The organism is Sphingobium sp., from assembly GCF_041987595.1.
In the GTDB taxonomy this organism is placed as follows: domain Bacteria; phylum Pseudomonadota; class Alphaproteobacteria; order Sphingomonadales; family Sphingomonadaceae; genus Sphingobium.
Map to the genome: position 1 here is coordinate 1 of NZ_JBHIWJ010000017.1, position 57671 is coordinate 57671.

Sequence of the window (57671 nt, forward strand, 5' to 3'; positions counted from 1 at the left end):
ATGCCCATCTGGATGCCGAGGGTGAGGTGCGCCTGGTGGCGACTCTGGCGGATCTCAAGAAGAAAAACGCGTCGGTCATCATCGTCGCGCATCGCATGGGCATATTGGGCGTGGTAGACAAGATCATCGTGATGCGCGACGGGCGGCTGGAAACCTTTGGCCCGCGCGATGAGGTACTGGGGCGGCTGAAGGCGATCCGATCCGAAGACCATCCCACATCGCAGACTGCGGAAGGATGACGCGCGCCATGGGGGAAGCTCAGCTCAGCGACGCAAGCGGCAGAGTCCAGCTCTATTATCCGGACCCGAACAACGCCGGCGGCGAGGTGATTGACGACCGGCCCGATCGCGACATGCGGATGGGCGCGATTATCGCCGTGGCATTCTTCGTGCTGTTTCTGGGCTGGGCCGCCTTTGCCCGGCTGGACGCGGCTGCTTATGCTCCGGGCCGCCTGACGGTTTCAGGGCAGCGGCAATCGGTTCAGCATCGCGATGGGGGCGTGGTCGGGGCGATCTTCGTGAAGGAAGGCCAGCATGTCCGGCAGGGGCAGCCGCTGATGGAACTCGCCGCCGCCGAAGTCCGGGCGCAAGCGCGAATGTATGGAGCGCAGACGATCGAACTTCAGGCGCAGCGGGCGCGCCTGATCGCGGAGCAGATGGGCACAAGTCATGTCGAATGGCCGGCCGAATTTGCATCGCTGACGGGGGAGGAAAAGAAAGATGCCCAAGAGGCGATCCGTCTCCAACAGACGCAGTTCAATGCGCGATCCTCCGTCCTTCATGCGCAGACCGGCGTATTGCGGGAACAGGCCAATCAGGTCCAGCAAACGGCGCGCGGCTATCGTTCTCAGCTGTCGGCGTCCGCCGAACAGGAACGTCTGATCGGGGAAGAGCTGGAAAGCCTGAGGGACGTGGCGGAGAAGGGCTTTGTCTCCAAGTCGCGGGTCAGGGCGCTGGAACGCGCTCGCGCCGATCTTCAGGGGCAGGAAGGGCAGTTTACCGCGAGCATCGCCCGTTCAGGCGCGGAAGCCGGCGAAAACCGGCTGAAGGCGCTGGAGGCCGAAAAATCCTATAAGGAGCGTGCGGCATCGGAATTGCGCGACGTCGAGTTTTCACTGAACGAGATATTGCCGAAATATCGCGCAGCCAAGGATCAGCTTGCGCGGCTCCAGATTCGGGCACCTGCAACCGGCACTATCGTTGGCCTGACCGTCTTTACCGTCGGCGGGGTGATCTCGCCCGGCCAGAAGCTGATGGACATCGTTCCCGACCGCGCAGGTCTGGTGATCGAGGCCCGGATCATGCCGGATGACATTGATGATCTGAAAGTCGGGCAAAAGGCGCAGATCCGCTTCACCAGCCTGCACGAACGCGACCTGCCCATCATGGACGGGCAGATTACACGCCTGTCGGCCGACAGCTTTCAGGACGAGAAGACAGACTTGTCCTTCTATACCGCCGAAGTGCGGGTTCCGTCGAAGGAACTGGATCTGATCAGGAAGGTGCGAGGTGCTGATTTCGCGCTCAAGGCGGGGATGCCGGTGCAGGTGCTGGTTCCGCTGCGCCGACGTACGGCGCTGCAATATGCGTTCGAGCCACTGACCCAATCGCTCTGGCTATCGTTCCGCGAGCATTGAGCGGATCTTCATTGCAGTTCCGAAAAGCGGACCTGCGCGCCGAGCGCATTATAAATATGGCGATATTCCGCTATGATGGCACCGCGGTCATAATCTTTCAGCACCCTCTGACGTAGCGCCTCCCCCATCGAACGGCGTAGGGAAGGCTTGCGGAGCAGGCTGAGTATGGCCGCGGCAGTGCCCTCAGGATTGACGAGCTGGGTGATGATGCCTCCCGCCTGATCGGCGGCTGACCGGCCCTCGATCATCTCCCGGCAACTGCCGACGTCCGGAGCGACGACGGGAACGCCGCAGGCCCCGCCCTCCAGAATGACGAGAGGCTGCGCTTCGGAAAGACTCGTGAGAACCAGAATGTCGATCCGCGGCAACCACTCCGCCACATTGACCCGACCGGGAAACTGGATGGCGTTGGCGATGTCCAGTTCCTGCACCAACGCGTTGCAATCGGCGGCATAGTCGGGGTCTTCGTCCAGTGGACCCAATATCGTAAAGCGTATTTCGGGCATCTCCGCGAGCACGAGAGCGGCCGCCCTGACAAATGTCTTGATATCCTTGATCGGTACCACCCGGCCGATCAACGCCACCAGGGGGCGCGCCGGGTCGCAGGCACGCTCCATGTGAATGAAGCGGTCGGCATCGATGCCGTTGGGGATGACGCGCAGCCGCTCCTGCCGGGCGCCCAGTCTTCTCTGGGTCTGATTATTGGCGCTGTAGAGGGCGATGATCGGATCGCAGGCATCATAGCATGCACGGGTATAGGTCTGGAAAACGGCCAGCCACAGGTCGCGCAGGTCATGTCCCTCACGATCGAGCGTCAGGCCAGTTTCGATCTGATCACCGATCCAGTCGGCCATCATGATTTCGATCTGACGCTCCAACATATAGATGCCATGTTCGGTGATGAAGGCGGGCTGCCCAGTCTCATAAGCAGCCCGCGCCGCCAGCAACCCCGCAAAGCCGGTGGAAATGGTGTGATAGACCTTCGCCCGCGGCAAAGGCACGAGCAACATTTTCAACAGCCCGCCGAGAAGCACCCGCATCGCCCAGAAGAAATGATGAAAGGACGACGAGCGGAACGCCGTATCGTAATAATAAGTGAAAAGATCGAAGATCTCGGGATTTGAAAGAAGATCGCCCGCAGCAGGCGTGGGCTTCAGGCTGCCAAGGGCCTGCTGCAGGTGGACCAGTTCCTCCTTGCCGCCGGTCGAGAGGAAAGCGAGCAGCAACCGGCCGATCCGTCGCATCTGCAAGGCTGGATAGCGCCGCGGAAGGCACGGCTCGACCAAAAGCGGCACCTCCAGAATGCCAACGACATTAGGCGGCGGCACGATCTGCCAGGGCTGCGGGTGGAAACCGGCCTTGATCGCCACGATCGAGAAGCGCAGGTCCGGCAGGCTGGTGATGAGGTCCTGCAGCCAGCTTGATACGCCGCCGACTACGAAGGGATAGGCGCCTTCAACGATCAGGCAGACATCGCTTTCCTCAATATCGGCTGCATCGCGCATCAGGAGGTCCGCCCTATGGAGGAGGCGCGAACGGGCCTTGGTATCGCAGCGCCGGCGTGCTCCATTTCTTGCCTGAGTTGGGTCCGCACGGTCCTCAATACCTTGCGGCGACTGTCGCTGACTGCAAAAGTCCCGGCGATTTCGCTCAATTTCCTGCTTGCCTCCTGACACAAGCGCACGCGCTGCGCATGGGGCAAAAGCTGATTGAAGCAGCCATGATCGGCCAACAACATGGTCAGGGCGTAACGATCGTCCAAATTCTGGCTGAGCGCGATCCGAGCCTGCAATTCTTTGCGTTGCAGCGCCAGATTATAGCTCACCTGGGCGGCGGCAGCAGCGGCCAAGGCGCGGATCGTCTGATCATCGTCGGACAGCGCCATGGCGATCAGGGGCGAAAGCCGCGGCTCGAACGAGATGACGGCAGTTTCAAGCGCCTGATAGCGCGCCTGCAAATTGCCGTAGCGCAACATCGTCGCCAGCGATCCGATTTCGTCGCTGTCCGGATACCGCACGCGCTCATCGAGAATGCGCCCCAGCCTTTCGATTGGCGAGGCATTATTCATCGACCGATTTTTGCGAATATGCGCGTCCCGAAATACGATCTGCCGATTGCTTCTGCTGCTGCGTGCCAAGGGAGAAAGAAGCATGCAGAGCAATATGCCCAAAGGCCCGAAGGCGGCCCCGATCGGCAATGCAAAGGACTGAAGCGCCGTAAAGTGTCGCAGGCGCGCCGTCAGCCACAACAGGACACCGATAGTCAGCCCCAGATGGAGAGGCCCAAACCAGATAATCGCTCCCGGCCCCGCCAGCATTCCCCAGAAAAGCAAGAGCAGGTCAATGATGGAAAAAAGAGCAAGTAGCGCAATCAAGCCACTTTTCCTTCGGGCACCAGCCATTTTGGTGCGCCCCCCACCTCTTTGCCGAACAGCGCCGGGGTCCTTCCTATCAGGTCGGCGACCTGGCGCAGCTGGGCCATATAGGCTTCAGTCGTTCGCAGCCCTATGGCGCTGTGAATGACGATGATTGCCACCAATGCCTCCTCGCGGTCCATGACCGGCAATGCAGCGACACCAATCTCCGCCAATGCGGCCTGATCCGGTGCGCAGCTGTTTTGAAGCGACCGTGGCGTCGCGAGCATCGTCTCCACCAGCAGGGACCGGCCAAGGTCCGGCGGTTGGTCCGCCACGACCCTGCCGCTGAAACGCGCGGTCACCTGATTGCCGCGCACGTCATAAAAGGTGAAATCCTCCGTCTGCGCAGCGAGCGCGATCATGCGGGCGATTGCTTCGGCACGGCTTTCCGGATCGGGCTGCATCAGCCTCAATCCCGCACCGATCGCCTGAACCACCGTTCGCTGTTCTGTCGCGATCCGTACCTGGAGCTTGCGATTGGTGTCGGTGAGGTGCGCGATGACCTCCGCCAGCCGCTTCCAGTTGCGGTTCATTGCCTGATTCCGTCTTTCCTGATCGGCTATCCGGTTCATCCGGCTGGCGGTCACTTCTCCGATCACTAGCGCCGCCACCATCCACAACAGCGGCTGGATGGAAAGGCGCAATTGCTGTTCCAGATGATCCGCCGGGAGCGACCAGATGTTGGACCAGTTCAGCCAGATGGCGGTTGCAATGATGCCCGCGACCAGCCCCATTCCCGTGCCGTAGGTGATCGCCATCGCCACTACCGGAAGCCAATAGGGATTGGGGTTGAGATTGGAGAAGGCGTCGCCGTGCAACAGTCCCTTGTCGATCGTCAGCAGCAAAGCGAACAGGATCAGCATTTCCGCGCATTGCAGGAAGATAGGCCGATGTTTCAGCATCAGTGCCTCCCCAGATAGCGCGTCAGTGCCACGCGCAGATAAAGCTGCCGCCCCGAAATGCCCGGCCGGCTGATCGAACTGACCCCGCCGCTGGCCTGCAAGCGCCAACCGGCGCCAAGCCTCCCGGTCGCGCTGACATTGGCGGTGGGACCATCGGTTTTTCCTTTCCGGTCGAAGGTCCAGCCCGCCGCGCCGGTCAGCTGCCATCGGGTCCAGGACATGCCGGACACCAGTTGGAAGCTGTGATTTTCCCGGTCGCTGAGCGGAATATAGGCCAGGCCGTTGGCCCTCATATCCGTGCGGCGGACATATTCCGCGTCCAGCCGGTAGCTGACCGCCAGCGAGGGCGATCCGCGAAGAAGCAGATAATCAAGGCCGCCGGTCACGCTGAGGCTTCGCGTGCGGATGCCGGTTCCGCTAAGGCCATAGCCATTCCACGCGCCGTCAGCCTGCACCACCAGTTCGGGCGTCAACCGCATCGTCCCGCCCACGCCCACCCGGCTGATATGCCCGCCAAAGGTGGACTGTTCGGGTGTTGCCAGATCGGGCAGATGATAGGCCACCACCAGCCGCCCCTGTTTTTCCGGAGGCCCCGCAAACAGCCGGGCGCCCCCGCCGAAGACCTTTGCATCCAGTTGCGCACTGCCCTGAAGCTCGATCCGGGAGACTGCGCCCAGATTGATCGTCGCGAACAGGTCGCCAATGGTCGAACGGGACGTGCGGTTGCTCAGAATGCCGGTTGGGCCGTAAACGGTGTCGGCTTTCGACCGGAACCAGCGAAGGCCCGCACCGGCCGAAATGCGCTGGCCCACGGGAACCATGCCATTGATGCCGCTTTCCAGCTGCCAGAAGACCTTCCCGCCCCGCGCCGTCACCGCAGCCATGACGTTGCCGCCGGACTCGGCGATCGTCTGCCGGGCGAAAGGATCATCGGCCGCAAGATTGCGGTAACGGTTCGCGCCCAGCGCCAGGGCGCCCTCCGCCACCTCCATGTCCGCCAGCAGACGCTGTAGCCGCCTGTCATCGGGATGCGCGGCGGCCAACGGCGCCAGCCGCCGCCGGGCCAGATCGGGATAGCCCGCCGCAGCGTCGGCCTGCGCTCTTGCTATGGCCAGCTCCATGTCCAGGTCCGCCATTCGCGGCTGGGGGGCTGAAGGCGTCGCGGACAGGGAAGGCTGGTCGGAAGGAAAGCTGACGCGCAGAACGCGGCCATGCGCAACAGCCTCCAGCCGCCTTCCATCGGCGGCACGCAGAACAAGGCTATTATCGTTCCACCGCAGGTCCGCCAGATCGTCCCCGGCCGCCTTGGCAAAATCCTTCAGCTGGTTATCCGTAATCGGCTGATCGAACCGGATGACCAGATCATAGTCTTCCTTTTCAATCTGAAGATGAACGTCCCGGCTCCATATCAGATCGACGCTTCGGCCGCCTGTCTCCGACGCGGGGACTGAAACGGTGGCATCGGGCGGAAAATCCACGATCATCAGCGGCAGTGGTGGCGGCCCCGCGAGCAAAAGGGGTGCAACCCACGGCATCATGGCCGCAACACCTTTCTGGCGCGTCCGGGGTCGCCGGAGACGATCAGCAGGCGCGCCAGCATGATGTCGAGCCGCCGATCCTTGGGCGCGGCGGCACGCAACATCTCGACCATGGCCATGGCATCGGCTGTACGCCCGATACGCATCAACAATTCAGCCCGTTCGATCGAAGGCGCGGGCATGGTTGCCAGCAGCCTTTCCAACCAGAATTTCGCTGCATCCTTGCCCTTCAACTTTTCCTGCGCGTCAGCCATCAGGCGCAGCGCGCCCCGATCTTCCGGCTGGGCCTGCAGATAGGATTGCAGCTGTTGCGCCGCATCCCGCGCATTGCCATGGTTCCAGGCGTCCCAGGCCAAGGTCAGCCGATCCGGCATCTGCCCCTGCCCTGCTGCAAGCCGGGCGCGCGCCAGAGCTAGAGAATAATATTCCGCCTTTTGCGCGGGAAGAACGGCGCTGGATGCCGCCTTCAGTTCCGCGGCGGACAGGCTGCGGCCATCGAGCAGCCGGTCGACTGCCCGCGCCGCAGCAGCCCGGTCCCGGGCGATATTGGCCAGCGATATGCGTTGGACCAGCATATCGCTGCTGTCCGCCGAGGGGAGGCTTTCGACAAAGGCAAGAGCCTGAGCGGGCTGCGCCCGTTCGACATAAGCGGGCATCCAGCCGCGATCCGCCAAGGCGCGCGCCCGCAGCCAGGCCAGATCAGCCTCTCCGGGTCGCGGTCCCATCAGGTAGAGCATTCTCGCGGAAATCTCGTTCTGGCTGCCAAGCCGGCCGGATTGTTGCCGCAACAAGGCAATGGCGTCGCTGCGGAACCCCTGTTCCAACAGGCGCTGGGCAATGGCGGACTGGTCGGCATTTCGGGCTTCTGCCTGTTCCAACAGCAATTGCCGGATGGCCTGTCTGTTGCCCGACGCCATCAGGATGCTTTCGCGCGCGGCTTCCCGCCCCGTTGGCAGCAACGCGGCGTAGCGCAACGCCGATCCGGTATCGCCCGACCGCTGCGCCAGCGTCATGGCCAGCCATGGATTGTCCCGGCGCCAGCCGCGGCCTCCCGCCTTGTCGATGCGAACAATCAGATCATAGCGTTTGGCATTGTTCGCCCAATTGGCCAGATCAAGCGCCTGCACCTTGGTAAGCCCCGGAATGGCGCCATGTTCAGCGGCCGTGACCAGCATGTCAGGCTGGCCAAGAGCATAGGCCGCCTCCGTCAGATCCTTTGTCGGCGCGGCGCCCGGCGTCATGGCGGCGGCGCGCAGCAGGTCATTTGCGCCCTGAAGATCGCCAGTCTTGCGGCGCAGATCGAACCGCAGACGCCAGAGGGCGGGATCGGCGTGACCGGGCCGGCTCTCCAGAAAGGCAAGTGCGACGTCCGGACGGCCGCTTGCCAATATGTCGTAACTGACACGTTCAGTCGCATCCTTCGCTCCGCCCTTTGCCAAGGCGTCTGCCATGGCGGAAAGGCCTGAGGCGCTTGCGGTAGCCGTCGACGCCGCCAACAAACGCTGAAGTTCGGGAACGGATAAATGTCTGCCCTCGGAAAAACGCTGCATCAACGTCGCCGTGCTGGGCGGCAGCGGCACGGCAACAGCAGGGGGCGAAAAGGTCCCTCGCCGGATGGCATCGGCAATCTGCCAACGGCTGGGCATCAGCAAGGCCGTTGTAGCGAGCAGCAACCCTCCCCCCAAGATCGGTCCTATGAAAGACATGTTCGGGCTGCGCAGCGTTGCAAGGATCATGGGTTGGGCTCCGGTATGAGCCGGTCCAGGGCCAGAGTGGACACGTAGGGCTGGAATCCGGCTGCACGCTCCCGCGCGTAAAGGCTGGCGACGGTCGCCTTGTCTTGCGGGTCCCAATAATCAAGTGTGGCAAGGCCAAGGCGGGGATTGACCTGCTTTGCGGCCAGCAACTGGCCAGCCTGCCACGCCCAATCCTCGGCCGTGGTCATTTCATAACGGCCCTCGGCGAAATTCCAGCGCGACGCCATGGCCTCGGCCAGAACCAGATCGATATGGGTTGCGACCAGCGGCAGCAGCGCATAGCCCCGGTTCATCATGATGGTGATCGGGGGAAAGCGCTTCCGGATCGCCTGAACCAGCCGGGCGGCGCCTTCCACCATGCCCCCGTTTCGCTCTGCGTCCTGCCGCTCCATCGCTTCGGCATTGTCGAGCGTGTCCATGAAAATGCCATCATAGCCCTTTTGCAATATGGCCGGGACCAGCCGATCAAGCACCAGCTTCGTCCAGGCCGGATCGCGCAGGTCGACCAGACGCGCATCGGGCCAGTTGGGGTTGGACTGGCGCAGTGCTCCTGCCTTTTCGAGTTCGGTAATGAATGGGCGACCGCCATGCACTTCGCCCAGGCTGATATAGGCCAATATCCTGCTTTTCGGACCGCGCAGCGGTTGAATCGGGCGCGGAAAATCAGGTTCAAGGATCAGCAGATCGAAGGTGCGGGCCAGCGCTGGATCGGTCGTGCCGCCATAATCGAGGGCCCAGGCTCCGGAGCGGCCGCGATCGGGCAGAGCGCGGGCAGACAGTCCGAAGACCATCACGGACAGGGCAAAAAGATCGCGGCGGCGCAGGGAGGCGAAGTTCATGGCCAGAACCTCGCATTGCCGACGACCGAAGGATTGTTGCCGACGAAAAGAAGGTAGGTCAGCCTGCCAGTCGCCTGCGACACCAGCGCCACCGCCAGCGACGCGGCCGTCACGGCGCCCACCAGATATCCGAAACCAAAGCTTGCGAAGCCGGCATCGCGAAACAGCAGCGTTCCGAGGGCGCTGGCGATGAGGAAGCTGCCCCAGACGGCGACGATCCGTCCCGACAGGTCATAATAGGACAGGATGATGCTCATCTGGATCGCGACAAGATGAAAGACCACGCCAACGACCGTCAGACGAAAGCCGAAGATGCCCCGCGCGTTGAGGTCCAGAAGGCGCACGATCTCGGGCGCCAGCACCCAGCAAAAGCTGGCCAGTATCGCCTGTTGGACCATCAGCAGCCGCAGATCGAGCCGGATCGTTCCAGCGATCTTGCGCCGGGCCTTTTCTATGCGGCGCAAATTGGCCGTCCCAGTGCAGCGCAACATGAAATCCGCGAAGGCCCGGTCAAACCGGGTTTCCGTCGTAACAAGGATCAGCGTAAGGCCTGGGATCATCGTTAGCAGGCCCAAAAAACTGGCCTGATCGTTTATAGGATTGACGCGCAGCATGCCGACCGCCTGAACGCTGCCCGGTGCCCACCAGAGCAGCCATTTGTCGATCCAGATCGCCAGCGCGTTGGCCAGTCCGGCTGCCCCCAACGCCATGACGCCGGGCGTCTTGCCGATCCAGCTCATCTGCCAGACCGGCATCGAAGGGAAATCTTCCCGGATGGCGGCGATCAACAACACCAGCGTCACTACCAGCCCCGCCGCAATGGCGGCGAGCACGGCGGCTGGACTCGTCGGCTGCACCACGCCCAGCGAGACCGCCGCCATGGCGATGCCCGAAACATAAGCCAGGAAGATCGGCCGATGGCGCCATGTCGCGTGCAGGAACGGGCTGGCTATCCAGATCTGCGCGAACAGCGTCAGGATCGCGGTTGCGAGCAGAAACAGGTCTGGCCGCATCCCCGCTGCAAAGCCGAACAGCATGTCGCCTGCGATCAGCGAAGCGAGCGTGGCCCAGACCAGCGCCGCCATCAATATCGACGGAATGGCGTCGCGCTCGCCCAGATAGAAGCGGTCGGAAGCCACCCGCGTCGCGATCATCGCCAACGGTGCCGTCACAACGGTCGACACGCCAAAGGCGTAGATCAGGCTGGTCTGGATGACCACATGATCCGCCGGCATCATCACGGACCGGGTCCAGCTCTGTAGAAGAAACACCGCCAGTGCCGTAATCAGCCATGGACCGGAACTGATCACGGCGCCGTGAAAGGCTGCATGAGCAATCCCGCCCAGCCCGTCTTCCCGGGCGATGCGATCGAGTTTGAAACCGATGCCGGCCATTTCCCCCAAGCTCCGATGCTACAACAGGAAATCGCTCGCCGTCAGATTATGGACACCGACAAGTTGGATCGCCAATTCAACCGTAGCCGGATTATTGTCCGTATTCCCTTCTACATAGGTGTTCGTACCGTCATTATAGACATGCAACTGTCCGATCGCCGTAAAGGAGGCGCCGCCGATGAAGCTGAAGGCCTGGTTGCCCGAAAGCAATGGATTGGGATCGATGCCGGACAGATCGATCCTGTCGACGCCGTCCTGGAAATCGGTGATCTGGTCCCTGACAAGCATCGTGCTGTTGGCGACCGCATTATAGATGAACAGATCGGCACCCGCGCCGCCGGTCAGCATGTCCGCGCCTGCGCCGCCGGTTATCCGGTCGTTGCCCGTCCCGCCGTCGATAATGTCGTTGCCGCCATTGCCGGTCAGCGTGTCGTTGCCGCCATTGCCGATCAGCCTGTCGTTGCCGCCCGCACCCCTTAGCGTGTCTTCCTCGCCGGTGCCGGTCAGCGTCGATCCGGCACTGACCGCGGTCAGGGACACGCCCGTCACGTTGTTGATGACGACCGTCAGGTTCTGGAAATCCTGAGCGCCCAGATTGTCCGTCGCCAGCACCTGCACCTGATAGCGGTTATCGAGATTGGCGTCGGTCGGCGCCTCGAAGTCCGGAGCGGCCTTGAAAGTCAGAACGCCAGTCTTCGGATCGATGGAGAACAGGGCTCCGTCCGCTGCCGTACCAAGCGAGTAGGTGATGGTCTGGCCGATGTTGACGTCCGCCGCGATTACGGTGGTCACCCCCGTACCGTTCTCCGCGATCCTGATGGTCGCCGAGGTGCCCCCGCCATTGGAGAGGATGACCGGCGCCGCATTGGGCAGGGTCACGGTCACGGCGATGGCCTGTTCGTCATAGAGAACGCCGTCCGACGCCCGCACTATGACGTCATAGACATTGTTGGCGCCTGAATCGGTGGGCAACAGATAATTGGGTGTGTTCACGAAATTAAGCTGGCCGGTGGATGAATTGATCGTGAACCTCGACTGATCGGCCCCGCCCACGATCGAATAAACCAGCGTCGTGTTGGCGTCCGGATCCACCGCCGTTATCTTCATTACCGGCCTCGTGCCGCTGGAGATGGAAATGGCCGCTGTATCTCCGCCACCGCCCGATGTGATCACCGGAGCCGATTCATTGACGTTGGTGACCGTTACGTTGATCGCCTGTTCGTCGAACAACGCGCCGTCCGATACCCGTACCGTCAGGCTATAGACGTTATTCCCATTCGCGTCGGCCGGGATATCGAAATTGGGTGCGGCGAGGAAAGCGAGCACACCCGTTGAAGGATCGATCGAGAAACTGGCCCGATCGGGTCCGCCCGAAATGGAATATACCAGCGTCGCCCCCGCGTCCGGATCGATCGCCGTTACGGTCGTCACGGCAGTCGTGTTTTCAGGCACGGAGATCGCCGCCGAAGCACCGCCCCCATTGGAGGTGACGGCAGGCGCCTCATTCACATTGGTCACCGTGATGGCGACCGCCTGTTCGTCAAACAGATAGCCATCGGAGGCACGGATGATCACGTCATAGACATTATTCTGGCCTGCATCCGCCGGAGACTCAAAATTGGGCGCCGCGATGAAGGACAGGGCGCCCGTCGCGCTGTTGATCGTGAACTTGCCCGCATCCGCTCCGCCGGAGATAGAATAGGCTATCACCGTCCCGGCATCCGCATCCATTGCGGATACCGTGGTTACAGTCATAATGTTTTCTGAAACGGAAAGCGCGGCGGTCGCGCCGCCGCCATTGGAGGTGATGACCGGCGCATAGCCATATGCCACCACGACATTGTGCAAGCCGTTGCTGCCGACATCCAGCGTCAGTATCTCCCCGACCTGGCTGACGATCGTCGCGCCGTGGACAATCGCGCTCTTCCCGCCGGGATCGGCGATGTCGATGACGATGTGCCCTTCCCCCTGCAGCGAGAAAGCGAGATTATGACCGTCACCCGTCAGGCTCATCAGCACGGACCGCATTGGCAGGTCAGTGATATGGGTCACGTCATCGGCCGCTGCGCCCATGGTGATGGTGAAGGTGCCGCCACTCTGGGGCATGAACACCTTGCTGCTGTCATAGGCATACCAGCCATCGACCTTCTGGATCACCAGTGATCCCTGCCGGTCGACGTCCAGCGAGAGATTGCCGAGATTGTTTCCTGTAACGGTGGCGGTGATGACATTGCCGTTCACGCTGGTCGTCACGTTCGCGGCATTCATCGCCATCATGCGCTGGGCAAGGTCGCCCATCGTGACGAATTCCATATGGTCCGCCGCAGCACGCGCGATCCAGTTGGTAAACATGTCGGTTGTATAGGGGCTTACAGCGCCCGGAACCCCGCTGGTGTCCCAGGCCGCCGCGCCATAATCATGCCATGGCCACACGATGATCGGTGCGTCCGCGTTAGCGATGATCTTGTTATATTCCGCCGCCCAGACGGCCTCCGCCTGGGCAACCGTCAGCTTCTGAAACTCGATCAGCGTAAAGTCGAACACAGTGTTGGGCGCAAAGTAGATCTTGCTCTGCTCGCCCGGCGTCAGATAGCCGAAGGCATTGGGATAGCCCGCCCCCTGCCCTGAATAGCCGCCGGTCAGATAGGTGGGCGCATATTGCATGATCGCTTCGGCGGTCGCCAATGTCTCCGGCGCACCGGGCAACGCGATGCCGCGAATCGGTCCCGCGCTTCCCAATAGCTGGTTCAGCAATGTCGTGCTCTGCCCGAATTCGAATTGAATCTGGGCTGCCGTCAACTTGTTGGTGTCATCCGGATGGGTATAGCTGTGATTGCCGATCTCACTGCCCATCGCGGCGATCGCCTGATAATAAGGCAGTGATTTGGTCCAGTTCGTCTCCTGATCCGGCGGGTTGTTCCCGATATTGACGAAGAAGGTGCCGACGAAATCATATTGGCTCTTCCACTGGGCCAGGATAGGCACCAGCTTGTCATAGATACCGCCATTGACGTCGAACGTTTCCTGGCTCTGGTCCATATCGATACGGGCAGCGACAATGCCCGCGTCGCGGGTCAGTTGCAGGCCGACCGACATGCCCGTGCCGTTGACGGCGTAATCAATCGCCCTTTGCAGCATGTTGGCGTCGGCCATGACGCCATCGCTTGAAAAGAGTATGTTGCGCGCCCCCGTCTGCGTCGCGAGCGCCGCTGCATAGTTGACCCCATTGATGGTTTCGGTGGCAATCTGCAGCCCCGTGCCGCTGACGCTGGCGAAGGCATTCCAACCGACATTGGTGTAAGTGTTCACCACCTGTCCATTGGTGTAGCCGGTAAGGACCATGTTCGCAGGGTCTGTCGCGGTGATCGTCACATCGCCGGTCCCGCCGGTCACGCGCGTAGCATCGAACAGCGTCTTCATCTGAAGATAGGGATCGCCCGTGAGCGGATCATTGTTGGCGTCGTTCGTCATGAACTCGCCCGATGCGATCAGGCTGACGCCGAACAGCTTGCTTGCCGCTTCCAAGGTATGGGAGATCATTTCCACATCAGCAGCCTGCACATTGCGAAAATCTGGAAAGACCAGCGCTTTATATTGCGACAGCTTGGTCAGATCCTTGAGATCCGATTCCGTCAATATGTCATAGGCAATCCCGGCCTGCTGGGCCTGTTGCTGGGCTGACATGAAGAGCTGGGAATAGGCCGTCGTGCTGAAATAGTTGGCCGCAGTCGTCGCCGAATAGACAATGCCTATCCGCTGCATCGAGGCGGATGGAGCCGTGCTTTCGTTGAAAACGGCGAATTCCTGCCCGGAAAAATAATTGGTCGGCAGGTATGTCTGGTTGTTGAAGTTGTAGGCGGTGTACATCACCTGGGGGCTGCCGACCAGTGAGGTGGGGAGCCGAAATTCCACCGTCGTCCTGTCTGCTGACCAAACCTGCTGCAGATTGGCCTGAACCAGCGTTTGTCCCTGTCCCCCTGTATAGAGGTTGAACTGCCCGTTGGCGTCAACGCTGATATTGAATTCCGCACCGACGGTCGATCCAAAAACCTGATAGCCTGTGGATGCCGTGCCATCCGTATTCAGCCAGATGGTGGTGCCCGCGCCGATCGCCACTGGAGCGCTCAAGGCGAATACGAAGTCACCGTTATTGATTGTCGAGTAAACCTGATATCCAGCAACGCTGCTGTTATCGACCCTGTCAGTACTCAGCCAGTCGCCAAGAGAGCCGTCCAGTGTGACATCATGTCCCAGATACATGGCACTTCCCCAAACTTATGGATCTGAAAGATTCATTTCATAAGTTTGCGACCATCTATTATTGTATTAATTCGAAATTTATATTCTTAGCTTAAGTGAAAATTATCACAAAAAATCGACGGTCTCGAAGAACAGTTGATCGTTCGCCGTTGCCGAACTCCGGTTAAAAGCACCAACCGATGTTCAGGCGAAAGCCTGATATGCTGGGACCATCCCCGCTTCTTCCGCGCCATGCGAAATGGATGAGGTTTCTACTTCTTCTATTTCCAACACCGCCGATCTTTTGCGATCAGGCCAGCTGGTTTCAGTCACACCGCGCAGTTTTCTGGGGCGACTCGGTTTTTCTAAGTTTTTACCCATGGTTAATGTGCTTGCAAGCATGATCCCATGTCAACTTTAATGAATGTTCATATGTAAAAAATTTGGAATACTCACCGATATTTCTACAAATAAAGTATAATAGCAAAAGATTTACATCGTTTCGGATATAACTATTGATATATCCATTTTTCCGGCATTTGGCGGTAAAAGGCCCGTGTGCCGGCGACCGTCCTGAAGAGACGATCACCGCTTCACCACCAATGCCCGCGAAAGCACGGATATGACTGTGTATCAGGCGCGCACATCCATTTCCTGGCCGCACGCGTTGATTGCGGCAACGCTGGTTTTGTCAGCCTGTGGGGGTAACGGCAGCTCGGGCGGTTCGCCTGCGCCTTCTCCCACGCCAACTCCCGCACCCACGCCCACCCCTTCCCCCACGCCAACGCCCAGCCCGACGCCGACCCCCCTCTCCTCCTGGGACTGGATATTACAAAGTCAGGGCCTGCCCGCCACGCCGCCCACCGTCGCCTATCTGGACGTCGACGGGTTCGATACGCCCGCCAGCTACGTCTCACAGGCTAAAGCGGCGGGAACCAAGATGATCTGCTATCTGGACATCGGCTCTGCGGAAAATAACCGGCCCGACTATACACAGTTGAGCGCCATCCCCGGATTGCTGGGTGGCAGTTATCCTGGCTTCCCTGGTGAACGCTACATCGATATCCGCCGCTACCCCGAATTCATCCAGATCATGGATGATCGATTGCGCATGTGCCGTGACAAAGGCTTTGATTATGTCGAGTTCGATGTGATGGACTCCTTTGAAGATGGCGCATCCACAACGGGTTTCAATCTCACCGAGCAAAATATGGTCGACTATGTCACCGCCCTGTCCAGCCGGGCACGAGGATACGGCCTGAAACCGATGCAGAAAAACGCGGGTGGATCATCGGCCCGACTCGTTTCCCTGTTCGATGCGATCCTGTTCGAAGGCTGCGTGCTGGGAAATTTCTGTTCTGATGCGGCACCATATGTCGCAGCGAATAAACCCGCATTTAATGCCGAATATCCCGAGGAGTGGCCGACAGGCTCATTCGACCGGACCCGGGTGTGCGACGCATCGACCACCGCGCGCATCTCCACGATCATCACCGTGGTAGCACTCGACCGGCCAGCGCCCGATCGGTGTGGCTGACACAGACGATACCGTCTGTCTTCAAGATTTGGGTAAATGGCGCACCCGGAACGATTCGAACGTCCGACCCTCAGATTCGTAGTCTGATGCTCTATCCAGCTGAGCTACGGGTGCGTTGTGGAGGCGCAGATAGAGCGACCAGAATGGTCTGGCAACCCTTAAGTTCGACTATTTGCAATTAAATTCCGCCTCGATTGCAAATGGTAGACGAGCGCCATTTGCGCCTGAACCAGACAGCGTGAATGACAGATTTTCGGAATAAATGGCGCACCCGGAACGATTCGAACGTCCGACCCTCAGATTCGTAGTCTGATGCTCTATCCAGCTGAGCTACGGGTGCGTTGGAGAGGCGCAGATAGAAGCGTCAGTCCGATTGAGCAAGGCCTTTTTGCACTTTTTTGAAAGGCAGAGCCGTCCGCTGGGCGCGGCCGCAACTTTTGCCGCGATCCACTCGTTGCCAGCGCAGGAAAGGATGCAGGACCATGACCTTCACTCTCAATGACATCGTGTTGCTGGCGATCGCTCTGCTGATAGGGCTGGTTCTTGGCCTGATGTTGAGCGGACGCGGCAAATATAAGCGCCACTGGCGGGAAGAACAGCTTGCCCACCGCAATGCAATCAAGGACCGGGACACGAGATTGGCCGCTGCCAACGAACGGATTGCGGAGTTGGAGCGGCAATCCGGCCCCATCGGTCCGGGAACAGCCACCGCCGTCGCGGGCGGTGTGCATGGGCGCGATGACATCAGCCGCATTCATGGCATTACCCAACAGGATGAAATCGCGCTCAACGAGGCGGGCTATCATCGCTTTGGTCAGATCGCGGCAATGAACGGCGAGCAAGAAGCTGCGTTGGAGGCTCGGCTGGGTTTGAAGCCGGGCATCATTGCGCGGGAAGAATGGCGTGAGCAGGCAAAGCTGCTCGACGCCCGCAAATATGACGAGCATGCGCATCTCTACGCGCATCGCCCTACCCGCGTCTGAAATGAAAGGGGCGGGTTTTGCGTCCCGCCCCTTTCCTCTTATTTCCTGCTCGCCAGCGCGGCCTGCGCAGCGGCGAGGCGGGCGATCGGCACGCGATAGGGAGATGCCGACACATAATCGAGACCGGTCTTTTCGCAGAAGGCGATGGAGGCAGGATCGCCGCCATGCTCGCCGCAGATGCCGAGCTTTATGCCTTCCCGGGTCGCGCGCCCACGTTCGGCGGCCAGTTCGATCAGCTGGCCAACGCCTTCCACATCGATGCTGACGAACGGATCGCGGGCGAAGATGCCCTTGTCGACATATTGTGTCAGGAAGCGACCGGCATCGTCACGGCTGATGCCGATGGTGGTTTGCGTGAGGTCATTGGTGCCGAAGGAGAAGAACTCGCCCACTTCCGCGATCTCGCCTGCCTTCAGCGCAGCGCGGGGCAGTTCGATCATGGTGCCGACGAGATAGTCTACCGAAGCGCCCTGCTCCGCGAACACTTCCTGCGCGACCTGATCGACGATCGCCTTCATCAATTCCAGCTCCTTCTTCGTCGCAACGAGCGGGATCATGATCTCGGGAATCGGCGCTTCACCGCTACGCTGTTTGACGATCAGCGCGGCTTCAAAGATGGCACGGGCCTGCATCTCGTAGATTTCGGGGTAAGTGACGCCGAGGCGACAGCCGCGATGGCCAAGCATCGGATTGAATTCGTGCAGTTCGGCGGCGCGGCGCTTGAGCGCGTCCACGCCAACGCCAGCCGCCTTGGCTACTTCTTCAAACTCCGCTTCGCCATGGGGCAGGAATTCGTGCAGCGGCGGATCGAGCAAACGGATGGTGACGGGCAGCCCCGCCATCACCATGAAAATCTGCGCGAAATCGTCGCGTTGCTCGGGCAGCAGCTTGTCGAGCGCCGTGCGGCGACCCTTTTCGCTGTCAGCCAGAATCATTTCGCGGACGGCGGTGATGCGGGCGGCGTCGAAGAACATATGCTCGGTTCGACACAGGCCAACCCCTTCCGCGCCAAAATCGCGGGCGGTCTGACAGTCCAGCGGGGTTTCGGCGTTCGCGCGGACCTTGAGGCGACGAACCTTGTCGGCCCAGCCCATCAGCACGCCGAAGTCGCCTGCGAGTTCAGGCTGCACGGTCGGGACTTCGCCCGCCATCACCTCGCCGGTCGAACCGTCGATGGTGAGGATGTCGCCTTCCTTGAGCGTGCGGCCTTCGATGCGCAGCGTCCTGGCGGCGTTGTCGATCGACAGGCTACCCGCACCGGAAACACAGGGACGCCCCATGCCGCGGGCCACCACGGCCGCGTGGCTGGTCATGCCGCCGCGCGCAGTCAGGATGCCCTTCGCCGCATGCATGCCGTGAATGTCCTCCGGCGAGGTTTCGACGCGGACGAGGATGACCGAATCGCCCAGCTCATTGCGGCGCTCCGCAGTGTCGGCGTCGAACACGATGGCGCCCGAAGCCGCGCCCGGCGAGGCGGGCAGGCCCTTTGTGAGCACATCGCGGGGCGCCTTTGGATCAAGCGTCGGATGGAGGAGCTGATCGAGCGCGGCGGGGTCGACGCGGGCGACAGCTTCCTCTTCCGAGATCAGGCCCTCGTTCGCCATGTCGACCGCGATCTTGAGCGCGGCCTTGGCCGTGCGCTTGCCCGAGCGGGTCTGGAGCATCCAGAGCTTGCCCTGCTGCACCGTAAACTCGATGTCCTGCATGTCGCGATAATGCTTTTCGAGGATCTCGAACACCCGCGCCAGTTCGGCATAGGTTTCCGGCATGGCCTCTTCCATCGACAGCGGCTTGGCCCCAGCCCGCTCGCGCGCCTGCCGGGTGAGGTACTGCGGCGTGCGGATGCCCGCCACCACGTCCTCGCCCTGCGCGTTGATGAGATATTCGCCGTAATAGGCATTCTCGCCCGTTGCGGGATCGCGGGTGAACGCAACGCCGGTGGCCGAAGTGTCACCCATATTGCCAAACACCATCGCCTGCACGTTGACGGCGGTGCCCCAGTCATGCGGAATCGAGTTCAGGCGGCGGTATACCTTGGCGCGGTCAGCCTGCCATGACCCGAACACCGCGCTGATCGCGCCCCATAGCTGATCGTTCACATCCTGCGGGAAAGGTTTGTTCCACAGCTTTGAAACGAGAGCCTTATATTCGGTAACGAGCGCCTTCCAGTCCTCGGCGGTCATTTCCGTGTCCAGCGTGTAGCCCTGATCCTCCTTGGCGATTTCAAGAGCCTCCTCGAAGGCGCCATGGTCGAGTTCAAGCACGACGTCGGAGTACATCTGGATGAAGCGACGATAGCTGTCCCAGGCGAAACGCTCGTCGCCCGACGCAGCCGCAAGGCCCAGCACGGTTTCGTCGTTCAAACCGAGGTTCAACACCGTGTCCATCATGCCGGGCATCGAAATGCGGGCACCGGAGCGGACGGACACCAGCAGCGGATCGCCCTTGTCGCCAAACTTCTTGCCGGTCACGCCCTCGATATGGGCGATGCCGCTGGCGACTTCCGCCTTCAGGCTTTCAGGATAGACGCCGCCATCGGTATAATAGCGGGTGCACATCTCGGTCGTGATGGTGAAGCCAGGAGGCACAGGCAGGCCGATGGCGGCCATGCCGTCCAGATTAGCGCCCTTGCCGCCCAGGAGATTCTTGTCACCCTTGCCGCCATCATCGACGCCGCCGCCGAAACGATAAACATAACGGTTAGCGGTCGTGCTCATGCTGGCCTCTTCCATTGTCAACATAATCGCGGCTCTCCTGCACTGATTGCCGTGTATTTGTGCGATGCAACAAAACTTAAACAACAAGCAGGCGACAGACGCACCCGCTTTTACGATGATTGCTCTCTTATTTCACTGATTTTCCCGGTGGGCCGGATATCTTTCGGTATTAACCCGTGATTTTGGAAAAATCGGCGACCGCGTGGACCGCCTCGCGAACGCGCGCCAGCAGCGCAAGCCGCATCGCTCGCTTGTCCTTATCGGCGTCGTTGACGGTCACGGTCTCGAAAAAGGCGTCGATCGGCGCCCGCAATGTTGCAAGTGCGGCCATGGCGCCTTCAAAATCCTCAGCCGCGACGGCAGCATTGGCTCGCGGTTCGGCAATATCAAGCGCCGCGATCAGGCCCGCTTCCGCCTGCTCCGGCGCATAGCTGAGCGTGACCGCTTCCGCTGTCTCGACACCTTCCTTTTTCAGGATGTTCGCGGCGCGCTTGTAGCCCGCGAGCAAATTCGTGCCGTCATCGGTAGCGACCAGCGATTGAAGCGCGGTCACGCGGGCCAGCAGGCGGACCAGATCGTCCTCGCCCCCCAGCGCGAACACCGCATCGATCAGATCATGGCGGACGCCCGCCTCGCGCTGCTGCACCTTCAGGCGATCTGCAAAGAAGTCCAGCAGTTCGCCAACCAGCGAGGTCGCGGCCTGCCGCTCCACATCCGTCCAGGCCCGATCCGGATTGAAGCCGGCCACGATGCTCGACATCAACCGATCCAGATGCTCCTGATTGCCGGCAATATCCTGTCCGCGCAGCTTAGACAGTTCAGTCATCAATTGCGCATTGAGAAAGGAGCGGCGGATGAGGTCGAAGCTGTAGGAGATGGCGGATGCCAGCGGGATACGCAGAGCGTTTTCGGTCAGCAGACTGAGGATCGCAAGCGCCGAGCGGCGCAGCGCGAAGGGGTCCTTCGATCCAGTAGGGAACATGCCGGCAGCGAAAAAGGCGACCAGCGTATCCAGCTTGTCGGCTAACGAAACCGCGATCGTCGTCGGCGCGCTGGGGACGTCATCGCCCTGCCCAATCGGCTTATAGTGGTCGCGAATGGCGTCTGCGACCGCATCGGGCAAGCTTTCGGCGCGAGCATAATAGCCGCCCATGACACCCTGAAGCTCAGGGAACTCGCCGACCATTTCGGTGACGAGGTCAGCCTTGGCAAGATGCGCGGCCTGTTCGGCCTGCTCGGCGTCCGCGCCCTTGACGATCCCCTTTTCCACCAGCCATCGGGCCAGCTTGGCGACACGCTCGACCTTGTCGGCCACTGTGCCGAGCTTTTCGTGGAAGGTAATGCGCTCGAGCTTTCTGGCGTGATCTTCCAGCTTGGTCTTGCGATCCTGCTCCCAGAAGAAACGGGCATCCGACAGGCGCGCAGCAAGAACCTTGCGGTTGCCTGCGACGATCGCCGCACCCCCATCCTTCGCCTCGATATTGGCGGTGCAGATGAAGGCCGGGGCCAGCTTGCCGGCAGCATCGCGCAGAACGAAATATTTCTGGTTGATACGGAGGGTCAGCTGGATGACTTCTGGTGGAACCTCCAGAAAGGCCGGGTCAAAATCGCCCAGCAACGGCACCGGCCATTCGGTCAGTCCCGCATTTTCCGCAACAAGGCCCTTGTCCTCGATCACCGTGTAGCCATGAGCGGAAGCTGCCTCCGCGGCCTTCGCCTCGATGATCGACTGACGTTCCTGATGGCTGACGATCACATGGCAGGCGCGCAGCTTTTCGACATAGTCGTGGGCGCTGCCGATCGTGATCTCGCCGGGATGGTGGAAGCGGTGGCCGAGCGTGGCATAGGCCGACCTGACGCCCTCCATCTCGATGTCGACCAGTTCATCGCCTAGGATCGCGACGATCCCTTGCAGCGGACGTACCCAGCGCAGGCTTTCCGTGGTCTGCGATGCGGCGCCCCAGCGCATGGATTTCGGCCAGGGGAAGGCCCGGATGACTGCAGGCACGGATTCAGCCAGCACTTCGACGGTCGCACGGCCGGGCTTGTTGACCACGGCGAACCAGACGCCATCGCGGTCTTCGAGTTGATCCTGCGTCAGTCCGGTCTTGCGGAGGAAGCCTTCAAGCGCCTGAGCCGGAGCCGAGGTGCGCGGACCTTTGAACTCCTCGCTCACGGCAGCGGTTTCCTGCGGCAGCCCCCGCGCGATCAGCGCCAGACGGCGGGGCGTGACGAAGCTGTCGATGCTTTCGGGCTTCAGGCCAGCCTTCGCCACTTCCTCGGTGAAGAGGCGGGCAAGCTCTTCCGACGCCTTCAATTGCATGCGCGCCGGGATTTCCTCGCAGCGCAGTTCGAGCAGGAAATCGGTCATCACGCAGCCCACCCGTTCACTTCCATCCACTTCTCGCAGGCCCCCTTGGCGAGGTCGCGCACGCGGCCGATATAGCTCGCGCGTTCCTGCACCGAGATGACGCCGCGCGCCTGAAGCAGGTTAAAGACATGGCTCGCCTTGATCGCCTGATCGTAGGCGGCGAGCGGAACCCCCGCCTCCAGCGACGCCTTGCATTCGGCTTCGGCATCCCTGAACCAGCGGAACAGCTTCTCCGTGTCAGCGATCTCGAAATTCCATTTCGACATCTGCTGCTCATTGGCGAGGAACACGTCGCCATAGGTGACGCCTGCATCGTTGAACTTCAGGTCATAGACACTGTCGACGCCCTGAATATACATGGCGAGGCGCTCGAGGCCGTAGGTCAACTCACCCGCGACAGGCTTGCAATCGAAGCCGCCCATCTGCTGGAAATAGGTAAACTGGGTGACCTCCATGCCGTCGCACCAGACTTCCCAGCCCAGGCCCCATGCGCCGAGCGTCGGGCTTTCCCAGTCATCCTCGACAAAGCGGATGTCATGGACCAGCGGATCGATGCCGATTTCGGCCAGCGATCCCAGATACAGTTCCTGGAGGTTCGCCGGGGACGGCTTCATGATGACCTGATACTGGTAATAATGCTGGAGCCGATTGGGGTTTTCGCCATAGCGGCCATCGGTCGGGCGGCGGCTGGGCTGCACATAGGCGGCGTTCCAGACATTCGGACCAAGGCTGCGCAGGGTCGTGGCCGGGTGGAAAGTTCCAGCTCCGACTTCCATGTCATAGGGTTGCAGGATGACGCAGCCCTGCTTACCCCAATAAGCGTGCAAGGTCAGGATCAGATCCTGAAAGGAGAGCACTTTGCTTGTCGCCACGGACGGTCCCTTGGATGACGGTTCAATTGCGGCGCGCCTTGGCGCAGCAAGGCCGCAGGGTCAAGGAAAAGAGGGCGGGAGGAAGGCTAAATCCGCTTGCCCTGTTGCGTTGCGGGACGCATGGATGGGCAAATAGTGCAGAAATGGATCCGAAGACCGCATGAAATGGCCCTCTTTCCGTTGGCTGGCAGCCGGTTTGCTGTTGCTGGGCGCCTGTTCGCAAGAGCATCCCGCCTCCGCGCGCGAACCGGCCGCCCGATCGACCTATGTGACGCCCGCGCTCTGGGCCGTGAAGGACGCCGACACCACCATTTATCTGTTCGGCACGGTTCATGTGATGAAGCCGGGACTGGACTGGTTCAAGGACGGCGTCAGATCGGCATTCGATCGTTCCGGCGAGTTGGTTCTGGAGATTGTGGAACCCGATGATCAGCAGGCTCTGGCCGCCACCATGGCGGGCAAGGCGCTGGCGCGCGATGGCGTGAAGCTGTCCGCCCGGCTGGGAAGCCAGGAGCGGACAAGATATCAGGCAGCCATGTCTGCCAACGGCCTGCCCTGGCAAGCCTTCGAATTGTTCAATCCGTGGATGGCGGGCATGGCGCTTTCGGTGCAGCCGCTCGAAAAACTGGGCTACAAGTCGGAACTGGGGGCGGAAAAGCTGCTGACGGCGACGGCCAGGAGGTCGGGCAAGAAAATCGATGCACTGGAAACCATCGACGAGCAGCTTGGCTACTTCGCTGGCCTGCCCATGGAGCAGCAGGTGAAGTTCCTCAATGCGACTGTGGACGGGCTTCCCGACATGGACCGCGAATTTGCCCGGTTGGTCCAGCACTGGCAAAACGGCGAGCCGGAAAAGCTTGCCGCCGAGATGAACGAATCGCTGGAGGCGACGCCGGAACTGGCGGAGGTTCTCCTCATCCAGCGGAACGCGCGCTGGGCCCAATGGATCAAGCAACGACTAACTCGCCCGGGGACCGTGTTCATCGCCGTCGGCGCTGGTCATCTGTCCGGCAAGGGCAGCGTGCAGGCGCAGTTGAAGACGATGGGCATCTCTTCGGCACGGGTGAAGCAATAGGGATGATCCGCCTTCTGGCGCGCTGGGCCGGGCTGGCCGCTTTTCTTTGGGTCGCAGCCTGCGGGGATCCGCCCCCTGCTGCTCCTCCGGGCGGCGGCCCTGCCCTTTGGCATGTTGCGGGCAAGGGCATAGACGGCTGGCTGTTCGGCACCATCCATGTTCTGCCGCAAAATGTGCGGTGGCAAACGCCATCAATCGGCGACGCTATCGGAAAAGCAGATCAACTGGTGCTGGAATCCGCGGAAATTCAGGATCAGGCGCGGACGTTGGCATTGTTCGAGAAGATGGGGCGAAGTCCCGGCTTGCCGCCGCTGGAGGCGCGCCTTCCCGCAAAGGATCGGGCCGCGCTCGACAGGATCGCCGCCGATGGCGGCACCAGCACGCAGGCTCTCTCCGGCTATGAAAGCTGGGCCGCGGCGATGCTGCTTTCGGCTGCCGCACAGCAGGCACTGCAAGTCAGCCAGGACCATGGTGTCGAACCTGTGCTGATCGCGGCATTCAGGCGCTCTGACAAGCCGATTGGCGGACTGGAAACGGTGGAGCGGCAGTTTCGCGCCTTCGACACATTGCCAGAAAGCGCGCAGCAGCGGCTGCTGATCGATATGGTGCATGAGGCGCAGGATATACGCGCGCTTTACGACCGCATCCTTGGCGCGTGGATCAAGGGCGACATCGCCACCCTCGCGCGGGAAGATCAGTTGAGCGAGGTGCCGGATCCTGTGGTCGAGCGGGCCGTTCTGATCGACCGCAACCGGGATTGGGTGAAGTCGGTCGAAGCGCTCAGGGGGCGTCCTTTCATCGCCGTTGGCGCCGGGCATCTGACCGGCAAGGGTAATCTGGTCGAGCTGCTGCGGGCCAAAGGCTATAAGGTGACGCGCATCCAGTAAGCGGCCCTTGCTTTCCCGCCTCTTTCTGCTATTGGGCCGCGGTCCCGCGATGGTCATCCCTGGAGGCGTGGCGGGCGCTTACATCAATTTGCTTTTGGAGACACGCAATGAGCGAGCAGCTTACGCTGTCGGCAGAGGCACGCGATCGGGCAGGCAAGGGAGCCTCCCGCGCCCTCCGCCGTGAGGGCCGCGTACCCGCCGTCATCTATGGTAACAATGAAGAACCCCAGTCGATCCACGTCGAGGAAAAGCTCCTCAACAAGCTGCTCGGCACCGGCCACTTCTTCAATTCGGTCGTCATGGTCGAGGTGAACGGCAAGGCCGTGCGCACCCTGCCCAAGGATGTCGCCTTCCATCCCGTGACCGACCGTCCGCTGCACGCCGACTTCCTGCGCGTTTCGGAACATGCCACCGTCCACGTCAATGTTCCGGTGATCTTCAAGAATGAAGACGCTTCGCCGGGCCTGAAGAAGGGCGGCGTGTTGAACATCGTCGCGCACGAGATCGAACTGATCGTCGATGCGGCCGAAATCCCCGACGATGTCGTGGTCGATCTGACCGGCCTCGATGTCGGCGAATCGATCCACATCGGCGCCGTGAAGCTGCCCAAGGGCGCCAAGGCTGCCCATGACGAGACCGACTTCACCGTCGCGACCATCGTTGCCCCCTCGGCTCTGAAGAGCGCCGAAGGCGACAACGAAACCCCGGCCGAAGGCGCCTAAGCCTCTCATCGGCAAGTCCTTATGGACTGGAAATTCCGATCCCGCTCGCCTACCCGGCGGGCGGGATTTTTCTTTGGAGATGACACGCGATGCAGATCTGGGTGGGCCTTGGCAATCCGGGCACCCAATATGCGATGAACCGGCATAATGTCGGCTTCATGGCTGTGGACGTCATCGCGGACATCCATCGCTTCTCGCCGCCGAAGAAACAGTTTCAGGGCTGGGTGCAGGAAGGACGGATCGGGCCGGAGAAGATCATCCTGATCAAGCCCGCGACCTTCATGAACGAAAGCGGCCGCTCGGTGGGTGAAGCGATGCGCTTCTACAAGCTCACGCCGGAAGATGTGACCGTCTTTCATGACGAGCTGGACCTTGCGCCAATGAAGGTGAAGGTGAAGCGCGGCGGCGGCAATGCCGGGCATAATGGCCTGCGCTCCACCGATGCGCACATCGGCGCGGATTTCCGCCGCGTCAGGATCGGCATCGGCCATCCGGGGCACAAGGACCGGGTTCATGGCTATGTGCTGGGCAATTATCACAAGAGCGAAACCGACGCCCTGTCGGACATGCTGGGCGCGATCGGCGCCGAGGCGGAATGGCTGGCCAAGGGCGACGATGCGCGCTTCATGAACGAAGTGGCTCTGCGGCTGGCAGACTGAGAGCCGGCAGCGAAACAGGACAGAAGAAGGTTGCGCGTTCGTCCGCCCTGCCCTCGCGATGAAATGGGCAAGGCCGATTGCGGACTGTCGCATTGCCGGGCCATAGAGTAGGCTGACTTTTCCAATTTTTCCAAGGGGACCCGGGTGATACAGACCGTCTCGACGCAGCCTTTCGACGATCAGAAGCCGGGCACGTCCGGCCTGCGCAAGAAGGTCCGCATTTTCCAGCAACCCCATTATGCGGAAAATTTCGTCCAGTCGGTTTTTGACAGTCTGGAGGGCTTTGCGGGTCAGACACTGGTGGTCGGCGGCGACGGGCGCTACCTCAACCGGGAGGTCATCCAGATCGTGCTGAAAATGGCCGCCGCCAACGGCTTTGGCCGGGTGTTGGTGGGCAGGGGCGGGATTTTGTCCACGCCGGCGGCATCGCATCTCATCCGTTCCTTCGGCGCCTTTGGCGGGCTGGTGCTGTCGGCCAGCCATAATCCGGGCGGGCCGGATGAGGATTTCGGCATCAAATATAATGTGTCCAATGGCGGTCCCGCGCCGGAGAAGGTGACCGACGCCATCCACGCCCGGACGCTGACGATCGACAGCTATCGCATCCTGGAAGCGGGCGACGTCGACATCGACACGCCCGGAACCAGCCAGCTTGGCGAAATGACGGTCGAGGTTGTCGATCCGGTGGCGGCTTACGCCGATCTCATGGAGACGCTGTTCGACTTTGCGGGCATCAGGGCCATGATCGCCAACGGCTTCGCCCTGTCCTTCGATTCCATGAGCGCCGTGACCGGCCCCTATGCGGTCGAGATTTTCGAACGGCGACTGGGCGCGCCTGCGGGCACGGTTCGCAACGGCACCCCCCTGCCCGATTTCGGCCATCACCATCCCGACCCCAATCTGGTCCATGCGAAAGAGCTTTACGACCGGATGATGGCCGCCGATGCGCCCGATTTCGGCGCGGCTTCGGATGGCGATGGGGACCGGAACCTCATCATCGGGCGGCATTGCTATGTCACGCCGTCGGACTCGCTGGCCGTGCTGGCGGCCAATGCGCATCTGGCGCCCGGCTATGCCAGGGGCCTGAAAGGCATTGCCCGGTCGATGCCGACCAGCGGCGCGGCCGATCGCGTGGCCGAAAGGCTGGGCATCCCGCTTTACGAAACGCCGACGGGATGGAAATTCTTCGGCAACCTGCTCGACGCGGGGATGGCGACCATCTGCGGCGAGGAGAGCGCGGGCACCGGATCCGACCATGTACGCGAGAAGGACGGCATCTGGGCCGTTCTGCTCTGGCTCAACATCCTTGCGGCCCGGCGTCAGAGCGTGGCGCACATCATGGCGGACCATTGGGCGACCTATGGCCGGAACTATTATGCCCGGCATGATTATGAAGCCATCGCCAAGGACAGGGCTGACGCGTTGATGGCGGCGCTGCGGGGCAGGCTGGCGACGCTGCCCGGCACGTCGAACAGCGGCGGGACGATCAGGAGCGCCGACGATTTCGCCTATACCGATCCAACCGACCAGTCCGTCAGCCGCAACCAGGGCGTGCGCATCCTGTTCGAGGATGGATCGCGGATCGTGTTCCGGCTGTCCGGCACCGGAACCGAAGGCGCGACCCTGCGCGTCTATATCGAGCGCTATGTCGGCGTGGATGGTGCCGTTAACCTGCAAACCGGCGACGCACTGGCGCCGCTGGTCAGCGCCGCGCAGGAGGTGGCCGATCTTTCCGGCTTTACCGGCATGGACAGGCCGAGCGTCATCACCTGATGCCGGCTACCAACGCTTACGCTTGGGAAATCTGTCGGAAACATGCAGCATCCTAAAGAATGGGAAACTCTCCCTTTTCTTCGAGGCTCCAGAATGCGCCGTCTGTTTCGTGCCCTTTTCCTTTGCGCTGCTGTTCTGGGTCTTGCCGGTCAGGTTCAGGCCCGGACCAGCGAGGATGAGCAGCTGTGGGTCAATCTCACCGCCATGGGGTCGCTTTCCGGCAAGCTCGTCTATTTCGCGGAAATCCAGCCGCGTGTCGGCGATGGCGTGTCGCGGCTCGACCAGTTGCTGTTGCGGGGCGCCGTGGGATGGAAGCTGTCGCCCAGTCTTACCGTCTATCAGGGATATGCCCATGTCGTCCTGCCTGTCGACGGCGGCAGGGACGTGAATGAGGAGCGCAGTTTCCAACAGGTGAGTTGGACCATCGGCAAGCCATGGGCCGGAGAATTATCGTCGCGCACGCGGCTGGAACAGCGCTGGCGGTCCGACGGCGAGGATATGGGATGGCGGCTGCGCGAGATGCTGCGTTACGAAAAGCCGCTGAAGCCCGGCAGCAATGCCGTGAACGCGCTGATCTATGGCGAGGGCTTCGTGGCGCTGAACAGCACCGATTGGGGCGCGAAGGGCGGCTTCGACCAGTTGCGCAGCTTTATCGGCGCTGAGCTGGGGTTGGGCGGCGCCTCAACGGCGGAGATCGGCTACCTTAACCAATATATCAACCAGCGGGCCGGAAACAGCCGCGTCAACCATGTCGCATCGATCACTTTGTTCTTCCGCCACTGAGGCTGGCCTTTGCGCGCGGAAAAGGCTATCGGCGCGGCCATTCATTCTGACGTGAAGGCAGTTCCATGGGTTTTCGTTGCGGTATCGTCGGGCTTCCCAATGTGGGCAAGTCCACCCTGTTCAATGCGCTGACCGAGACGCAGGCGGCGCAGGCGGCGAACTATCCCTTCTGCACCATCGAGCCGAATGAGGGCCGCGTCGCCGTGCCTGACGATCGGTTGCAGACGATCGCGAAGATCGGCGGCAGCGCCAAGATCATCGAAACCCAGCTTTCCTTCGTCGACATTGCCGGGCTGGTGCGCGGCGCGTCGAAGGGCGAGGGCCTGGGTAACCAGTTCCTGGCCAATATTCGCGAGACCGACGCCATCGTCCATGTGCTGCGCTGTTTCGAGGATGGCGACATCACCCATGTCGAGGGCAAGGTCGACCCCATCGCCGACGCCGAGACGGTCGAGACGGAATTGATGCTCGCCGATCTTGAATCGCTGGAGAAGCGCGTGCCCAACCTTGCCAAGAAGGCGGCGCAGGGCGACAAGGAGGCCAAGGCCGCCGCATCGGTGCTGGGGCAGGCTCTCGACCTGTTGCGCGACGGCAAGCCGGCCCGCCTCACCGTCCCCAGGGATGTGGAGGAAGAGCGCCTCTTCGGACAGGCCCAGCTGCTGACGGCCAAGCCCGTCCTCTATGTCTGCAATGTCGAGGAAGAGAGCGCCGCGACGGGCAACGCCCATTCGGCGCGAGTATTCGAGAAGGCCGCGGCGGAAAATGCCAAGGCGGTGATCGTATCAGCCGCGATCGAGGCGGAACTCGTCACCATGCCGGTCGAGGAGCGGGCCGAATATCTGGAGGCGCTGGGGCTGACGGAAGCCGGCCTCGCGCGGATCATCCGGGCGGGTTATGAACTGCTGGGTCTCATCACCTTCTTCACCGTCGGGCCAAAGGAAGCCCGCGCCTGGACTGTGACGAAGGGGTCGAAGGCGCCGCAGGCCGCTGGCGCGATCCATACCGATTTTGAAAAGGGATTCATCCGGGCCGAGACCATGGCCTATGCCGATTATGTCCAGTTCAATGGCGAGGCCGGGGCCAAGGAAGCGGGCAAGTGGAGGTCCGAAGGCAAGGATTATGTGACGCAGGATGGCGACATCATGCTGTTCCGCTTCAACGTCTAGGTGATTTTGCCATTCGCCCCAAACCGGCCTGAGCCAGATGGCAAAAACGCCCGAATTCATTCACCGTGAGATCACGCCCGTCCGGCGCAAGGCGGCCTTTCCGCCCAGTGTCGATGAAGGAACAAGGTTGCTGATCCTCGGCAGCCTGCCCGGCGACGCCTCGATCAAACAGGGCGAATATTACGCCCATCGCGGCAACGCCTTCTGGGCGCTGATGGGCGAGGTGCTGGGCGAAGACCTGCGCGGACGGCCCTATGCGATGCGGCTGAAGCGGTTGCGTGCGCGGGGCGTGGGCCTTTGGGATGTGATCGAGAGCGCGGATCGCGAAGGGAGTCTGGACAGCGCCATACGCGGCGCGGAATTGCGCGATCTCGGCGCCTTCGTGGCGCGCTTGCCGAAGCTGGAAGCGGTCGCCTTCAACGGCAGGACGGCGGCGCTGCATGGGCGGCGGCAGATCGGGGAGCGGCCAGGCCTCAGGCTGATCAACCTCCCCTCCTCCAGCGGCGCATTCGCCAGCATGTCGCGGGAGGACAAACGCGCGGCGTGGATGGCGCTGACCGCCTATGTCACTTTACCGTCGCAATCGCCCTGTTAAGCGAATGGGCACGCCATGAATATTCAGAGTCGCTCATGTATCTGCGCTGCCTGTTCTTTGCCTTGTCGATCGCCGTTCTGTCAGGCTGCGCGCAGGCCGGCCAAAGGCCTGCTGCCGTCGCAGCAATCGAACAGCGGCAGGCCGTCACCATCCTCATTTCCATCGACGGCTTCCGCCCGGACTATCTGAAACGCGGCGTGACCCCGAATCTGAATGCGCTTGCGCGGGACGGCATCGAAGCGCCCATGCAGCCGTCCTTCCCGACCAAGACCTTTCCCAACCATTGGGCGATAGTCACCGGCAAGCGGCCCGACCGCAGCGGCATCGTCGCCAATAACATGGAGGATGCGTCGCGCCCCGGCGAAAAGTTCACCATGGCGAGCGACGATCCCTATTGGTGGAACGAGGCCGAACCGATCTGGGTGACTGCGGAGAAAGCCGGTATGCGAACGGCAACGATGTTCTGGCCCGGATCGAACGTCGCCTGGGGCGGAAATGTGCAGAAGGACTGGCCATACAGGCTCGTCGGCGGCACGCGGCCGAGCGACTGGGCGCAGTTCAACCAAGAGATTTCGGGCGTGCAGCGAGTGAACGGCATATTGGACCTGCTCCGCCGTCCCGCGAATATCCGGCCGCATTTCCTGACCCTCTATTTCAACGCGGTTGATACGGCCGGGCATGAATACGGCCCGGATGCAGCGGAGACGGCGAAAGCCGTCAGCGAGGTCGACGGACAGATCGGCATGCTGGTGGAAGGGCTGAATGCTTTGAGGCAGCCCGCCAATCTCGTCATCATATCCGATCATGGGATGGCTGCGAAATCCAGCGAACGGGTCGTGCCCTTGGATCAGGTCGCCAACCCGGCCGATTATCGGATCGTCGAAAGCGGGCCTTATGCCAGCCTGACTGCCCTGCGGGGGCATGAGGCCGCGCTGGAAGCGAGCATCCTGAAGCCTCGACCGCACATGCAATGCTGGCGCAAGGGCACCATTCCGGCGCGCTTTCATTATGGCACGCACCGGCGGATACCGCCCTATTTCTGCTTGGCCGAAACCGGTTGGCTCATCCAGCCGAGCGCCCCCGCCAAGCCCTTTGCCGGGGGCGATCATGGCTGGGACAATCGCTCGCCCGAAATGCAGGCGCTGTTCATCGCCCATGGCCCGGCGTTCGATCCGCGATTCCGGCCGCCGACGGACTTTGCCAATGTCGATGTCTACCCCCTGCTTGCGCGGTTGCTGGGGGTAGCGGCAGCGGCAGGCGACGGCGATCCGAAGGCGCTGGAGGGGCTTGTCCGGAAATAGCGGCTTTACGTTCTCGTCAACTAATGATTGACGTAAACGTAAGGCGTGCCTACCTCTCACCCGTTGCTAAAGGAAACGGGTTGAACATGAGCGAAATCGTCTATTTTGAGGATGTGGCCATCGGCGCCAGCAGCGAATTCGGGCCGCTGACCGTCAGCCGCGACGAGATTATCGACTTTGCGCGCGAATTCGACCCGCAGCCCTTTCACCTCTCCGACGAAGCAGCGGCGCAGACGCATTTCGGCAGCCTTGCCTCCAGCGGGTGGCACACCACGGCGCTGTCGATGAAGATGATGGTCGCGGCCTGGCAGGAGCATCCCGGCGTGCAGGCAGCCAGTCTGGGCGCACTGGGCGTCGACGAATTGCGCTGGCTCCAGCCGGTGCGTCCGGGCGACACGCTGCGCGGGCGGTCGGAGGTGGTGGACAAGAAGGCTTCGAAAAGCCGTCCGGAAATGGGCATCGTCCGGACGCAGGTGACGATCTTCAATCAGCGCGACGAGCCGGTGCTGACGATGAAGCCGATTGCGATGTTCAGAACCCGTCCGGCCTGACGCTTTCCGCTTTCGGCTGATTGGCGCGGGCGTCGGCGGCCATGATGCGGATCGTCGATTGCGTTGCGCTGGCGATCTGGATGGTGTGAAGGCCCGGTGCCAGATCGAACCAGACGATTTTGCGAATCCCCGAACAGGCGGGGCCATGGCCATGGTCCACTGACGGGAGGGCTGTTTTTCCCATGGCGGCGTCGATCCACGCCGCTTCCGACAGGGCTATGCCGATGCGGGCCGCATCCTTGACGGCGAGGATGAAGAGTCCGCCACGGCTTTTCGGCGCATTTTTGCGCGGAGCCAAGACATACTGGACTTGCACGGCAGGCCGCAGGGTCGCAGTGACGGGCTTGCCGAGGATCAGGCGCGGCGCCGTAGAGACCGTCGCGCCCGCGATGGCTGACCCACTTTGCGTCCAGCTCGTCCACGGCTCCGCAAGTGGCGTGGGACTGGCGCAGTGATGGGGAGAGGCATGGGCAGACATCGGGCAGAGCGCCAGCAGGAGCAGCAGCCGCTTCATCCTCATTTCCTCTCTATTTCCGGCCGAAGAGCTTTTCGATCGAAGCGTGATCTAATTTCACCCAGGTAGGGCGGCCGTGATTGCACTGGCCGCTGCGGGGGGTAATTTCCATTTCGCGCAACAGAGCGTTCATCTCGGCAACGCTCAACACCCTTCCCGCACGGACCGAGCCGTGACAGGCCATGGTCGCCGCGACCAGATCGAGCCGTTCCTTGAGCGACTGGGCGCTGTCATAGGCGGCGAGATCATCGGCGAGATCCGACACCAGTCCCTGCACATCGCCCTGCCCCAGCATCGCGGGCGTGGAGCGGACCAGCATCGCGGCCGGGCCGAAACGCTCCATTTCCAGCCCGAAATCCTTGAGTTCTTCGATCCGCGCTTCAAGGCGGTCGCAGGCCGGTTCGTCCAGTTCCACCACTTCGGGCAACAAAAGCGCCTGAGAGGCAATCCCCTGCCCGTCCATGGCGCGGCGCATGCGTTCCAGGGTCAGACGTTCATGCGCCGCGTGCTGGTCGACGATGACGAGGCCATCCTCGGCTTCAGCGACGATATAGGTTCGCGCAACTTGCCCTCGCGCCACACCCAGAGGGAAGCTGGTACCTTCGGGTGCGGGCGCGGCGGCCGGTTCGGCGCGGGCCTGCGGCGGGGGCGCGAGGAAACCGGGGCGGCGGTCGGCCACCGCATAGCTCGGCATAGGCGCGGGCGCGCCTGCCGCTTCGAAGATCGGCATGGCGCTGATCGGCGTGGGGGAAACGGGTTCGGGCTTCCATGCCGAGAAAGCCGCCGGATCGGCATGCTGGACGGCGCGGAATCCCTCCGCATCGAGCGCGCGGCGCAGGCCCGAGACGATCATGCCGCGGACCAGTGCGGGATCGCGGAACCGCACTTCGGTCTTGGCCGGGTGGACGTTGACGTCGACCTCCAGCGGCGGAACGTCAAGGAACAGGGCGACGACCGGATGCCGGTCCCGTGCCAGCATGTCGGCGTAGGCGCCCCTGACCGCGCCGACCAGCAGGCGGTCGCGCACCGGACGGCCGTTGACAAACAGGAACTGATGGTCGCCTACCCCCCGATTATAGGTCGGGATCGAGGCGACGCCGGACAGGCGAACCCCTTCCCGCTCCAGCGCGACGATGACATGATTGTCCGCCAGCGCCCTGTCGGTCAGCGCGGCGACGCGGTCCTCCCGCGCTTCGTCGCCCTGCACGCCCAGCACCCGGCGGCCGTCATGCTCCATGCTGAACGCGACCGAGGGATGCGCCATGGCAAGCCGCCGGATGACGTCGAGGCAGGCGGCATATTCCGTCTTGGGCGACCGCAGGAATTTGCGGCGCGCAGGCACGCGCGCGAAAAGCTGTTCGACAGTGACGCGGGTGCCGGGCGGCAGGGCGGCGGGGCCTTCGGCCACCACCACGCCATTGTCGACGGTGCGGTTCCAGCCGTCCCTGCCCTGCGGCCTGCTGTCGATCGAAAGCCGGGCGACACTGGCGATAGAGGGCAGCGCCTCCCCCCGAAACCCCAGAGTCGCGACATTCTCGATCGCATCGTCGGGCAGTTTGGACGTGGCATGGCGTTCAAGCGCCAGCGCGATCTCCCCCGATTCCATGCCGCAGCCGTCGTCGCTGACCTCGATCCGGTCAAGCCCGCCATTGGAGATGCGGATCGAAATGCGCCGCGATCCCGCATCCAGCGCATTTTCAACGATTTCCTTGAGCGCGCTGGCGGGCCTTTCGACCACTTCGCCCGCGGCGATGCGATTGACCAGATGTTCGGGCAGGCGGCGTATTGACATTGATTAGTGACTAGCCCAAGCGAGCGCTTTCCGCGAGACGCAAGCCCCAGAAAATTTGGTCGCCAAAATTGGTTACCTGCGGGGCGGGTGGAACGTGGGGCGAACTTTCCGACTGTCCCGGTTCGCTTCGCCGGGGGGTGGGCTGAACAGGAACAGGCATGTCGATCTTCTCGCGACTCTTCAAACTTTCGTCTCAGGACATGGCCATCGACCTCGGCACGGCAAACACCGTGGTCTATGTGCGCGGGCGCGGCATCGTGCTCAACGAACCGTCGGTGGTGGCAGTCGAAACGCTGAACGGCGTGAAGCGCGTGAAGGCGGTCGGCGACGATGCGAAGCTGATGATGGGCAAGACCCCCGATTCGATCGAGGCGATCCGGCCGCTGCGAGACGGCGTGATCGCCGACATCGACGTCGCGGAGCAGATGATCAAGCATTTCATCACCAAGGTGCATGGCGGCAAGTCGCGCCCCTGGCGCTTTCCTGAAATCGTGATCTGCGTGCCGTCCGGCTCGACCAGCGTGGAACGGCGCGCGATTCGCGATGCGGCGAGCAATGCGGGCGCTTCTCAGGTCTTCCTGATTGAGGAACCCATGGCCGCCGCAATTGGCGCCGACATGCCGGTGACCGAACCGATCGGTTCGATGGTGGTCGATATTGGCGGTGGCACAACCGAAGTGGCGGTGCTGTCGCTGCGCGGCCTGGCCTACACGACCTCCGTCCGCGTCGGCGGGGACAAGATGGACGAAGCTATCGTCTCCTTCGTGCGCCGCCATCACAACCTGCTCATCGGTGAAGCGACCGCCGAGCGGATCAAGAAGCAGTTTGGCGTCGCCCAGCCGCCCGAAGATGGCGTGGGCGAGACAATCCACATCAAGGGCCGCGACCTGGTGAACGGGGTTCCCAAGGAAATCTCTATCAATCAGGGCCAGATCGCCGACGCGCTGGCCGAACCGATCAGCACCATCGTCGAGGGCGTGCGCATTGCACTGGAAAACACGGCACCTGAACTTGCCGCCGATATTGTCGATCAGGGCATCGTGCTGACCGGCGGCGGAGCGCTGCTGAAGGGCCTGGACGACGAATTGCGCGACGAAACCGGCCTGCCCGTAACCATCGCCGAAGATCCGCTGACCTGCGTTGCGATCGGCACCGGCCGCGCGATGGAAGATCCGATCTTCCGGGGCGTTCTCCAGACCGCGTAAAAAGGGGATAGGTTGATGGCGCGGCCGCCCAGCCGACGCCCCGGGCACAACCGGAAGGCGCAATATAGCCTCTTCGCCAGCTATGTCGTGGCGATGACGGGCGCCGCCGTCGGCCTGCTTCTGGTGGTTGTCGCCATATTCGATCCGACAGGTTTCGCCGCGATCCGCATCGCGACGGCGGAGATCACCCGCCCGGCGTCGGTCGGCCTCAAGAATATGGTAAGCGGGGTCAGTTCCGTCGACGAGGTGCTTGCCAGCTATTGGCGTGCAGGCTCGCAGAATATTGCGCTGCGCCGCCAGGTGGAGGTCGACCGCAACCGCATTATCGAGGCCAAGGCGGTGGCGCAGGAAAATCTGCGCCTCAAGAAACTGTTGAAGCTGGTAGAGGATGACGGCAGCCAGTTGCTGACGGCGCGGCTGATCGCTTCCTCGTCCACCAGCACGCGGCGGCTGGCGCGGCTGAACGCGGGAAACTGGCAGGGGGTGCGGCCCGGCATGCCGGTGCGCGCGCCGGAGGGCCTGATCGGGCGCATCCACACGACGACGCCTAACACCGCCGAAGTGCTGTTGCTGACCGACACCAGCAATATCGTGCCGGTGCGACGCGCCAATGACAGCGTGCCTGCCATTTCCACCGGGCTTGGCGACGGAACGCTGGAGATTCGTGCGCTAGCGGCGGGACGTAATCCCTTCAAGCCCGGCGACCTGTTGGTGACGTCCGGCATTGGCGGCATTTACCAGCCCAACATCCCGGTCGCGGTGATCGTGCGGACCGAGGGCGAGATCGCTTATGGCGTGCCGCTCGCCAATCCGTCCAAAGTCGATGCGGTGGTGGTCGAGCGTTCCTTCGAGGAAGTGGTGACGCGGCCCGACCCCACCGCCTCGTCGCCGCCAATCGACCCCGAAGCGGCCGCCAACGCTGTCCACTCGCCCGGCCCATGATCGATCCGCACCTTCAGCACGTGCCCCGCCTCGGCCGTCAGCCGTCGCGATTCCGGCTGGCGGGAACACCCATGATTACCGTCATGCTGGGCTCGATGGTCACCGCCCTGCCGGTGATCGCCCAGTCCCCGGTCATGCCGACCTTCGGACTGCTGCTGCTGCTGTCGTGGCGGCTGCTGCGGCCCGAATTGTGGCGGGCCTGGATCGGCGTGCCGCTCGGCCTGTTCGATGATATCGCAAGCGGGCAGCCCATCGGTTCCGCCGTTTTCCTGTGGACCGTCACCCTGATCGCCATCGACGCGATCGAACACCGAATGGTCTGGCGCAGCTATCGGCAGGACTGGTTAATCGCCACGGCTGCGATTATCTTCTGCATCGCCGGAGGGGTGTTCTTTGCGCACATCACCGGCGGAGGAAATATCAAGCCGTTGCTGGTTGTGCCGCAGATGCTCTGGACGATCCTGCTCTTTCCCTTTGTCGTCCGGCAATGCGCCCGGATCGACCGCTGGCGCGTGATGGCATGAAGCTGCCTTTCCTCAAGAAAAAGACCGTTACCGAAGCCTCCCTGTCCTTCACCTTTACGCGGCGCGCGATGGTGGTCGGCGGATTGCAGGCGGGCATCGGCACGCTGTTGGTGGCCCGCATGGGCTGGATCAGCGTGGCGGAGAACGAGAAATATAATCTGCTGTCGGAGAGCAACCGGGTCAACCTGACGCTCATTCCGCCGCGACGCGGATGGATCATCGACCGTAACGGGCGGCCGCTCGCGAACAACCGCACTGATTTCCGCGTCGACCTGATCCCCGAGCGCGTGACCGATCCGGAAGGCACGATCCGCAATCTGGCGCATCTGCTCTCGCTGACCGATGACGAGGTCGAACGGATCAAGGAGGAACTGAACAAATCCGCCGGTTTCCGGCCGGTGCAGGTGGCGGAAAAGCTGACCTACGACCAGTTTGCCGCCGTTTCCGTGCGCCTGCCCGACCTGCCGGGGGTGGCGCCAAGCCAGGGCTTTTCGCGCAACTATCCCGGCGGCGCTACGGTCGGCCATCTGCTGGGCTATGTCGGCGCGGCGTCGGCCAAGGATTATGAGGAGCGCAAGGACCCGCTGCTGATCACGCCGGGGTTCAAGGTCGGCAAGGATGGGCTGGAGCGATCCTTCGACAAGGCACTGACCGGAAAGCCCGGCGCCAAGCGAGTGGAAGTGACCGCGCGGGGCAAGATCGTGCGCGAACTGACGACACGGCCCGATACGCCCGGCAATCCGATCAAGCTGACCATCGATGCCGGGTTGCAGGAATATGCGGGACGGCGCCTTGCGACCCAGAGCGGATCGGTGGTGGTGATCGACTGCCATAATGGCGACGTGCTGGCCATGGCGTCGATGCCCAGTTTCGATCCCAACAGCTTTTCCGACGGCATCAGCCATATGGAATGGGACATGCTGTCTAAAGACGATCATGTGCCCCTGCGCAACAAGACCTTGCAGGGACTTTATCCCCCCGGCTCCACGGTGAAGCCGATGGTGGCGCTGGCGCTATTGGAGGCCGGGATTTCGCCGATGGACACGGTGAACTGCCCCGGCGCCATTCGGGTCGGCAACACGCTGTTCCACTGTCACAAGAGGCGTGGCCATGGCTCGCTCAACATGCGCGGCGCCATTGCGCAGAGTTGCGACATCTATTTCTACCAGATGGCGCAGCGCATCGGCATGGACCGGATCGCCAGCATGGCCCGACGGGTAGGCATGGGACAGAAATTCGCCCTGCCCTTCCCCAGCCAGAGCTATGGCACAGTGCCCGATCCAGCGTGGAAGCTGAAAAAATACAATCAGAAATGGCAGGTCTACGACACGGTCAACGCGACCATCGGACAGGGCTATATGCTGATCAATCCGCTCCAGATGGCGGTGATGGCGTCGCGGCTGGCGACAGGCAGGCAGTTGATGCCGAACTTCATCTTCGGCGCGGGGCGGCCCGCGCCCGCTCCCGTAGGCGTGAATGAGGAGCATCTGGTAACGATCCGCGACGCGATGAGCGCGGTCGTGAACGGCGGCGGCACGGGCGGCGCGGCACGCATGACGGTGCCCGGCGTGATGATGGCGGGCAAGACCGGCACAGCTCAGGTGCGCCGCATCACAATGGCCGAACGCGGCGGCGGGGTACGCAGCAACGCATCCCTTCCTTTCAAGCTGCGCGACCACGCGCTGTTTCATGGCTTCGCACCGTTCGACAATCCACGCTATGCCATTGCCTGCATCATCGAACATGGCGGCCATATCAACCGCAATGAAGACGCGCCGATGATCGCGGCGGACACCATGACCTACCTGTTCGACCCGGCCAAGGCGATGGAAAAGCTGGAGACGCTGGAAAAGGAATGGGGCGGTCCTCCGGCCGAACGCATGGCACGGCAGATGGCGGCCTATCGGCTGGCCAAGGCGATTGAAAAGGGAGAGGCACCGCCGCCCGAAGCGGCCAACGCCGCCAATTCGGCCGAGCCTGGCAACGCGGCGACGGCCGCCGCGCCGCCTTCCACACCGCCGCCGGCCGACGATGACGATGCCCCACCACCGCCCGGCCCCGGCGCAGGGACGGCACAATGAGCATCGTTCCGGAACCCCTGACCCAATTGCCCTGGCGGGTGCTCGGCATATTGCTGGCCATCGCCGGTTTCGGCACGCTGGTACTCTACAGCGCCGCGGGAGGGAGCATCACTCCCTGGGCAATCAATCAGGGCGTGCGCTTCGTCATCTTTTCCGGAATGGCGCTGCTACTCAGCCGCGTACCGCTGGCGACTTTCGCGCGCTTCGCCTTTCCCGCCTATGGTTTCGTGCTGGTGGCTTTGCTGCTGGTCGAGTTGATCGGCGGCGTCGCGGGCGGCAGCCAGCGCTGGATCAATCTGGGCTTCATGCAGTTGCAGCCATCCGAATTCATGAAGCCGATTATCGTGTTGGCCGTAGCGCGTTTCTATGCGCTGCTGCCGGTCGGCGAAATCAGGCGCTGGAACGCGATCTGGCCCGCGCTTGTGCTGATCGGCGTGCCTTGGGCACTGGTTCTGGTGCAGCCCGACCTTGGCACTGCGACCATGATCGCGGCGGGCGGAGTGACAGTCATGTTCCTCGCCGGATTGCCCTTGCGGCTATTTGTCGGATCAGGGCTGACCCTGGCTGCAATCGTTCCTATCGCCTTCAGTTTCCTGCACGACTATCAGAAGAACCGCGTGCTGATCTTCATGGATCCGGAAAGCGATCCGCTGGGGGCGGGCTATCATATCAGCCAGTCGAAGATCGCCATCGGTTCGGGCGGCATCTTTGGCAAGGGTTTCCTGAAAGGCACGCAGAGCCATCTCGACTATCTGCCCGAAGGCCATACCGACTTCGTCTTCGCCACCATGGCGGAGGAATGGGGGCTGCTGGGCGGCGTGCTGCTGATCGGCGCCTTCATGCTGCTGTTCCGGTGGGGCATCGGCGTGTCGCTGCGCGCGCAGGACAAATATGCGCGGCTGGTGGCGGCCGGTCTGACGACGACCATCTTTTTCTATGTCGCGATCAACCTGATGATGGTCATGGGGCTGGCACCCGTGGTCGGCATCCCGCTGCCCTTCATGTCCTATGGGGGTTCGTCGATGCTGACCGTCATGCTCTGCGTGGGTATCATCATGGCCATCGAACGGTCGGGTCGGCGCCGCAGCCGTCCGGGGAACTGGGGATAAATCCCGGCCCCGCACAAATTTTTGGGCCACGACGCGATTTAGTGTTTGCAAAGTCCCATGTGACTGCTAACAGCCCGCCCACGCCAAGGCGACGGCCCGTCCGGGACTAGCCGAAAGCAGGTGTGGACGCATAGCTCAGTTGGTAGAGCAGCTGACTCTTAATCAGCGGGTCCTAGGTTCGAGCCCTAGTGCGTCCACCATTTTTCCAGCGGATTAAGGCAGTTGCCGAAAGCTGGCGTGGACGCATAGCTCAGTTGGTAGAGCAGCTGACTCTTAATCAGCGGGTCCTAGGTTCGAGCCCTAGTGCGTCCACCACTTTTCTTCCGAAGCATTGCCTTCCTGAACGCGGGGCAGACAGCTCTCGCGGTCAGACCGGCAGGGCTGTCGTGAATTTCGTCATCGACAGGGCGAAATGCGAAGCTGCCCCCGAAACCGAGGGATGACCGAGAAGCGTCATCATCAGGAATCGGTTATAATCGGCGACGTCGGCCACCACGACCCGCAGCAGATAGTCCCATTCGCCAGACATGGAAAAGCACTCGACGATTTCGGGGCGGCCATCGACAAATTGCTCGAAAGCCCTGCGCGCTTCCTGTGCATGGCTACGCATGCGGATGTTGCAGAGGACGTTGACCCCGCGCCCAACCTTTTCCGGGTCGACCAGACGTACGGTTCCAACGAGCACGCCCGCACTTTCGAGTGCCTTGATCCGACGCCAGCAGGACGCGCTGGACGCCCCCACCCGCTCCGCCAGATCGGCATGACTCAGCGTGGCATCCTCCTGCAAGGCAGCAATGATTTTTCGATCAATGGCGTCGATCTGTCCATCCTGTTTCATTCGACAAAGGATATATGCTCCGCTCGTTTCATCCAAGATCGTTCTACAGCGGCCCTGCCGTACCCCTGTTGCTTCCGTCCGCCCCCGTTTCTTTTCGGCAGGGAACGGCGAATTCACTTCTCTTTTCGTCAGAGCGGTTTATTCTGGCGGCGGGTCGCATTGCGATGACTGGGGCTGCGTAGATGATCGACCTTTCTCCTCACCCGCACGACAAGGGGTCGGATACGGCGCCGCCGCCGCGCCACGATCTGGTGCCGGGGCATGCCGAAAGGCGGGAAAAGAAGCGGGACTGGGGGCAATTTTCCCATGAGCATGCAGAGGCCGCCGTGCAGCGGCTTTCGCGCTGGGCAGGACCCGTCGCGCTGCTCGCGGTGCTTCTGCTGCTCGGACTTTGGTTAATATATTGATCCATTTCGCGATTCGGGTCGGCAACATCTTCCACCGCCCCGATTGCGCCGCACCGCAAACATGTCTCAAAACGGGTCGTCGCAAATGTGGGGCGGCGCGTCCTTTGAGATAAACGGATCGTCGGAAAAGCGGGGCCAAGCGTCCCACCCCCGATTGTCAGCACCGATCATTTATGTCCTGCTGCTGCGCAACATAAATCAAAACGCAGCGGATGTCTGATGCTTACCTGCCGTTCCCCACGGCGGCCCGTTGACGTCATGACACAAAAAGGGTTGCAGATGTCCAAAATTGATCTGGCGATCACAGGAGTTCCCAGTCGCCAGCCCGCCGCAGCCGCAGGTCAGCGGAATGCCAGACTGTGGCTGTGCCTGCTGTTGCTGGTCGCCGACATGGCAGCGCTGGCCACGGGCTTCGGGCTGGGTTTGCGCGCAGCCGGCATAGGCTGGATAGCCGACGGCCAATGGCAGCCTTTGGCGGGCGGCATGATCGTGTATGGCGTGCTGGCTTTCCATAATCAGGCCTATAATCCCCATTGCCTCACCCGCATGACGCAATCCTGCCGCAGCGCCACCATGGCTTTTGCAGGCACGTTGCTGATCTTTCTGCTGGTCGTCTTCTCACTGAAAGCCACGGCGGAACTTTCAAGACTAGGCGTGTCGGCGGGAATATTGTGCAGCGGGACACTGCTGGTGTTGCAACGTCTGCTGATCGTGCAGACGGTTCGGCGGAATTTCGCCGAGGGACTGTTCGCCCAGCTTTTGATCATCGACGATGGCGACATTCCGGAAGACGTCAGCGGCATGGTGATCGTGGATGCCGGCGCCATCGGCCTGAAGGCCGATCTGGATGATCCCTATATGCTCCACCGGCTGGGGACGATGCTGCGCGACTTCGATCGCGTCGTGATCTCCTGCCCGCCGGAGCGCAAGGCCGACTGGGCGCAGATGCTGAAAGGCGGCAATATCCTGGGCGAAATTATCGTGCCGGAACTCGACACCATAGCGCCCCTCGCCGTCCAGGCCTATCGCGGAACCCCGACGCTGGTGGTGTCGCGCGGACCGCTGAATCTGGCCAACCGGGCCAAGAAGCGCCTGCTGGACATCGCCCTGACGGTGCCGGTTCTAATCATCCTGTCGCCGCTGATGGCCGTCATCGCGGTCCTCATCAAGCTGGACTCGCCGGGACCGGTCTTTTTCAGGCAGGAGCGGATCGGACGCGGTAACATGCTGTTCCACATCCTGAAGTTCCGCAGCATGAAAGTGGAGCAGTGCGACGCCGCCGGCGCCACCTCCACCCAGCGCGACGACAATCGCATCACGCGGATCGGCGCATTCATCCGCAAGACCAGCATCGATGAGTTGCCGCAGCTCATCAACGTGCTGCTGGGCGAGATGAGCCTTGTCGGCCCCCGTCCTCACGCGTTGGGTTCGACCGCGGAGGAGCAGCTGTTCTGGCAGGTCGACCGGCAATATTGGCACCGCCATGCCCTGAAACCCGGCATCACCGGCCTCGCCCAGATCCGCGGCTTCCGGGGCGCCACCGAAACCCGGCGCGACATATTGAACCGGGTCGAAGCGGATCTGGAATATCTGCACGGATGGAGCCTGACGCGGGACATCGCGATCCTGTTCGGGACGCTTAACGTGCTGGTCCACAAGAACGCCTACTGACCCCGAATCGGGCAGCGGCGCCAGGACGCCGGAGGATAAAAAAGGTTCCGAAAAAATGTTTCGGATCAGCAATTTATGCGACGAAGCGTCAGCCTGAACGCTTCGTCGCAAAAAATCCTGTCGCAGATCAAGATTTTCAACATCCCGGCCTGTCATATGCGACGAAGCGAGGTCGCCTCCCCCATGCTGCCAACTTTTTGTTAACGGCAAAATCGGATATTACCGCCATCAGCAAATGGGCGGCGGGAATATCGACGTGGCGGAAGATTTTGCAGGCGTTGCGGTAGTGCAACCAACATTGATCGACACGGCGGACGTCCGCCGGGAAATGCCGGTCCATGCCAACAGCATCAGTTTTGCGGATCGAGCGGAAAGCGGCGTGCAGCTGCTCTCGCGCTGGGCAGGCATTCTCGCCTTTGTCGGGGCCGTCGCCGCCATTGCCTATCTGATCTTCTGATCGGAATCGCTTCTCCGCAAGCTTTCTCCCAGATTAACAGCTTACAGGGTGCGCCGGGGTGGTCCCGTCGCGCCCTGTTTGCGATGAACTGAGCCGTTGTTTTGACGCGACAAGCTGCGTTCCGCCTAGTGTGTTTTACCTGGAAACATGACTAGCATGGCCCAATTGCTGCAATGCAATAAAGGGTCATATAGTTTGAATAATGATGACAGTCCGCGTTTGCGGGGCGGTATTCGTTCGCCCTTCAGACGAGAAACTCTTTGGCCGCAATGCACGAAGGCGGTTGTGTTAAGTGGTGCCGCAATATTGGCGGCAGTGCCTGCCCTCGTTTACGCGCAGGTTGATGACGGCCAGACTGAACAGAAACAGCGGAAGGTCTACGACCCGGCAGATGAGAAACGGCTGAAGGATTATGGCCTGCATCTGACTGCGGGGCTGGATCTTCTCTACGACGACAACGTCTATCGCGTCGATGATCGGGTCGAGGACCCCACCGGCGACCTGATCGTGACCCCCTCTCTGGAGGCGACCTTCGGCAAGCCGATCGGCCGCCATGACATATTGCTGCGGGGAAAGGTCGGCTACGACCAGTTCGTCTCCGAAAGTCAGCGCAGCAAATTGCGGATCGACACCGAGGCCAAGGGCAATATCCGCTTCGGCGCGACCTGTCTGGTGACGCCGTATGCCTCCTATCGCCAGCAGCGCGCCGATTATGGCGATCTCAATTCGGCGACCGAAAATCTCCAGAAATTCTCAGGCCTAGGCGCGGATTTCACCTGCGAACGGCCTGGCCTGTTCCCCGTGGCCAGCTACAGCCACGACACCACGCGCAACGCCGACCAGTTCGACTATGCCGATCAGACCAGCGACACTTTCATGGGCGGCGTGGGCTATGCCATGCCCAGTCTGGGCACGCTGACCGCTTATTATGAGCGGGTGAACAGCAAGCGCGACACGCTGGGGATCGAGAACCGGATCAACAGCTATGGCCTGCGTTTCCGGCGATCCGTGTCGCCGCTGACCCAGATCGATGCCGATGTGCGCTGGCTGGACGTCAACAGCGACAGCGCGACGGTGGGCGGCTATAGCGGGCTTGGCTGGAACGTGAAGCTGTCGACCAGCATCGTTCCGCGGCTGAAGCTGACCGGCGAGACGGAGCGCGCAATCATAAACGACAGCCTGATCGCCAGCGGCTTCGCCATTGAGAGCCGTTATCGCATCGGCGGCGAGTTTTCGATTTCGGAGCTGACGGCTGCCGGATTATATGCCGAATGGGACCGGCGTAAATTCCGGCAGGATGCAGCACTTCGTCCCTATTCCATCACCGCTGATCGCAATCGTCGCTTTGGCGGAACGCTTACCCGGAAACTTTCCGACCGTTTCGACATTACGCTCGACGCCCAGCATTATACCCGCAGAACTGACACCAGTGTTTCCAACTATAGCGGAACGCAAGTGACGCTAGGGGCAGCTCTGCGCTTTTAACCTCCAAAGATTGGGAGCCACTGGCTGTGAAAGCTGAAACTCTCCTGAAGTCCATTTCCACCCTGCTGCTGATGGCCGGCCCCATGGCAGCAACCGCGCAGACGGCTGCCGCGCCTGCGGCTGCCTCCGCGCCTCAGCCGGCAAGCGCCGGTTATCAGCTCGGCCCTGACGACGAAGTGAAGATCTCCGTCTTCGGTCAGCCGGACCTGTCGACGACGACGCGCATCAAGGCGGACGGCACGGTCGTTCTCGCCCTCGTCGGGGCAGTCCCGGCGCAGGGCAAGACGACCACGCAGCTCGCCAATGATATCGCGGCGGGCTATGCCAGCGGCGGCTATCTGACCAAGCCGTCGGTCAGCGTCGAAGTGAACACCTATGTCAGCCGTTTCGTGACGGTGCTCGGCAATGTGCCGCAAGCGGGCAACTATCCGCTGGATCGCAATTATACGGTCGCCTCGATGCTGGCCAAGGCAGGCGGGTCGACCAAGGACGGCGCCAATGCCGTGATCCTGACGCCGGCCGACGGCAGCGGGCCGGTGCGCATTTCGCTGGCCGACATGGCGGCGGGCGCGATGCGCCCATTGCAGCCGGGCGACACGCTGTTCGTGCCGCCGGCCGAGAAAGTCTACGTCTATGGCCAGGTGCAGCAGCCCGGCGCCTTTTCCTACGTGCCGGGGCAAAGCTTCCGGCAGGCATTGGCGCTGGCGGGCGGTCCTACGCTGGCAGGTTCAACGAAACGCATAAAAGTGCGCCGGGAGGGGAAGGAAATACAGGCCAATCTGGACGATCCAGTGAAGCCTGAAGATGTCCTCATCATCCGGGAGAAGCTGTTTTGACGACCATCGATCAAGGCTTCATGCAACAAAAGTCCGGCATGCTGGACTGGCTGACGTCGCTGACGCGCAGCAAGGGGGAACGGCGCAACGACCGGATCATTCCCGACAATGTGCCGCTGCATCTGGACGTGCCCGCGCTGCCGGGCTTCCGGCAGGATTCGACCGTGGAGGAAGCGTCCGACGACGGCCACCGGCCGCTGTCGATGAGCGCTATGGCCGCGCCGATCAAGCCGATCAGCCTGCGCCGGGACAGTATTTATTCCGCCTTCAACACCGCCCTGCCCGTCACCGATCGCCATGGGCTGGCCGGTCGCAACAGCGAGCTGGAAAAGCTGGTCGAGGCGATCGTGGTCCAGCGCAAACATGCCGTGATCTTCGGCACGCGAGGGTCGGGCAAGACCTCCCTCGCCCGCGTGTTCGGCGATCTGGCCGATGAGGCTGGCTGCGTCGCCCTCTATGCCTCCGCCAGTGGCGAAGCGGATTTCGACACGCTGTTCCGTCCGTTCCTGACCGAACTGCCGATGAGCGCGGCGGGTCGCGACCGGGTCGCCAAGATGGCGAACGAGCCCCTGGACGTCTCCCGCCTTTCCGCCCTCCTCGTGGAGGAAGTGCGGGAACGCTCCATCCTGATCCTCGACGAATATGACCGGGTGCAGTCGGAAAGCGCGAAACAGGATGTGGCGACGCTGCTCAAGCTGCTGACCGACATTCATTCGCCCGTGCAGATCGTGCTGGTCGGCATCGCCAGCGACATTGACGGACTGATCGCAGCCCATCCCTCGCTGCGCCGTCACCTCGCTCCGCAGCGGGTCGCGCCCATTCCCAAGCCTGCGCTGGAAAGGCTGCTGCTCAGCTGCGCCGACAATGCGCGCCTGTCCATCGATGCCGAAGCGCTGGACGCGCTGTCCGGCGCCGCCATGGGTTCGCCCTATCATGCGCGGCTGTTCGGCATGTCGGCGGCGCTGATCACCGAGGCCGCCGGGCGGGATCGCCTGACGCTGATGGATGTCGAGGAAGGGCTGGCGTCCTCGCTCGACGACTGGAAGGAAATGAGCGGCGCCACCCATGCGCTGTTCCAGCGGATATTGTGGGAGGCCGGTTCCTCCAAGCGGATGATCGCTCTGGCGGCGGTGGTCGCTTCGCAGATGTCGGCCATTTCCCATGACCGGCTGGTCAGGACCGGTCAGGAAGTGCTGGGCGGCGGGTCGATGATCGAAGGGCAGGCGCGCGACGCCATGGCCCGGCTGCAACCCGCGCTGGTTTCGACGCCGAACGGTGAACTGATGATGTTTGAAGATACGCTGGGGCCGCAATTCCTGCTGTTGATGGCAAAGCAGCCGGCGCCCAGCGCGCCGCCTGCACCGACGCCGGCCGAGGAAATGCGCGCCCTGCTGCGGGGAGTGGACGGGCTATGATGATGAACCCTATCGACCTGCTGACGGCGCTGAAGGCACGTTGGCGGACCGCCGCGATGATCGGCGGCATCCTGTTCCTGGCTATTGCGATCCTCGCCTTCATCCAGCCGCGGCAATATATGGGCACGGCCTCGCTGTTGCTCGACCTTTCGCAAACCGACCCCACCGACACCAATGCCGCGCAGGGCGCCAAGCCGGACACGGATGCCATATTGGGCACCCAGACCGATATCATCCGCAGCGGCAAGGTGATGAACGCCGTCGCCAAGGAAGCGGGCTTTGTCGATGCCCAGCCCACCGATCTGCCGGCCGGAGCGCGGCTGCAAAATGCCGCGGCCATGGTCGGCAAGAACATGATCGTGACCACCGGGCGCCAGAGCAACGTACTCCAGATCCAGTATCTGGACCCCGATCCTCAGGTCGCGGCGAAAGTCGCGAACCTGATCGCCAAGATCTACATGCGCGAGCAGGTGGAACTGCGCGCGTCCCCTGCCCGCGGATCGGCCAAATGGTTCGATGAGCAGACGGAGGAAGTGCGCCGCCGCTACGAGCTGGCACAGAAGAAGCTGTCCGATTTCCAGCGCGCGCACGACATTATCGGCATCAACCGCATGGATCTTGAGGCCGAGAAGCTGAAGAACATGTCGTATCAGCTGACGCAGGCGCAGGCGGAAGCCGCGGCGGCGCGGTCGAAGGCTGGTGCAGGCAGCGTGTCGGACATCGAAGGATCGCTGATCGTCCAGAATTTGCAGCAGCAGGTGGCGGAGCAGTCGGCCAAAGTGTCCGAACTGCAAAAGACGCTTGGTCCCAATCACCCGACCATGGCCGCGGCCACGGCGCAGCTTTCCGAACTTCAGTCGAAGCTGGGGGCAGCGCGGGCAAGCCAGGCAGGCGCTGTCAATGCCAATAGCGTGGCGGCCAACCGCCGGGAAGGCGACCTCAAGTCCAACATGGCGGGCCAGGAGGATCGCATGATCCGCATGTCCGACGTGCAAGACCAGCTGATGGTGCTCCAGCGCGACGTCGATGCGGCGCGGCAGACCTATGACACGGTGCGCCAGCGCTTCAACGAAGCCGTGCTCAAGAGCCAGATCTCGCAACCGAACGCCAGCCCGCTGGACGAGGCGACCGTGCCTCTCCTGCCCGCCAAGCCCAACATCATGCTCTGGCTGATCGGCGGCGTGGCGCTGGGTCTGGTCGGCGGGATCGCGGCCGTGATCCTCATGGAAATCATCCATCCCCGCGTTCGCTCGGCCGCCGGCGTGGCCCGCGCGACCGAAGTGGAAGTCATTACCGAACTGATGCCGGTCCCCGTCCGTGGCGGCTGGTTCTTCAAACAGCAGGAGGCTGCATGAGACTGCGTTCCTCGGCAGGCGCCCCGTCGCAACTGAAGCCCGGCGGCACCGCTGCGCTGCGTCCCCGCGCCCGCGATACACAGAGCTTCGCCCGCCTGGCGGTAGAGCATGGCTTTCTGGCCGAAACCGAAGTGCACAGGGTCGAGGCGCACGCCCGGTCCCAGGGGCTGGCGCTGCATGACGCGGCAGTCGATCTGGGACTGCTCAACACTGATGACGCAGGCATCCTAGCGGCCTTGCAGGGCGGCTTTGCCTTACTGCAGGAAAGCGATGAGCGGGTCGATCCGCTGGTTGTGACCGCTTTCGATCCGGCCAATCCCTATGCCGCCAAGATGCGGACCATCCGCGCCAAGATGCGCGCAGCGGCCAAGGATGCCGATCCGGCATCGCTGCGCATGGCGGTGCTTGCGATCGACGCCGGGGACGAGGCGGCCATCATGGCGGCCAATCTGGCGGTCGTGCTGGCGCAGATGGACGGGCAGACGATGCTGATCGACGTCGACATGGGACGGCCTTCGCTCGACCGGCTGTTCCGGGTCGCCAACAAGGCTGGCCTGGCCGAACAGCTGATGGGGAGCGCAGCGCTGCTTCCCGCAGCCAAGACCGCGATCGAAGGGCTTTGGCTGATGACCGCCGGCCGTGCATCGGGCAGCGCGGCGAGCCTCATCACCCGGGGTCCGCTGGCCGAAACGGCCAATGGCTGGGGCCTGCGCGACACGTCGATGCTGTTCTACCTTGCCGAGCGAAAGGGCGAGCAGACGCCCTGGGGGAGCATACTCGCAGGCTTCGACGCGGTGGTGATCGTGGCACGGCGGGGGGACACCGCCATCGCCGACATGCGCCGGATCATCGACGATCTCGACCGTCACGGCGTGCCGATTGCCGGAACGGTGATTGCATGAGCGCCGAACAAGCGCTGGCGCATCGCCAGCCCCTGCCGTCGCCCGGTCTCGACCGGGATGAGACCACCGCGAATGTGGGCGGGGTTCCCGTCTCCACATTGTCGCTCGACGCCCTGATCGCGAAGATGCTGGTCGAGGCGCCGTTGCGGCGATCGCTGGATCAGACGCCGCTGCTGGTGTTCGACTGCAACGGGCAGGGCCTGTCGATGAATGCGAGCGACCCGCAATTCCGGGCCAATCTGGCGCAGGCCGACCTGATCCATGCCGACGGACAGATCATTGTCGCGGCGTCGCGCTGGTTCGGCGGCCCGGCCATTGCCGACCGGTCCAGCACGACGGACATGTTCATCGACAGTCTGAAACCGGCCGCTGAGGCGGGCGTCCGCTACTATCTGCTGGGTGCCGAGGAGAAGGTGAACGCGCAATGCGCCCGCGACATCGTCGCCATGGCGCCGGGCCTTCAGGTCGCCGGGCGGCGCAACGGATTCTGGAAGCCTGAAGAAGAAGACGCCGTCATCGATGCGATCAACGCGGCCGCGCCCGACGTGCTCTGGGTCGGCACCGGGAAACCGCGTGAGCAGGCCTTTTGCGTGCGCAACCGCGACCGGATCAAGGCGGGATGGATCGTCAGTTGCGGCGGCCTGTTCAACTATATCACCGGCGACTACCCGCGCGCGCCGCTCTGGATGCAGAAATCCGGCTTCGAATGGCTCCACCGCATGGCGACGCGGCCCAAGGAGCTGGCCTGGCGCTACATCACCACCAATCCGCATGCGCTCTGGCTGATCTGGAAGCATCGCAATGGCTGAAGTCCAAGCCGCGGACACCCCTTCCGTGGGAGGCCGCGTCCAGCGCCTTGGCAGCCTGTTCGGCCGCTTTGGCCTTGCCAGCCTGTCGTCGGCGATCGTTTCGGTCAGCCATTTGCTGATCCAGCTTTTTTCGATCCACCATCTGGGGACGGCGGCGATCGGCACGCTGGCCTTCCTGCTGGTGATCATCCAGTTCGGCTACAGCCTGTCCAACGCGCTGGTGTCGACGCCCTACACGATCGCGGTGAACCAGAGCGACGAACCGGATGCGCGAGGGTTTGATTTCTTCTTCCCCGTCAATCTGATGCTGGCGGCCAGCCAGGGGATGATCTGCGCGGGCATCGCCTGGGCGACGGCCTCGCCCCAAGCCGCGCTGCTGTTCGGCCTTGCCGGGACGCTGTCGCTGATCCGCTGGTTCGGGCGGTCCAACGCCTATGCGCATCATGCCCCGGCCCGCGCCGCGCGGTCCGATCTGGCTTATGCAGGGACGATTCTTGCCGGATTGCTGATTGCGATGCGGACGGGCGCGGACATGTCCGCCATCGGCGGAATGCTGGTGGCGGCAAGTCTCGTGGGTCTGCTGCCGTTCGGCCTTGGCTATCTACAGCGGCATGTGGCCATGGCGCCGGGACGCGCCCTTGGCGCCTATCGCCCGGTTTGGAAGGAGCAATCGGCCTGGACGCTGGTCGGCGTGCTGTCGACCGAGGCGACCTCCAACTCGCACAGCTATATCGTCACGCTGCTGGCCGGGCCGACCGCCTTCGCGCCGATCGCGGTAGGGATGCTGTTCTTCCGCCCGGTCAATGTCTGCATCACCGCCCTCACCCAGTTGGAGCGTCCGCGCATGACCCGTGCCGTGGCGCGGGGCGATCATGACGCAGCGATCAGGTCGGAGCGGCTGTTCATGGCCGCACTGGTGACGCTCTGGCTGGGAACCTGCGTTGTGGCGGCGATCGCGCTCTACGCCTTTCCGGGGTTGATCCTGAAGCCGACGCTCGACCATCGGCTGGTCATGATCGCGGTGGGTCTTTGCGCCCTGCTGTCGCTCGTCCAGTGCGTGCAGACGCCGATGAGCGTCATGACGCAGGCGCGCAAGGCCTTCCGCCCGCTGGCCGCGCAGAGCATGAGGAGTTGCGGCGTCGGCATCGCGGCCGTCAGCCTGCTGGTGCTGGGGACGGCCCCGGTCTTTTCCGTTGGCGGCGTCGTGCTGTCGCAGCTCGTCATGATGATCGGCATCTGGCAGCTCGACCGCAAATGGCGGCGCGACCAGCAGGAGGCCATCTGACCATGGCCACCAGCTGGCACCGCAGCGGAATTGCCGCACCCGCATCCCCAAGCAGGCTGCGCGCAGAGGAAGGGAGCCGTCGGCTCGTCTGGATCGCGCAGATCTTCTACTTCATCTTCCTGATGATGGTCTTCATCGGCCAGCAGCCCTTCGCGTCCCGCACCCAGGACGAACTGGTGGCGATGGCGCAGGAAAATGACGGGTCGGACCTGTTCAAACAGGCTCTGTTCATCGGTTTCGCGATCCTGCTGACCGGGGTGCAGATCATCCGCAAACATCCGCTGCGCTACAGATTCAGCTTCTGGCCGCTGGCGATCATGCTGGTCTGGTTCTTCATCACCTGCACATGGGGCGTCGATCCGTTCGTGTCCTTCAAGCGGGCGATGCAGCAGCTGATCGTGATCTACATCACCTTCTGCGCCCTATCCCTGATCGGGCCGCAGCGGCTGTTCGACGCCCTGCGATGGGCGCTCATCACCTCGCTCATCATCTGCTGGATTTCGCTGCCGCTGACCCCGGCCGCCGTCCACCCGGCGACGGAGAGCGACAAGGCGCTGATCGGCGCGTGGCGCGGTTTCTTCTTCCACAAGAATATCGCGGGCGCTGTCATGGCGCTCTGCTTCATCGTCTGCGGCAACAGCTGGATCGACAGGCGCAAATGGTATTATGCGCTGTTCGCGCTCATGGCCTTCGTCTTCGTCATCGGGACCAAGAGCAAGACGTCGCTGGCGCTATGCGTCGGGATGCTGGCGATCAGCAACATCTATCGGGCGCTGAGCGACAACACGCAAAAGCGCGCGATCCTGCTGCTGATGCTGGGGTTCGGCATGGTCGGCTTTCTGGGCCTCTACATCGCCTATCAACCGACCATCGAGCGGCTGTTCGCCGATCCCACCAGCTTCACCGGGCGGGTGTCGATCTGGCGCGTGGCGTTGGATTATCTCGCCGACCATCCTTATCTGGGCGCGGGCTTCGGTGGATTCTGGCAGGTGGGCATCCATTCCCCGGCCCATGACTATCTCAACCAGCAGTTCCAGATGCTGACCGCCCATTCGCATGACGGCTATCTGGAAATCTGGGTGACGACCGGGCCGGTCGGACTAATCATGCTGCTCATCAGCTTTCTGGCGCTGCCCGCTTACTGGTTCCTGACCGGCGCGACCAGGGAGAACCAGTCGCTGATGGTTCCGGCCTTCGCGATCTGGGTGTTCGTCATGTACCAGAATCTGCTGGAAACCAGCTTTTTCGACAAGGATCGCCAGGTCTGGGTGATCTTCCTCGCGGCGGTCGCGACCGCCCACGCAACCTTCAAGGCCAGGCCGCGCCCGATATGGTCCCGGCGGCATCTGCCCCAGGCGGAGAGTGTGAATGGCTAAAATCATCGTCTGCATTGCAACCTGCAACCGGCCCCAGGGGCTGGCTCGGACTCTGGAATCCCTTGGCGCGCAGCAAACGCAGCACAGCCTTGAAATATTGGTGGCCGACAATGACGCTGCCCGGAGGGAAGGCATGGCCGTGGTCGAAAAGCTCGCCACGCGGGGCTATCGCTGGCCGATAGAGGCGCTGCTGGTTCCCGAACGCGGCATACCGCTGGTGCGCAACGCGCTGGTTGCGGCTGCCCTGGCACGGCCGGGAGCTACTCATATCGCCATGCTGGACGACGACGAGGCCGCCTCCCCCGGCTGGATCGACGCGATGGCCGATACGGCGTCGCGGTGGCAGGCCGATGTGGTGGGCGGCGCGGTGCTGCGCGAAATGGACAGCCAGATCGCGTCCTGGGCCGCGCGCCATCCCCTGCTGGCGGCCAAGCAGCGTGGACAATCCGGCCCGGTGGCGCTGGTCGACAGCACGGCAAACGTACTGATGGCCGCGACGGCGCTGCACGCCATGGGTCCACGCCCCTTCGACGATCGCATGGCGCTGACCGGCGGTTCGGACAAGCAGCTTTTCACCCGCATGAAGCGGGCGGGCTTCCGCTTCGCCTGGTCGGAGGAAGCGGTCGTCACCGAACTCATTCCCGCCAGCCGCGTCACCGCCAAATGGCTGCTGATGCGCGGCTATCGCGTCGGCATGACCGATATGATGGTAGAGCGCTTTCACAAGGGGCGTCTGCGCGCCCTTACCAGCGAAGCGCCCCGGATCGCTGCCGGCTTCCTCGTCGGATCGCTGGGCGCAATCGCCACGTTCGACCGGGGGAAGCGGGTCGAGCGGCTTGGCAAGCTCTACCGCGCTGCCGGCAAGGTCGCCGGTCTCGCGGGCATCCATTATGAAGAATATCGAAAGGTGCACGGCGCATGAGCAATGCGGCCCCTCAACCCTTTTTCTCCGTCGTCATTCCGCTCTACAACCGCGCGGAGATCGTCGGCGACACCATCCGCTCCGTCCTTGCGCAGGACTGGCAGGATTTCGAGATCGTGGTGATCGACGACGGTTCCCGCGACAATCCGGGGCCGGTGATCGACGCCATCGGCGATCCCCGCGTGCGCTATATCCGGCAGGACAATGCAGGTGGCGGGGCGGCGCGCAACGCCGGGATCATGGCATCGGACGGCCGCTACATCGCGTTTCTCGATTCCGACGACCTGTTCCTGCCCGGCAAGCTTTCCATCATGGCCAAGGCGCTGGCGGAGGACGACGGCAGCACCGTCCTCTATTCGCGGATGAAGGTCGACCGCGGCGTCGACCGCTATTGGATCAGGCCCGATCGCGGCATTCGCGAGGGCGAGGATGTGGGCGAATATCTGTTCTGCGCCAACCAGTTCATGCAGACCAGCACCATGGTCGTGCCGACCCGCATGGCGCAGGACGTTCTCTTCGACCCTGCGCTGAAAAAGGGACAGGATCTGGACTTCTGCGTCCGGCTTCAGGGCGCGGGCGCCCGTTTCCGCATGATCGACCAGCCGCTGACCGTCTGGCTGGACGCGACGGAAGCGGGGCGCACATCCTATGTGAAGGGCTATGAAACCTCGCTCGACTGGCTCGACCGCTGCGGCCATATGCTGACGCTGCGGGCGCGGCGGGGTTATCGGGCGACGGTGCTGGCCTATCATATGGCGCCGGTCCGGCCCGTGGCGGCGATCAGGGATCTTGCGGTCGGCATGGTCGCGGGCGGCGTGCCCCCGAAGGTGATCGCCCGGCAGGTGCTGCGTTCCTACCTGCCCAAGCCGCTCTACCGCTCGCTGGTCAACGGCTTCGTGCTGCGCTTCGGCAAGGCAGGGACCGCGCATGGCGGAGCCACTTCGTGATGACCGCATGGCAACCTCCGTCCAGTCTGCGGGCAGCCGCCGCCTCGCCGCTGTTTTCCGTCGTGATACCCACCTATCAGCGGCGCGATGCCGTGGTGGCCGCCGTCATGTCCGCGCTGGAACAGACGATCGCCATCATCGAGGTGATCGTCGTCGTCGACGGATCGACCGACGGGACGGAAGTTGCTCTGGGCGCGATCAACGACCCGCGCCTGAAGGTCATCGTGCAGGAAAATCGCGGCGCGGCCGCTGCCCGCAACAAGGGGGTCGATCATGCGCGGGGGCGCTATATCGCCTTCCTCGATTGCGACGACCGTTTCCTGCCGCATCATCTTTCCGACCTGTTGCCGCTGTTGCAGGAAAGCGATGACGTCGTCGCCTATGGGCAGGTGCTGGCCGACCGGGGCGAAGGGCGCAATTTCCTGAAGCCCCCCCGCGCCATCGCCCATGGCGAAACCATGGACCGCTATCTGATGTGCGACCGAGGGTTCATCCAGACCAGCAGCCTGGCGCTCAGCCGATCGCTGGCGGGCAAGGTCCGCTATCGCGAGGATGTGAAGTTCGGCGACGATACCGACTTTGCCATGCGGCTGTCGCTTGCCGGGGCGCGTTTCCTGATGACCGAAAGACCGGGCACGATCTGGGCCGACCGGCACGCCGACGATCGGCTGTCGCATGTTCGCGGCAGCATCGGCAGCCTCATCTGGCTCAGGGACCTGAAGCCCCATATCTCCCCCCGCGCCTTTTCCGCCTATATGGGCTGGCACGCGGCGAAGAGCATCTGGCCGACCAGCCGGCGGCAGGCGATGCGCTATTATCTGGGCGCGGTCTGTCGGGGCGCCTTCGGGCCGCGGCTGGCGGCGACGGTGCTGCTCCAGATCGTCATGCCCGATCCGGTCTACCGGCGCATATCGGACCGCTGGATCGATTTTTCACATATATTTGCCGGAAAGGGACAGCGGCTGTGACTGCCACCATGGAACGGCGGGAATTTCTGGCCGGGGCGCTGGCACTAGGCGCCTGTTCGCCCGTCGTGCCCTCCCATGCCCAGGAAAGCGTCTCGTCCGAGGGATTGGCCGCCCATGCGCGGCGGTCGGGACGCTATTTCGGCGCGGCCATCAAGTCGCGACAGTTGCGGGAAGATCCCGACTTCACCACCGCCGTCGCGCGCGAGTGCGACATGGTGGTTCAGGAATATGAGCTGAAGCGCGGCACGACCGAGCCAAAGCCGGGCAAATATGATTTCAGCGGCGCAGACCAGATCATCGCCTTCGCGCAGGATCACGGCATGCGGGCCCGTGGCCATGCATTGGTCTGGTATGCAGCGCAGCCAAAATGGCTGGAGCCTGCGCTGAAGCTGGCAAACAGAGGCGGGCGGGAGAAGCTGATGACCAGCTATATCGACACCGCCATGGACCGTTATGCGGGCAGGATCGCCGAATGGGACGTCGTCAACGAAGCGCTGGAACCCAATGACGGCCGCGCCGACGGCATGCGCCAGAACAGCATGTGGATGCAGGCGCTGGGCGAGGATTATATCGACATCGCCTTTCATCGCGCACGCAACGCCGATCCCCGCGCCACGCTGTTCCTGACGGATTTCGGCCTGGAGCATGACTCCCCGCGCTGCGAGCGGCGGCGGACGGCCATGCTGAAACTGCTCGACCGGCTGAAGGCGCGGGACGTGCCGATCGACGCGATCGGCATACAAGGGCATCTGAAGCCGTTCAGGGAAGGTTTCAACCAGGCCGTCTTCGCCCGCTTTCTCGATCAGCTGCGCGGCTATGGCCTGACCTTTTCAGTGACGGAATTCGACGTCGCCGATCGCGGCGGGCCACCCAATCCCGACAAGCGCGACCAGCAGATCGCCTCCGTCGCCAAGGCCTTTCTGGATGTGGCGCTGGACAATCCGGCGATGCGGTCGATCCTCTGCTGGGGTCTTTCCGACCGATATAGCTGGCTGTCCAACTTCCCGGATTATAAATGGCCCGACGGACAGCTTTCCCGCGGCCTGCCGCTGGACGGCGATATGCGCCGCAAACCGCTATGGGACGCGATCGCCTCCGCCTTCGATGCCGCCCCCGCG

At 62.6% G+C, this 57671-nt stretch carries 48 protein-coding genes, 4 tRNA genes and 1 pseudogene (1 of these 53 running past the window's edge); 36 read left to right on the plus strand and 17 right to left on the minus strand.

Going from position 1 to position 57671, the window contains the following annotated elements; genetic code table 11:
- Positions 1 to 239: pseudogene (locus ACFC3J_RS06570) on the plus strand (type I secretion system permease/ATPase); the annotation flags it as partial.
- Between the two features lie 8 nt (positions 240 to 247).
- Entirely contained in the window at positions 248 to 1636 is a 1389-nt protein-coding gene (locus tag ACFC3J_RS06575) for an HlyD family type I secretion periplasmic adaptor subunit (protein ID WP_375195405.1), read from the plus strand.
- A gap of 8 nt (positions 1637 to 1644) precedes the next feature.
- Here ACFC3J_RS06575 and pelF read toward each other — a convergent pair whose 3' ends face one another.
- The 9 genes from pelF to ACFC3J_RS06620 all read right to left on the minus strand — a co-directional run bounded on the left by pelF (position 1645) and on the right by ACFC3J_RS06620 (position 15123).
- Entirely contained in the window at positions 1645 to 3141 is a 1497-nt protein-coding gene (gene pelF / locus ACFC3J_RS06580; protein ID WP_375195406.1) for a GT4 family glycosyltransferase PelF, read from the minus strand.
- Positions 3141 to 4037, minus strand: a complete 897-nt coding sequence (locus ACFC3J_RS06585) for a hypothetical protein (RefSeq protein WP_375195407.1) — start codon at positions 4035 to 4037, stop codon at positions 3141 to 3143. The genes pelF and ACFC3J_RS06585 overlap by 1 nt, the downstream gene beginning before the upstream one ends.
- Positions 4007 to 4954 carry a hypothetical protein gene (locus ACFC3J_RS06590; protein ID WP_375195408.1) on the minus strand — a complete coding sequence of 316 codons (948 nt, stop codon included), beginning with the start codon at positions 4952 to 4954 and terminating at the stop codon, positions 4007 to 4009. Before ACFC3J_RS06590 ends, ACFC3J_RS06585 begins: the two co-directional genes overlap by 31 nt.
- Positions 4954 to 6492 (minus strand): hypothetical protein, encoded by a 1539-nt coding sequence (locus ACFC3J_RS06595; RefSeq protein ID WP_375195409.1) that lies wholly within the window; start codon positions 6490 to 6492, stop codon positions 4954 to 4956. The genes ACFC3J_RS06590 and ACFC3J_RS06595 overlap by 1 nt, the downstream gene beginning before the upstream one ends.
- Complete coding sequence (locus ACFC3J_RS06600; protein ID WP_375195410.1) at positions 6489 to 7943, minus strand: tetratricopeptide repeat protein; 1455 nt, start codon at positions 7941 to 7943, stop codon at positions 6489 to 6491. The genes ACFC3J_RS06595 and ACFC3J_RS06600 overlap by 4 nt, the downstream gene beginning before the upstream one ends.
- Before the next feature lie 281 nt (positions 7944 to 8224).
- Complete coding sequence (locus ACFC3J_RS06605; protein ID WP_375195411.1) at positions 8225 to 9088, minus strand: endo alpha-1,4 polygalactosaminidase; 864 nt, start codon at positions 9086 to 9088, stop codon at positions 8225 to 8227.
- Positions 9085 to 10482, minus strand: coding sequence for an exopolysaccharide Pel transporter PelG (gene pelG / locus ACFC3J_RS06610; RefSeq protein WP_375195412.1), 1398 nt, complete (start codon positions 10480 to 10482; stop codon positions 9085 to 9087). The genes ACFC3J_RS06605 and pelG overlap by 4 nt, the downstream gene beginning before the upstream one ends.
- A gap of 18 nt (positions 10483 to 10500) precedes the next feature.
- Positions 10501 to 14610 carry a cadherin domain-containing protein gene (locus ACFC3J_RS06615; protein WP_375195413.1) on the minus strand — a complete coding sequence of 1370 codons (4110 nt, stop codon included), beginning with the start codon at positions 14608 to 14610 and terminating at the stop codon, positions 10501 to 10503.
- A 315-nt stretch (positions 14611 to 14925) separates the two neighbouring features.
- A complete protein-coding gene (locus tag ACFC3J_RS06620) occupies positions 14926 to 15123 on the minus strand; it encodes a hypothetical protein (protein ID WP_375195414.1) in 198 nt (65 codons plus the stop codon).
- A 220-nt stretch (positions 15124 to 15343) separates the two neighbouring features.
- On the opposite strand from ACFC3J_RS06620, the gene ACFC3J_RS06625 reads away from it, so the two are divergent.
- Complete coding sequence (locus ACFC3J_RS06625; RefSeq protein WP_375195415.1) at positions 15344 to 16258, plus strand: endo alpha-1,4 polygalactosaminidase; 915 nt, start codon at positions 15344 to 15346, stop codon at positions 16256 to 16258.
- A 37-nt stretch (positions 16259 to 16295) separates the two neighbouring features.
- On the opposite strand, the gene ACFC3J_RS06630 is transcribed toward ACFC3J_RS06625, so the two are convergent.
- Positions 16296 to 16372, minus strand: a tRNA-Arg gene (locus ACFC3J_RS06630).
- A 149-nt stretch (positions 16373 to 16521) separates the two neighbouring features.
- Positions 16522 to 16598 (minus strand) — tRNA-Arg (locus ACFC3J_RS06635).
- Between the two features lie 142 nt (positions 16599 to 16740).
- On the opposite strand from ACFC3J_RS06635, the gene ACFC3J_RS06640 reads away from it, so the two are divergent.
- Positions 16741 to 17241, plus strand: coding sequence for a hypothetical protein (locus tag ACFC3J_RS06640; protein WP_375195416.1), 501 nt, complete (start codon positions 16741 to 16743; stop codon positions 17239 to 17241).
- Positions 17242 to 17279: 38 nt separating this feature from the next.
- On the opposite strand, the gene ppdK is transcribed toward ACFC3J_RS06640, so the two are convergent.
- The 3 genes from ppdK to ACFC3J_RS06655 all read right to left on the minus strand — a co-directional run bounded on the left by ppdK (position 17280) and on the right by ACFC3J_RS06655 (position 23201).
- Positions 17280 to 19982, minus strand: a complete 2703-nt coding sequence (ppdK, locus tag ACFC3J_RS06645) for a pyruvate, phosphate dikinase (protein ID WP_375195417.1) — start codon at positions 19980 to 19982, stop codon at positions 17280 to 17282.
- 145 nt (positions 19983 to 20127) lie between these two features.
- Entirely contained in the window at positions 20128 to 22329 is a 2202-nt protein-coding gene (gene glyS, locus ACFC3J_RS06650; RefSeq protein WP_375195451.1) for a glycine--tRNA ligase subunit beta, read from the minus strand.
- Positions 22329 to 23201 (minus strand): glycine--tRNA ligase subunit alpha, encoded by an 873-nt coding sequence (locus ACFC3J_RS06655; RefSeq protein ID WP_375195418.1) that lies wholly within the window; start codon positions 23199 to 23201, stop codon positions 22329 to 22331. Before ACFC3J_RS06655 ends, glyS begins: the two co-directional genes overlap by 1 nt.
- 160 nt (positions 23202 to 23361) lie before the next feature.
- Between ACFC3J_RS06655 and ACFC3J_RS06660 the strand changes: the two genes are divergently transcribed.
- The 10 genes from ACFC3J_RS06660 to ACFC3J_RS06705 all read left to right on the plus strand — a co-directional run bounded on the left by ACFC3J_RS06660 (position 23362) and on the right by ACFC3J_RS06705 (position 32713).
- Positions 23362 to 24276 (plus strand): TraB/GumN family protein, encoded by a 915-nt coding sequence (locus tag ACFC3J_RS06660; protein WP_375195419.1) that lies wholly within the window; start codon positions 23362 to 23364, stop codon positions 24274 to 24276.
- A gap of 2 nt (positions 24277 to 24278) precedes the next feature.
- The gene (locus tag ACFC3J_RS06665) at positions 24279 to 25163 is read left to right on the plus strand and encodes a TraB/GumN family protein (RefSeq protein WP_375195420.1); all 885 of its coding nucleotides are present in this window, start codon (positions 24279 to 24281) and stop codon (positions 25161 to 25163) included.
- 107 nt (positions 25164 to 25270) lie between these two features.
- A complete protein-coding gene (locus ACFC3J_RS06670; protein WP_192666951.1) occupies positions 25271 to 25885 on the plus strand; it encodes a 50S ribosomal protein L25/general stress protein Ctc in 615 nt (204 codons plus the stop codon).
- An 89-nt stretch (positions 25886 to 25974) separates the two neighbouring features.
- A complete protein-coding gene (gene pth, locus ACFC3J_RS06675) occupies positions 25975 to 26544 on the plus strand; it encodes an aminoacyl-tRNA hydrolase (protein WP_375195421.1) in 570 nt (189 codons plus the stop codon).
- A 144-nt stretch (positions 26545 to 26688) separates the two neighbouring features.
- Entirely contained in the window at positions 26689 to 28317 is a 1629-nt protein-coding gene (locus ACFC3J_RS06680; RefSeq protein WP_375195422.1) for an alpha-D-glucose phosphate-specific phosphoglucomutase, read from the plus strand.
- 93 nt (positions 28318 to 28410) lie between these two features.
- Positions 28411 to 29100 (plus strand): DUF2490 domain-containing protein, encoded by a 690-nt coding sequence (locus tag ACFC3J_RS06685; protein ID WP_375195423.1) that lies wholly within the window; start codon positions 28411 to 28413, stop codon positions 29098 to 29100.
- Between the two features lie 65 nt (positions 29101 to 29165).
- The gene (ychF, locus tag ACFC3J_RS06690) at positions 29166 to 30266 is read left to right on the plus strand and encodes a redox-regulated ATPase YchF (RefSeq protein WP_375195424.1); all 1101 of its coding nucleotides are present in this window, start codon (positions 29166 to 29168) and stop codon (positions 30264 to 30266) included.
- A gap of 37 nt (positions 30267 to 30303) precedes the next feature.
- Complete coding sequence (locus tag ACFC3J_RS06695; RefSeq protein ID WP_375195425.1) at positions 30304 to 30861, plus strand: DNA-deoxyinosine glycosylase; 558 nt, start codon at positions 30304 to 30306, stop codon at positions 30859 to 30861.
- A 35-nt stretch (positions 30862 to 30896) separates the two neighbouring features.
- Positions 30897 to 32162, plus strand: a complete 1266-nt coding sequence (locus ACFC3J_RS06700) for an ectonucleotide pyrophosphatase/phosphodiesterase (protein ID WP_375195426.1) — start codon at positions 30897 to 30899, stop codon at positions 32160 to 32162.
- 86 nt (positions 32163 to 32248) lie between these two features.
- Positions 32249 to 32713 carry a MaoC family dehydratase gene (locus ACFC3J_RS06705; RefSeq protein ID WP_375195427.1) on the plus strand — a complete coding sequence of 155 codons (465 nt, stop codon included), beginning with the start codon at positions 32249 to 32251 and terminating at the stop codon, positions 32711 to 32713.
- Here ACFC3J_RS06705 and ACFC3J_RS06710 read toward each other — a convergent pair.
- Together ACFC3J_RS06710 and mutL are read right to left on the minus strand one after the other, a co-directional pair.
- A complete protein-coding gene (locus tag ACFC3J_RS06710) occupies positions 32694 to 33227 on the minus strand; it encodes a hypothetical protein (protein WP_375195428.1) in 534 nt (177 codons plus the stop codon). The two genes, ACFC3J_RS06705 and ACFC3J_RS06710, sit on opposite strands and share 20 nt — an antisense overlap.
- A gap of 13 nt (positions 33228 to 33240) precedes the next feature.
- Positions 33241 to 35019 carry a DNA mismatch repair endonuclease MutL gene (mutL, locus tag ACFC3J_RS06715; protein ID WP_375195429.1) on the minus strand — a complete coding sequence of 593 codons (1779 nt, stop codon included), beginning with the start codon at positions 35017 to 35019 and terminating at the stop codon, positions 33241 to 33243.
- A 158-nt stretch (positions 35020 to 35177) separates the two neighbouring features.
- Here mutL and ACFC3J_RS06720 point away from each other — a divergent pair, with 158 nt between their 5' ends.
- The 7 genes from ACFC3J_RS06720 (at position 35178) to ACFC3J_RS06750 (ending at position 41195) form a co-directional block, all read left to right on the plus strand.
- Positions 35178 to 36224 (plus strand): rod shape-determining protein, encoded by a 1047-nt coding sequence (locus ACFC3J_RS06720; RefSeq protein WP_007685698.1) that lies wholly within the window; start codon positions 35178 to 35180, stop codon positions 36222 to 36224.
- Positions 36225 to 36239: 15 nt separating this feature from the next.
- The gene (mreC, locus tag ACFC3J_RS06725) at positions 36240 to 37166 is read left to right on the plus strand and encodes a rod shape-determining protein MreC (protein ID WP_375195430.1); all 927 of its coding nucleotides are present in this window, start codon (positions 36240 to 36242) and stop codon (positions 37164 to 37166) included.
- Complete coding sequence (mreD, locus tag ACFC3J_RS06730) at positions 37163 to 37690, plus strand: rod shape-determining protein MreD (protein WP_375195431.1); 528 nt, start codon at positions 37163 to 37165, stop codon at positions 37688 to 37690. Before mreC ends, mreD begins: the two co-directional genes overlap by 4 nt.
- Complete coding sequence (gene mrdA, locus ACFC3J_RS06735; protein ID WP_375195432.1) at positions 37687 to 39771, plus strand: penicillin-binding protein 2; 2085 nt, start codon at positions 37687 to 37689, stop codon at positions 39769 to 39771. The genes mreD and mrdA overlap by 4 nt, the downstream gene beginning before the upstream one ends.
- Positions 39768 to 40880: a rod shape-determining protein RodA gene (gene rodA, locus ACFC3J_RS06740; protein WP_375195433.1), complete on the plus strand. Its 1113-nt coding sequence runs from the start codon at positions 39768 to 39770 to the stop codon at positions 40878 to 40880. The genes mrdA and rodA overlap by 4 nt, the downstream gene beginning before the upstream one ends.
- Positions 40881 to 41004: 124 nt before the next feature.
- Positions 41005 to 41080 (plus strand) — tRNA-Lys (locus ACFC3J_RS06745).
- Between the two features lie 39 nt (positions 41081 to 41119).
- A tRNA-Lys gene (locus ACFC3J_RS06750) sits at positions 41120 to 41195 on the plus strand.
- Positions 41196 to 41247: 52 nt separating this feature from the next.
- Here ACFC3J_RS06750 and ACFC3J_RS06755 read toward each other — a convergent pair.
- The gene (locus ACFC3J_RS06755) at positions 41248 to 41718 is read right to left on the minus strand and encodes an Lrp/AsnC family transcriptional regulator (protein WP_375195434.1); all 471 of its coding nucleotides are present in this window, start codon (positions 41716 to 41718) and stop codon (positions 41248 to 41250) included.
- A 182-nt stretch (positions 41719 to 41900) separates the two neighbouring features.
- On the opposite strand from ACFC3J_RS06755, the gene ACFC3J_RS06760 reads away from it, so the two are divergent.
- The 15 genes from ACFC3J_RS06760 to ACFC3J_RS06830 form a co-directional block, all read left to right on the plus strand.
- On the plus strand, positions 41901 to 42125 hold the full coding sequence (locus ACFC3J_RS06760) for a hypothetical protein (RefSeq protein ID WP_375195435.1): 225 nt from the start codon (positions 41901 to 41903) through the stop codon (positions 42123 to 42125).
- Between the two features lie 279 nt (positions 42126 to 42404).
- On the plus strand, positions 42405 to 43796 hold the full coding sequence (locus tag ACFC3J_RS06765) for a sugar transferase (RefSeq protein WP_375195436.1): 1392 nt from the start codon (positions 42405 to 42407) through the stop codon (positions 43794 to 43796).
- Between the two features lie 235 nt (positions 43797 to 44031).
- Complete coding sequence (locus tag ACFC3J_RS06770) at positions 44032 to 44253, plus strand: hypothetical protein (protein WP_375195437.1); 222 nt, start codon at positions 44032 to 44034, stop codon at positions 44251 to 44253.
- Positions 44254 to 44568: 315 nt separating this feature from the next.
- Complete coding sequence (locus ACFC3J_RS06775; protein WP_375195438.1) at positions 44569 to 45738, plus strand: hypothetical protein; 1170 nt, start codon at positions 44569 to 44571, stop codon at positions 45736 to 45738.
- Positions 45739 to 45764: 26 nt separating this feature from the next.
- Positions 45765 to 46574, plus strand: a complete 810-nt coding sequence (locus ACFC3J_RS06780; RefSeq protein WP_375195439.1) for a polysaccharide biosynthesis/export family protein — start codon at positions 45765 to 45767, stop codon at positions 46572 to 46574.
- The gene (locus ACFC3J_RS06785; protein WP_375195440.1) at positions 46571 to 47989 is read left to right on the plus strand and encodes an ATP-binding protein; all 1419 of its coding nucleotides are present in this window, start codon (positions 46571 to 46573) and stop codon (positions 47987 to 47989) included. Before ACFC3J_RS06780 ends, ACFC3J_RS06785 begins: the two co-directional genes overlap by 4 nt.
- Positions 47986 to 49344, plus strand: a complete 1359-nt coding sequence (locus ACFC3J_RS06790; RefSeq protein ID WP_375195441.1) for a GNVR domain-containing protein — start codon at positions 47986 to 47988, stop codon at positions 49342 to 49344. Before ACFC3J_RS06785 ends, ACFC3J_RS06790 begins: the two co-directional genes overlap by 4 nt.
- Positions 49341 to 50246, plus strand: coding sequence for a capsular biosynthesis protein (locus ACFC3J_RS06795; RefSeq protein ID WP_375195442.1), 906 nt, complete (start codon positions 49341 to 49343; stop codon positions 50244 to 50246). Before ACFC3J_RS06790 ends, ACFC3J_RS06795 begins: the two co-directional genes overlap by 4 nt.
- Positions 50243 to 51055 carry a WecB/TagA/CpsF family glycosyltransferase gene (locus ACFC3J_RS06800; protein WP_375195443.1) on the plus strand — a complete coding sequence of 271 codons (813 nt, stop codon included), beginning with the start codon at positions 50243 to 50245 and terminating at the stop codon, positions 51053 to 51055. Before ACFC3J_RS06795 ends, ACFC3J_RS06800 begins: the two co-directional genes overlap by 4 nt.
- Positions 51048 to 52340: a polysaccharide biosynthesis protein gene (locus ACFC3J_RS06805; protein WP_375195444.1), complete on the plus strand. Its 1293-nt coding sequence runs from the start codon at positions 51048 to 51050 to the stop codon at positions 52338 to 52340. The genes ACFC3J_RS06800 and ACFC3J_RS06805 overlap by 8 nt, the downstream gene beginning before the upstream one ends.
- Positions 52310 to 53716 (plus strand): O-antigen ligase family protein, encoded by a 1407-nt coding sequence (locus ACFC3J_RS06810; RefSeq protein WP_375195445.1) that lies wholly within the window; start codon positions 52310 to 52312, stop codon positions 53714 to 53716. Before ACFC3J_RS06805 ends, ACFC3J_RS06810 begins: the two co-directional genes overlap by 31 nt.
- Positions 53709 to 54638 carry a glycosyltransferase family 2 protein gene (locus ACFC3J_RS06815; RefSeq protein ID WP_375195446.1) on the plus strand — a complete coding sequence of 310 codons (930 nt, stop codon included), beginning with the start codon at positions 53709 to 53711 and terminating at the stop codon, positions 54636 to 54638. Before ACFC3J_RS06810 ends, ACFC3J_RS06815 begins: the two co-directional genes overlap by 8 nt.
- A complete protein-coding gene (locus ACFC3J_RS06820; RefSeq protein ID WP_375195447.1) occupies positions 54635 to 55585 on the plus strand; it encodes a glycosyltransferase family 2 protein in 951 nt (316 codons plus the stop codon). Before ACFC3J_RS06815 ends, ACFC3J_RS06820 begins: the two co-directional genes overlap by 4 nt.
- Positions 55585 to 56553, plus strand: coding sequence for a glycosyltransferase family 2 protein (locus ACFC3J_RS06825; RefSeq protein ID WP_375195452.1), 969 nt, complete (start codon positions 55585 to 55587; stop codon positions 56551 to 56553). Before ACFC3J_RS06820 ends, ACFC3J_RS06825 begins: the two co-directional genes overlap by 1 nt.
- 8 nt (positions 56554 to 56561) lie before the next feature.
- Positions 56562 to 57671, plus strand: partial view of an endo-1,4-beta-xylanase gene (locus ACFC3J_RS06830; RefSeq protein ID WP_375195453.1) — the 5' portion only. The gene runs 21 nt beyond the window's last position; only the first 1110 of its 1131 coding nucleotides appear in the window; the start codon lies at positions 56562 to 56564; the stop codon falls past the right edge of the window.

Excerpts from the sequence above, each read along its gene's own strand:
- ACFC3J_RS06625 (WP_375195415.1), top strand. The coding sequence starts at position 15,344 with ATGACTGTGTATCAGGCGCGCACATCCATTTCCTGGCCGCACGCGTTG.
- ACFC3J_RS06670 (WP_192666951.1), top strand. The coding sequence starts at position 25,271 with ATGAGCGAGCAGCTTACGCTGTCGGCAGAGGCACGCGATCGGGCAGGC.
- ACFC3J_RS06825 (WP_375195452.1), top strand. The coding sequence starts at position 55,585 with ATGACCGCATGGCAACCTCCGTCCAGTCTGCGGGCAGCCGCCGCCTCG.
- pth (WP_375195421.1), top strand. The coding sequence starts at position 25,975 with ATGCAGATCTGGGTGGGCCTTGGCAATCCGGGCACCCAATATGCGATG.
- ACFC3J_RS06700 (WP_375195426.1), top strand. The coding sequence starts at position 30,897 with ATGTATCTGCGCTGCCTGTTCTTTGCCTTGTCGATCGCCGTTCTGTCA.
- pelG (WP_375195412.1), bottom strand. The coding sequence starts at position 10,482 with ATGGCCGGCATCGGTTTCAAACTCGATCGCATCGCCCGGGAAGACGGG.
- ACFC3J_RS06575 (WP_375195405.1), top strand. The coding sequence starts at position 248 with ATGGGGGAAGCTCAGCTCAGCGACGCAAGCGGCAGAGTCCAGCTCTAT.
- ACFC3J_RS06685 (WP_375195423.1), top strand. The coding sequence starts at position 28,411 with ATGCGCCGTCTGTTTCGTGCCCTTTTCCTTTGCGCTGCTGTTCTGGGT.
- ACFC3J_RS06815 (WP_375195446.1), top strand. The coding sequence starts at position 53,709 with ATGGCTAAAATCATCGTCTGCATTGCAACCTGCAACCGGCCCCAGGGG.
- ACFC3J_RS06640 (WP_375195416.1), top strand. The coding sequence starts at position 16,741 with ATGACCTTCACTCTCAATGACATCGTGTTGCTGGCGATCGCTCTGCTG.
- ACFC3J_RS06795 (WP_375195442.1), top strand. The coding sequence starts at position 49,341 with ATGAGACTGCGTTCCTCGGCAGGCGCCCCGTCGCAACTGAAGCCCGGC.
- ACFC3J_RS06705 (WP_375195427.1), top strand. The coding sequence starts at position 32,249 with ATGAGCGAAATCGTCTATTTTGAGGATGTGGCCATCGGCGCCAGCAGC.
- ychF (WP_375195424.1), top strand. The coding sequence starts at position 29,166 with ATGGGTTTTCGTTGCGGTATCGTCGGGCTTCCCAATGTGGGCAAGTCC.
- ACFC3J_RS06590 (WP_375195408.1), bottom strand. The coding sequence starts at position 4,954 with ATGCTGAAACATCGGCCTATCTTCCTGCAATGCGCGGAAATGCTGATC.
- ACFC3J_RS06760 (WP_375195435.1), top strand. The coding sequence starts at position 41,901 with ATGATCGACCTTTCTCCTCACCCGCACGACAAGGGGTCGGATACGGCG.
- ACFC3J_RS06790 (WP_375195441.1), top strand. The coding sequence starts at position 47,986 with ATGATGATGAACCCTATCGACCTGCTGACGGCGCTGAAGGCACGTTGG.
- ACFC3J_RS06620 (WP_375195414.1), bottom strand. The coding sequence starts at position 15,123 with ATGCTTGCAAGCACATTAACCATGGGTAAAAACTTAGAAAAACCGAGT.
- rodA (WP_375195433.1), top strand. The coding sequence starts at position 39,768 with ATGAGCATCGTTCCGGAACCCCTGACCCAATTGCCCTGGCGGGTGCTC.
- ACFC3J_RS06765 (WP_375195436.1), top strand. The coding sequence starts at position 42,405 with ATGTCCAAAATTGATCTGGCGATCACAGGAGTTCCCAGTCGCCAGCCC.
- ACFC3J_RS06585 (WP_375195407.1), bottom strand. The coding sequence starts at position 4,037 with ATGGCTGGTGCCCGAAGGAAAAGTGGCTTGATTGCGCTACTTGCTCTT.
- mreC (WP_375195430.1), top strand. The coding sequence starts at position 36,240 with ATGGCGCGGCCGCCCAGCCGACGCCCCGGGCACAACCGGAAGGCGCAA.
- ACFC3J_RS06665 (WP_375195420.1), top strand. The coding sequence starts at position 24,279 with ATGATCCGCCTTCTGGCGCGCTGGGCCGGGCTGGCCGCTTTTCTTTGG.
- mrdA (WP_375195432.1), top strand. The coding sequence starts at position 37,687 with ATGAAGCTGCCTTTCCTCAAGAAAAAGACCGTTACCGAAGCCTCCCTG.
- glyS (WP_375195451.1), bottom strand. The coding sequence starts at position 22,329 with ATGACCGATTTCCTGCTCGAACTGCGCTGCGAGGAAATCCCGGCGCGC.
- ACFC3J_RS06720 (WP_007685698.1), top strand. The coding sequence starts at position 35,178 with ATGTCGATCTTCTCGCGACTCTTCAAACTTTCGTCTCAGGACATGGCC.
- ACFC3J_RS06595 (WP_375195409.1), bottom strand. The coding sequence starts at position 6,492 with ATGATGCCGTGGGTTGCACCCCTTTTGCTCGCGGGGCCGCCACCACTG.
- ACFC3J_RS06600 (WP_375195410.1), bottom strand. The coding sequence starts at position 7,943 with ATGGCAGACGCCTTGGCAAAGGGCGGAGCGAAGGATGCGACTGAACGT.
- ACFC3J_RS06800 (WP_375195443.1), top strand. The coding sequence starts at position 50,243 with ATGAGCGCCGAACAAGCGCTGGCGCATCGCCAGCCCCTGCCGTCGCCC.
- ACFC3J_RS06710 (WP_375195428.1), bottom strand. The coding sequence starts at position 33,227 with ATGAAGCGGCTGCTGCTCCTGCTGGCGCTCTGCCCGATGTCTGCCCAT.
- ACFC3J_RS06605 (WP_375195411.1), bottom strand. The coding sequence starts at position 9,088 with ATGAACTTCGCCTCCCTGCGCCGCCGCGATCTTTTTGCCCTGTCCGTG.
- ACFC3J_RS06695 (WP_375195425.1), top strand. The coding sequence starts at position 30,304 with ATGGCAAAAACGCCCGAATTCATTCACCGTGAGATCACGCCCGTCCGG.
- ACFC3J_RS06805 (WP_375195444.1), top strand. The coding sequence starts at position 51,048 with ATGGCTGAAGTCCAAGCCGCGGACACCCCTTCCGTGGGAGGCCGCGTC.
- pelF (WP_375195406.1), bottom strand. The coding sequence starts at position 3,141 with ATGCGCGATGCAGCCGATATTGAGGAAAGCGATGTCTGCCTGATCGTT.
- ACFC3J_RS06660 (WP_375195419.1), top strand. The coding sequence starts at position 23,362 with ATGAAATGGCCCTCTTTCCGTTGGCTGGCAGCCGGTTTGCTGTTGCTG.
- ACFC3J_RS06810 (WP_375195445.1), top strand. The coding sequence starts at position 52,310 with ATGGCGGCGCGACCAGCAGGAGGCCATCTGACCATGGCCACCAGCTGG.
- mutL (WP_375195429.1), bottom strand. The coding sequence starts at position 35,019 with ATGTCAATACGCCGCCTGCCCGAACATCTGGTCAATCGCATCGCCGCG.
- ppdK (WP_375195417.1), bottom strand. The coding sequence starts at position 19,982 with ATGTTGACAATGGAAGAGGCCAGCATGAGCACGACCGCTAACCGTTAT.
- mreD (WP_375195431.1), top strand. The coding sequence starts at position 37,163 with ATGATCGATCCGCACCTTCAGCACGTGCCCCGCCTCGGCCGTCAGCCG.
- ACFC3J_RS06820 (WP_375195447.1), top strand. The coding sequence starts at position 54,635 with ATGAGCAATGCGGCCCCTCAACCCTTTTTCTCCGTCGTCATTCCGCTC.
- ACFC3J_RS06770 (WP_375195437.1), top strand. The coding sequence starts at position 44,032 with ATGGGCGGCGGGAATATCGACGTGGCGGAAGATTTTGCAGGCGTTGCG.
- ACFC3J_RS06755 (WP_375195434.1), bottom strand. The coding sequence starts at position 41,718 with ATGAAACAGGATGGACAGATCGACGCCATTGATCGAAAAATCATTGCT.